This is a genomic window from Sphingomonas sp. PP-CC-3A-396 (assembly GCF_004343105.1).
Lineage (GTDB): Bacteria > Pseudomonadota > Alphaproteobacteria > Sphingomonadales > Sphingomonadaceae > Sphingomonas.
Map to the genome: position 1 here is coordinate 1 of NZ_SLYF01000005.1, position 57,671 is coordinate 57,671.

The window sequence follows — 57,671 nt, forward strand, 5'->3', positions numbered from 1 at the left end:
GTTGACACCGTTGCCGTTCGTCTAGCGCTGCGGTGCCTTTGGTCGCACTGCCCCGAACGCTGGCCTCTCGTGATGTTCTGGGAAGGTGCCCAGCAAGATAACGAGATCGGCCGTAGCCAGAACGTTACCGCTTCGTTCAATGGGATCGTGCGCCAGCTGCGCCGTTCGGGTGCGTATTCAGAATTCAGCAGTTCGAAGTAGGGCCTCGGTCGCCGGTGATTGTGTCGACCGCTGCGGCGACCCTACGCCAATCTTCGACGGCAACACGGTCGCCTAGTGCGTCGCTTAACTGGTCGATGATATATTCCGCGGTCATCTCACCATGCTCGGCAAGTATGGCTCCGGCCTGCACCCAAACCTCGCGGTCCGTCATCATCGCCGACTTAGCCAATGATCACGACCTTCAACTCTTCGCTCGTTCCGTCTTTAAAGTGAACGAGCACCCGATCCGGCAAGACATCGACCCGCATCTTCAGGACGCGCCCGCGCTCGCTGCGGACCTGAACAATCACGTCGGGGCCGAGATCGTGCTCAAAAACGGCGATGTCCTTTGTGGCGTCCGCGGCGATCGCGTGGACGATTTTGCGAACCGTCATATGTCGAGGTTACGCCGCTCGATCTCGGCAAGGAGTGTTTCAGCGGCCAGCGCGCAGGGTTCACCTCCAGTTTCCTGATAAGCCGCGATCAAGTCCGCGTCTGTCACTTGGGCAACCAGCGTTCCAATCTCCCCCTGCATTTCAACTATCGCGGACGAGGCCATAGGATCGACACCCATAGAGCCGACCGACATGTCCAGCATCGGGGTTGGCATGAGCGCGATCGCGTCCTGCGCGTTCAGAAGCCGCTGCAATTCGGCAAGGAGGGGTGAAGGGTGGCAGGGCTCAGACATGTCGAGAGCCTATGCGCGGTCGACCGATTCGGGCAAACTGTTCCCATGATCGCCTTCCCAATCCGCTATTCAGCTACCGCCTTCTTCGTCGTCAGCTGCCTCGTCAGGGCAGCGCTGCAGAACTCGGTCGAGAGCCGATATCAAATTCTCGCGTACTGCATGCTTGCAGTGGTAATCGAGATCATCAGTTCCGTGTCGAGCAGGAGGTCGTCAGTGTTGCGGGGCGTCATTCATGCGGCGGCCGGCACTGCTGGCGTCCTCCTCATCAAATTTCTTATTGAGAGCTAGGCGGGCAACGTGGACGAACTCACCACCTCCATAGTCGGCATCGACTTTCCGAACGGGGACGCGAGCAAGAGCAACAGGCGGATGGAGTGCATGATGTGCGCCCCGGGTGACCTGGTGGAGTTGAGGCACGAGCCGAAGAACCCGTTCGACGAGAACGCGGTTGCCGTCTGGTCCGATCGAGGCACCCAGCTGGGCTACGTCAGCGCCGAGCGTGCGCCCCTGATCGGCAAGCGGATGAAGGAAGACGACGCGACCGCCGTCTTCCAGGCGATGCACGGGAACGGGGCCTATATCCGGATACGGTTCGGAGACGGGTTACCTACCCTGCCCCCGCCCGTCCCCGACGTCGAGAAACGCCCTCCTCCCCGCCAGATGCGGCCAGCGCGGCGACCAGTGTACGATCCTCAGGCCTTTTACCCAGACGAAGACGGTCCCGAGTTCGGCGCTTAACATTAGGTTGTCGGCCGGGCTTCACCTATGTCAGAAGAATGAAACCCAGCAAATTCGTTTCGCACTATGAGCGCATGTTGGGTCGCCCCCTGCAATCTGACGAACTCGCCGCGATCGCTTCGGCCCGCAAAAATAGCGACGGCAAACGGGATGCGGTCAAAGCAATGCGTGCTGCGCTGCTTGAGGTCGCGCCCGCCGCGCGCCGCGGTTACCGAGAACTCAACCTGACCTGACCCCCGGTGTACGATCCCCACGCGTTCTATCCGGACGAAGAAGGCCCCGAGTTCGGAGCCTGACAGATTGCGCGGTGTTGTTGCAACCGTGCCGATCCGCATGCGGAGAGCAGCTGGTCGGACAGAGTCGACGCCGCCTCAATATCTATCGTGGCAACGACTCCCGGTGCCTCGACGAGGACCATGCCTTCGCTTGCTGAGACATTGAACGCCTCACAACTTAACGGTGCTGTCATCGGGTTTCTCCAATGACAGGGTAACGGTCTTTCTTGCCCTTAGCCCCGAACAGGTTGACGTATGTTAACACGGTTTGTCGTGTTCTATCCTGATGAAGAAGGCCCCGAGTTCGGAGCATAGGAAGATCCGATCACCATCTCGTCGGTGAGATCGAAGTGAGCCGCGCATCCTTCGCGAAAGCCCGCCATCCACTCCGTAAAGGCTATCGACCCTTTAAAATAGCGGCAATCCCGCGACACCCCGCCTGCCCGACCAACGTCCTCCCCCTCGATGAAATATATCGATGCTCGCGACGGAGCGCTTGGATCATTGCGAGGGGGCATATCGCAGCATATCGTCGCCAGGGGCTGGATGCATAGGCCTATCGCCTGCCTCGATTGCTTACAATTCCGACCATATCGACCTTGGTTACCCGCGAATCCGGTCACCATCTCTGTCGCGTTAATCTCGACGCGCTAGATAGCCCGCATGCTGTTCCCGCCTGATTTCAATCTGATCGACCTCGAGACTGCGCGGCGACATCACATTATGCTGGCGACGTTGGCCGTAACCGTACCGGTGATGGAATTTCATATGAACCTCGCCCAGTTTTACAGAGAGCGAGCGATCGCACTTCTGCACGCTGCGGGGCGGCCAGCACATCACGGCGAACCTAGCTTGAAGCTCGTCGACGGCGGAAAGGAAGAAGCCGTCGACTCGATTTGCCGACCTCCCCGCGTTCTATCCTGATGAGGAAGGGCAGGAGTCCGAAGCCTAATCCTTCAACGCTAAGCCAAGAATATGATTTACCACCGGTTCGGGCAGTGGATTAGCTACGTCGAAACCGAACTCGCCGGAGTGCGCCCAAGCGACCCAGCCCGAATAACGGGCGAACGCTGGCACTTCTACCGCTAAGAATTGCCCCGTTTTAGCGGGATAGCCCGTCCGGACCCGGAAACCGTGGGTGGCGATGTCGATCAAAGTGGCGGAAAATGGCTCACCTCCTGGCGCCATCAAAAACGCGGGAAGATGGATCAGCGCTCGACTGGCGGTCCGCTCATCTTCTGGCAGCCAGCTTGGTTTGCGCGACGGATGGTCATGAAAGCTCATCGGCCTTCCGTCGCACGTGTGGCTGAAGAACGCGTTAACCGGCTTTGTTTAGGACGCTTTTGTAACAACCTTATCCGTCATCAACCTTCTATCCTGATGAGGAAGGGCCGAAGTTCGCGGCTTAGATAGTCCGCCCGCTAAGCATCACGCTTTCGAGTCTGCGTTGATTTCGCTTTCCTACTCGGGTGCAACCCAAGGCCCTCACGCGCTTCGAAAGCGGGCTTAAGTTCAAGCTCGGCCTTCAGGCGAGGAACCGCACTCTCTGCAGTAGCTGCCAATGTAGCAAATGCGTCTTGAGCAAAAGTCAGTGTTTCTATCGACACCATATCAGAATCTACCTTCGGCTCGGTCTCGATGCGGAAGGCGACGCGGTCGTCATCTGTAAGCCCTAAAAGAACGCCATGAGCGGCAACGTTGCGGCCGCGTATTATTGCACGAAAGGCATGGTTGTCGAAGCACATGTCGTGGGTAGCGACTTGATCCGGGCCATGGGCGAGCGCGAACTGACGAGCAGCTTTGACCTTCTTCGTTATCGATGATCGGCCAATTAGAACGAGCAACTGGCCCTCCGAGAAGCCCCCAAGCCTGCCAAGGTGCATAGTAACCACGTTTTCAATATCAGCGCATGCCCGTAGCAACCGTCCCATTGCCGTGAACATGGGTTCGGTGATTTGAAACGGCCGTAGTTTTGATCCTACGGTGCTATACTCCTGGTCAGGTCCAGCCATTACGCTAGGCTACACGCCCCTACGCCCCACGCAATACGACAAGCCGCGCGGCGCTCTTCGCCTAGCGACAACCTGCGATCTCCAATGCTCGGACGGACCCCGTAAACCGCCATTGCGAAGCAGCACGACTGACACCATCGGAAGGTCTGAAGGCCCTCATCCCTGCGCTCGGTCAACACCCGGTTACGCGTCCCCGGCATGCATTCGCCGGCGCAGGTATGGCAGGTGCCACCTCCCCGCGTCGTGACCATCTTGCCGGAAATGGCGACCTCCCCGTTGCCGAAGTCACCAGCGAACGGGTCGTCGGCAAGCGCTTCGGCTTCCCATCGGAATGGCTTCGTCATGTCCTCGCGCTCCTGAGGTTGGGATAGAGGGTGTCGATGATCACCATCGCGGCCCGTTCAATGTTACACCGCAAATTGCCGGTCTCTAGCGGGGGGACCAGTATTCACGCCAACGTAACAATTTTCCAGCAGGGGTATGATCCACACGAGTGAATTGCCAATGCCAGTTGCCTCAGTCAACCTATGTTATGACCGCTTTGCCGGTCATGAGCAGCGAACGCGCGATCTCGTCGCGAACTCGTTTAAAGGCTGCCTAATTACAGCGGATGGCAATACGTATGGAATTGCCATCAGAAATCTGTTGGCCAGTGGCTTCACGATCGAGTCCAAACAACGCCTCGAGTTAGGTACAACGATACGAGTGAAGTGCTCTGGCGTAATGTTCAAAGACGCGTACGTTAGACGGCGCAACGGTTTCGACTACGGGTGCGAGTTTAGTCGAACCGCCTGCTAGCTCGGAGTGTCAGGGTCTTGGACGGATAAAGCCGTAGCACGGTGCTCGGCTTGGGAAAGCGCTTCTAATAGCAGTGCAGCGATCGCCGTTTCACCCTCAGCGTTTGCGATATCCAGCGACCACGCAATAGCGGCGCGTAATAGGTCGCTTGGTTCAAATGATGACGGTGGCATGTCGGGGCTGCTACGAGGGCACGTAAAGCTTTACCATCTCCCGTTTGTACAAATTAGCCATTGGTTCACCTTGGGACAAGCTTGAATGGTGACTGGCCAAGGACTTGAATTATCAAACCAATTGACAGGTTTGATCAAGTCTATGGTTAATCACATTGTCGCTGCCGGCGGTCTCAACGTAGAGCGCGGGGACCATGCGACGCCCCCCAATGCATGTGGGGGGTCGGCGGGGTTTATCCCGACCCGGCGAACGTGCAACAGGGGCCTCAGTTCGATAGGCGCCGGGACGGCGCAAACGAGCGCTCACCAAGGCGCATAGGTTCTCGGTCATGCACCCACGAGATCACGAAAGAGGATAGGCTGCTCGGTGCCATCGCCGTAGACGCTGTCCAGCCATGCCGCCGCGCTGGGCTCGTCGCCCTGCCATTTGTCGGGATAGGTCTTCTCGGCGATCAGCCGGCGGATCAGCGCTTCCTCTTCGGCATTGATCAGGTCAATGCCACGCTCTGGCGTCCCGGCCGCCACGGCGCCGGCGCAGACCCGGCGCTGGATGTCGAGGATCTGCTCCAGCGCGATCGCGCGCGCTTCGAGCGTCAGCGGACCCATCCGCTGCGGGTTTTTCGCGATCGACCCGTCCTTCAGCCGCTCGACGCCGGACTTCCGGTGGCGCTGCGCGGGAACCCGCATCCACCGATAGATCGGACGGAGCTCGAGCAGCGGCGTCAGATGCGTCCAGCCGGGCGTCGCGACGATGACGGCGAGCGCGGTATCCTCCGCGGCGGGCGGGCAGCCGGTGCAGCCCGTGCGCGCATTGACCTCAACAGCGTCATCCCCGCCGTATGCGTCCGCTAGGATCGCCGTAGGCCAGCCGCCGAACTCCTCGCGCGGCGCGTAGACCTTGAGCCAATCCCAGACGATGCAGACTCCCCAGTGGAGGATCGGTGCAAGCGTCGCGATCCGCCCGCGGATACCCGGCGAGTTTGGAAGGACCTGCTGATACCAACCCTGCCCGCACTCGGCGCCATCCTTCGAGCACGACATGCGGATCCGGCCGTCACGCACTGCGCTCTCTCCCTCGCGCACGCCGGTGATCGTCAGTAGCGTACCCGGCAGCCGCTCCAGTACTTCCGCCATCGCCGCGGCCATCGGGTCGACCTTGATCTGGCGGGTGCACCAGCGAAGCGTGTTGTTGTTGGGTGGCGGGACGCCGCGACCGAGGATGTACGGCATGAACCGCTTCTCGATCGGCGCACGTACGACGATCACCTCGATCCAATTCCGCTCGGCCAGTTTCGCCATGATCATCTCGGCAGCGGCCTGGATCGGCGGAAGCTCCTGTCGCGTGTCGGCGTACAGCACGTAGAGCCGCTCGGGCTGGGGCAGTTCGCCGGCGTCGATCAGATAGATGATCAGCGTCAGCGTTGCCGTGCTGTCCTTGCCGCCGCTGTAGGCGACCGCGACATGCTCGTGCTGATGCCAGTACGCGCGGAGCGATGCGAGCGTCATCTCGACCGCATCTTCGTGAAGCATGCGCGCGCCGCGGGCGAACAGGTTGTCGATCGCCATCAGATCGAACCCCCGAGTCGCGCCGGAAAAATTAACTGGAATGAGGCTCTGACGGTTTTCCATTTCACACCCTTTGTCTAGGTGGAAACAGTGAAGGTTTTCCGGTATTCTCGCGTCAGAAGCGCAGACTTCTGCCCTGTCGGGTTAATTTACACTTAACCATATTTGCGCAAGGCTAAACCGCGGAAATCGGCCATTGGCACCGGTCTTGCTAGGTCGCGGCCATGTGGACTCGCTTTGCCCGCCTCTTCATCATCAAGACCAAGTTCGAGGCATTCCTCGTCATCTACGGCCTCGGGCTCGGCGCGGTCGAACGCGGCATCCATTATCTCCAGCAATATCCCGGCTATGGCGGCTGGATGCTGTTCGCCGCCTGCCCGATCGCAGTCTTCATGGCAGGCGGGCGGATCATCGACTCGCTCGAACACAGCCGAGAACGCTGACCGCGTCAGGATTTCTGCTGCGACAGATGCAGATAGCGGCTCGAGAAATCGGCGAGTTCGCGCAACGCATCCCAGCGCGGAAAGCTGATCCGCCGCCGGTTGCGCGAGATCAGACCGTCCGCTTCGAGCGACTTGATCGTCCGATTGACGTGCACCGCGGTCAGCCCGAGCGCATCGCCGAGCTGTTCCTGGCTCATCGGCAGCTCATAGCCGGTCTCGTCGACCAGCCCCTGCATATCGAGCCGGATCGCGAATTCGCACAGGAAATGCGCCAGCCGCGACCGCGCATCGCGCCGGCCGATATTGAGGATCCATTCGCGGAAGATCGATGCCTCGACCAGCGTGTTGACGAAGATTGCATTGCCGATCGACGCTCGCGTCCGGGCGAGATCGCGCAATGCGGTCCGCGAGATCGTCGCGACGTCCGCGCGGGTCAGCGTCTGCACATTGTGATCGGCGACGTCGAGAAACAGGTGCTGGAAGTCCAGCGCCTCCCCCGGCACGTGCAGTGACACGATCTGTCGCATCCCCGAGCCGGTCAGCTTCTGGCGGTATGCAAACCCGGACAGCAAGACGGCGCATTGCTCGGGCGCGTCGCCTTCGCGGACGAGGTAGGACGACGGTTCGTAGGTTCGCAGCGTATACGGTAACGCCAGCAATGCGCGACGATCAGCTTCGTGCAGAACCGCGTGTGTTTCGAGCTTTCGCACCATCAAAGCCAAGGGGGCCAAAGGGGAAATCACAGCACCATGATCCGTCAGAACATCGTTCAAATGCGTTCTCCCGCACAAATCGGGGCGGGAGCACATGCCTCTCTCGGCCGTCAGCGCCCAAGGATCGGCTGTCGGTAAAAGACGATAACATATTCGGATAAGGCTTATCGTAACATTTGGTCTTCACGCAAAATAAACCTGCGTTAAAATCGATAAGCTATGACCCCGGGTCTATCGAAGGCGATGCTGCCAGCATCTTCGACTATACTGGCCTGTCGGGACATTGCCTTTGCGCCGTAGCGTTTTATCCATACGGATATCGATCACGTGATGCGTTACGGTTTGACGGATGTCGCGCTGCTGATTTCATCCAATGCGCCTTGCAGACAATCAATACAATCGCTCAGCTTGGCACCGAATAGCGGATTGTCGCCCTCATCGGCGATCCGCAGCGCTTCCTCGATCAGGAAGACCATCGATTTTAAACGCGCGACTGCCTGCGCTTTGCTATGCATTCCGGCCTCCGTTCACGCATGATGGTCGTTGCGACCAGTTCGGTGCAGTTGGCGATGATTAACCATTCCCGGTGTCGGCAGGCAAGATGCCAATTGCGGTCGGTGCGCGCGGCGTCGTGCGTCGCCCAGGCGCGCTCAGACCGGGCGTTTCCAAGACTGGACAAGACCAGCGATCAGACCGTCGACCGAATCCACCTGTGCCGCAAGCCGCTGGTGCAACAATCCCGCGGCGTCGCGAAAGCGCCGCGCGAGCGCGTTGTCGGGGACGATACCGAGACCGACTTCATTCGAGACGAGAATGATACGCGCCTCCGCGCAGGCGAGCGTCGCTAGCAAAACATCGACTTCTTGGTCGATGTCGATATCGGCGAGCAATAGGTTGGAAAGCCATAAAGTAAGGCAATCGACGAGGATGACCGTGTTCGCGCCATCCACCTCGCGCAATGCGGCGGCAAGGTGGGTTGGGGCTTCGACGGTCTGCCACCGCGCATCGCGGTCGGTCCGATGCCGCGCTATCCGATCGCGCATCTCGTCGTCGAATGCCTGCGCGGTCGCGATATACACCAGCGGCCCCGCCGATGATGCCGCGGCGGCTTCGGCGACGGCCTGCGCATGACGGCTCTTGCCGGACCGCGCCCCGCCGAGCACGAACAGGCTCCTACCGAACGACGGGCTGGTTTGTAATGGCGGCATGGTCTCTCCTTGGCGCTTGCAGCGCGCGTCCGGAATGACGATGAGCGGCGCAAGATCAAGCGAAAGGATATCATGACGGGGTTGCGCGCGCATGGCGGGAGGGTCGATCTCGCCGCAACCCTGTACCCCGATGCCCCCACCCCGTGGATCGATCTGTCGACCGGGATCAACCCGTGCGCCTGGCGGTCCGATCCGTTGCCGCCCGTCGATCTCACGACACTACCATCGCCGGCATCGATCGCGGTGCTCGAAGAAGCGGCGGCTGCAATGTTCGGAACCGATTCCGCGTGTGTTCTCGCGTTGCCGGGCAGCGAGATCGGACTACGCTTGCTGGCCGGTCTCGATCTGCCACGGCCCGCCCGATTTGTAGCGCCGAGTTACGCAACCCATGCGGAAGTGTTCGGACACGCCAGCGCAGTTATGCGACCGACCATCGATAACATCGAAGACGGAACGCTGCTGCTCGCAAACCCGAACAATCCGGATGGACTACTCGCCAAACCAGAGCGCCTGCTCGCCGTGACGCGAAACGGCGCATGGCTGGTAGTCGACGAAGCGTTTGTCGACCTGGTCCCATCGTACAGCATCGTCCCGCATCTTCGGCCGTCCGACCGGGTCATCGTTTTTCGCTCGTTCGGCAAGACGTTCGGCCTGCCCGGAGTCCGGCTCGGTTTCATGATCGCCCCGCCGGCACAGGTTGCCGCGATGCGCCACCAGCTGGGAAGCTGGCCGGTTTCCGCCTGCGCAGTGGCTTATGGGACGGCCGCCTACCGTGATAGCGCCTGGATCGATGCGACCCGTCTCGCCTGCATCGCCCGGGCGGCACGACTGGACACGATGCTGGCGCGCCACGGGCTGCACGCGACCGGTGCCTGCCCCCTGTTCCGGCTCGTGGAAAGCAGCGCCGCAGCCGCGATATTCAACCGTCTGGCGCATGCCGGGATACTGACGCGCACGTTCGACCATGCGCCACACTGGCTGCGGATCGGCCTGCCACGCGACGACATCGCCTTCGACCGGCTGGACCGAGCGCTGGCGCATGGCTGAGCCGATAGCGGTCCTAGCGATAGCGATCGACGCTGCGATCGGCTGGCCGGCCGCACTCTATGCACGGATAGGGCATCCGGTAGGCGGGTTCGCGCGGTTGATCGGCGCCGCCGAGGCACGCTGGAACGATCCGCGAACATCGTTTGCGACCCGTCGGGCGGCGGGTGTCTTGACGATGATAGTCGTCGTCGGGGTCGCGGTCGTCATCGCGCTCGCGCTAGACGTCGTTCTGCGAATGCTGCTCGGGTCTTCCGCCTGGATCGCGATCGCCTTGTTAGCCGCGCCGGGACTCGCGATCCGTAGCCTGCACGATCATGTCGTTCCCGTGGCGCATGCGCTGAGAGCGAGCGACCTCCAGACTGCCCGTGACCGCGTTGGCATGATCGTCGGGCGGGATGTCGCGTCGCTCGATGAAGCCGGCGTCGCGCGGGCGGCGATCGAGAGCCTTGCCGAGAGCGTGTGCGATGGCGTCGTCGCGCCACTGTTCTGGTTGCTCGTGGCCGGGCTGCCGGGACTGTGGGCGTATAAGGCGATCAACACGGCCGACAGTTTGATCGGGCACCGTGAAGAGCGCTGGCGTGCGTTCGGCTGGGCTGCGGCACGGACCGATGATTTGGCCAATCTGATCCCGGCGAGGCTGAGCGGCGTGCTGCTGTGCGTCGCCGGGCTCGGCGGTTGGCAGACGATGTGGCGCGATGCCGGCAACCACGCCTCGCCGAACGCCGGCTGGCCAGAGGCGGCAATGGCGGGCGCGCTTGGCCTGCGTCTCGCCGGGCCGATCGCCTATGACGGGGTGAGCGTCGCCAAGCCCTATATCGGCGATGGCCGTGCGGACGCTACCGCCGCCGATCTACGCGCCGCGCTCGGCATCTATCGCCGAGCGTGTGTGCTCCTGTTTGTCATTGCCGGAGGGATCGCATGGGCGCTCTGATGCTCCAGGGAACCGGCTCCGACGTCGGCAAGTCGGTGCTCGTCGCCGGGCTATGCCGCGCGTTCGCCAATCGTGGGCTGTCGGTGCGCCCGTTCAAGCCGCAGAACATGTCGAACAACGCCGCCGTCACCGCCGATGGCGGCGAGATCGGTCGCGCGCAGGCGACACAGGCGATCGCCTGTCGCGTCGAACCCATCGTCGACATGAACCCGGTGCTGCTGAAGCCGCAGGGCGACCGCACCTCGCAACTGATCGTCCGCGGGCAGGTCCGCGGCACGCTTGCCGCCGCGCGCTGGCGTGAAGGGCGCGAAGGGCTGCTGGTCGATGTTCTCGGCAGCTTCGAGCGACTGTCGGCAGGCTGCGATCTCGTCGTCGTCGAAGGCGCGGGGAGCCCGGCGGAGATCAACCTGCGCGCCGGCGACATCGCCAACATGGGGTTCGCGCGCGCTGCCGGCGTTCCCGTGGTGCTGGTCGGCGATATCGACCGCGGCGGCGTGATCGCGGCGATCGTCGGCACGCGTGCGGTGATCGATCCGGCCGACGCGGCGATGATCCACGGCTTCCTGATCAACAAGTTCCGCGGAGACCCCGCGCTGTTTGACGACGGATATCGCGCGATCGAAGCGCGCAGCGGGTGGCGCGGGTATGGCGTCGTGCCGTGGCTGGCGGATGCGGTACGGCTGCCGAGCGAGGACGCCGTGATCCTCGAACGCCCCGCCGCTAGCGCACAGCGCCGCGTCACGATCGCCTGCCCGATCACGCCGCGGATCGCCAATTTCGACGACCTCGATCCGCTTCGGCTGGAGCCGGGTGTCGCATTGATGATGGTACCGCCGGGCTCGCCGATCCCCGACGTCGACATGATCGTACTCGCCGGATCAAAGGCGACGATCCCCGACCTCGCCTTCGTCCGTGCGCAGGGATGGGACATCGACATCCGCGCACATCATCGCCGCGGCAAGCCGGTGCTCGGGCTTTGCGGGGGCTACCAGATGCTCGGCCGCAGCATCGCCGATCCCGACGGGATCGAGGGGCGGGCGGGTCGTGTCGACGGGCTCGGGATGCTCGACATCGACACGGTCCTTACCGGCCGCAAGACGCTGGAGCGGGTGCGCGGCCGGGCACAGGGCGCGGCATTCGAGGGCTATGAGATGCACATGGGCGCGACCACCGGACCCGCCACCGCGCACCCGGTCGGCCACCGCGCCGATGGCAGCCCCGAAGGCGCGACGAGTGCGGACGGACTGATCTCGGGCAGCTACGTCCACGGCCTGCTCGCGCTGGCCGAGCAACGCGCGGCGTGGCTGGCTCGGCTCGGCGTCGCGGCGAGCGGACCCGATCATGGCGCGTCGATCGACGCCGCGCTCGATGCGATCGCCGCGACGCTTGAACGCCATGTCGATCTCGATGCGCTACTCGCGCTAAGCGAGCGCGCCGGCCACCGAGAGCGCAACTAGCAGCCCGGTCTCGACGATCTCGATCCCGGCGCCATGCGCATCGCCGGTCACGCCGCCCAGCGTCCGCCGCAACCATGCCGCGACGCCTAACGTGAGCAGCGGTAGGGCGACCAGTGCAGGCACCGCAACCGCCGCGAGCGCAAGCACAAGTCCCCACCCCAGCAGGTCACGCGTTCGGACCGCGCCGGCGACGGCCGCGCCCAGCCCGCCGGGCCGCAGCGGCGGCAACAGTCTCGCCCAGACGAGCGGTCCCATCCTTGCCGCGCACGGCACGAGGATCAGCGTCCAGCCCATCCCCGCCGCGTGGAGCAATACCAGCTTGGCCAGCACCTGACCGACGATCGCGACGACGCCGAAGCTCCCGATATACGGATCGGCCATCACCGTGAGCAGCCGCGTCCGATCGCCATGCGCCGCGCCCAACCCATCCGCGAGGTCGGCGAGCCCGTCGAGATGCAGCGCCCCCGTCACTGCGATCCAAGCCAGCAACGCAGCGCAGGCCCCCGTCCAAGGATCGACCAGCGTACCCAGCCAGCCGGCCGCCGCGACGATCAGGCCGATCGCGAGACCGACGACAGGGTAGCACCGGATCGCTGCCGCGAAATCCTCTGCCTCGACGTCGACGCGCGGCATCGGCAGGCGGGTGAGGAAGCCGAACGCGATGATCAACCGCTTCATGTCGCCAAGCCGACGATCTGCACGGTCCGCGTCGGGCCCGGCCATATCCGCAGCGACACCAGCGCGGCATAGGGGAGGTCGAACGCCCAGTTCTGCCTTCGATCGAACCCGCACAACTCCGCGAGCGCCGCCCGGATCGCGCCGCCGTGCGTCACGACGAGTGTCGAGACCTGCGGCATCGCGGCCAGTGCCTGCGCGACCCGGTCCTGCAACGCGGACCAGCGTTCGCCATCCGGCGGTGGTGACGCATCGGGATCGTCGTAGAATGCGGCCAATTCGGCGGGATCGATTGCCGCCGGGGCCAGCCCGTCCCATGCCCCGAAATCGAGTTCGCGCCAGCGTGGGTCGACCTCGACCGCAACGCCTCGCGGTTCACCGATCGCCGCCGCACAGGCGCGTGCGCGGATCAGATCGGAGGCCTTGATCCGTTCGATCGCAAGACTCTCGGCGCGTGCCATACAGGCGGCAATCCCTCCCTCGGTCACCGGGTCGTCGGTCCGTCCGAGCATTCGCCCCGCCACTTCAAGCGCCCCGTGCCGCATCAGGTGCAGCATGTACGCACTCACGCAGCCGAAACGCCCGCCTCGGCGAACGTCGCCATCTCTGCATGCGCGGCCAGAGCGGCCCGGACGAGCAACGTCGCCGTCGCAGCACCGCTCGCCTCGCCCAGCCGCATCCCGAGCGAGAGCAACGGCTCGAGCCCCATTCGCTCGAGCAAAAGATGATGCCCCGGCTCGGCCGAGACATGTCCGGCAAGGCAATGCGCGAGAATGTCGGGACACGCCGCAGCCAAGGGCGCGACCGCCGCACAGCAGATGAACCCGTCGAGCATCACCGGCACGCCCGCCAGTCGCGCGGCAACCACCGCGCCTGCGATCGCCGCCAACTCGCGCCCACCGAGCCGCCGCAAGATCTCGAACGGCGTGCTCAGCCCGTCCCGGTGCAGCGCGACCCCGGCTTCGACCACCGCGATCTTCCGCGCGATGCCCTCATCGTCGACCCCCGTGCCCGGCCCGACCCAGTCGCTCGCCGACCCGCCGAAGCTCGCCAGACACAGCGCCGCGGCGGTCGTCGAATTGCCGATCCCCATTTCGCCGAGTACAATCAGGTCCGGCGCATCTGTGACCGCCGCCGCGCCCGCGTTCAACGCGGCAAGGCATTCGTCCTCCGACATCGCCGGGGCTTGCGTGAAATCCGCCGTCGGTCGGTCGAGATCGAGCGATACGATCTTCAGCTCAAGGCCCGCCGCCCGCGACAGCGCGTTGATCGCCGCGCCGCCATGCTCGAAATTGGCGACCATCTGCGCGGTGACCGAGGCCGGAAACGCACTCACACCTCGCGCGACGACGCCGTGGTTGCCCGCGAATACCACCGCGCTCCCGCGATCGAGCCGGGGCAGCGGGTTACCCTGCCAGCCGGCCATGAACACCGCTATATCCTCCAGCCGCCCCAGCGAGCCCGGCGGCTTGGTCAGTTCGCCTTGTCGGACGATCGCCGCGGATCGCGCCGCCGCGTCCGCCTGCGGCAAGCCGCGCAAGGCCGCCAGAAACCCGGCAGGCGTCGCGAACGCGGTCATTCGACGACGAAGCCGGCGGGCGGCGTGCGGGTGATGAAATGCCCCTTCACGCCCTGCGGCCATTGCTTGAACGGCACCTGCCCGAACGCGCTCTCACCGTAGAGCCGCGCGTAATCGAGGATCGCGCGCGCGGCGTCTTCGGTCGGTTCGAACCGGCCGAGCACATAGCCGACCTTGGCGGGTGCGCGCAGGTGGATCGTGCAGAAATCCTGGCATGCGAACAGGCACGGCATCTCCTGCACCGCGACGTCGGCATAGGCCGGATCGCTCGCCTGCACCGCCTTCAACGCGCTGACCAGCCGCGCGCCGCCGCGAACGCCTTCGCCGTCGTCACGCGCATCGGCGGAATGGCGGCACGTGTTGCACGCGACCACCGCGACGCCGCCTTCGACCGGCTTCAACATGTCCGTTCCCGGACGATCACAGAACGATTTATACTAGGCATAGGAACCCCTTCGGACAGTCGATCCCGCACCGCGCGAAGGGCGAAAGGCGCACGCCTCCAGCCTCCGCGCGACGCGAAGCGATGTCGTCGCTCGGGGTGTTACCCGTCCGTTCGGCGCACCCTGGCCGGACGAAAGACGACCGCGACGGGCAGGTCTCCTGGCTCGCGGGTCAACGCCGTCCGCGCCGCCTTCTCGGGAGTATCCCAATGGCATGAGGCACGATGGCTCGCCGCGTACAGTTGCAGGGGCAGCCGGGTGTTTCCCGTTCCCGTTTTCATTTCCCTACGCGTTGCCGCCTCGGGAAAACCTGTCGCGGGTTGAGCGATACGCGTACGATCGACCGTAGACAAGCCGCCTCTAATCCTCCCCTGACGGGGGAGGTGGCAGCCCGTTTGGGCTGACGGAGGGGTGACCCGCCGTCGTGATCGCAATACCCCTTCGTCTGGCAAGCGCCAGCCACCTCCCCCCGCAAGGGGAGGATCAAGAAGTCAGAACTCCACGCCAGCCTGCGCCTTCACCCCCGACCGGAACGGATGCTTCACCTGCGTCATCTCGGTCACAAGATCCGCCATCTCGATCAGCGCATCCGGCGCATTCCGCCCGGTGATCACGACATGCGTCATCTCCGGCTTTGCCGCCAACACAGCGAGCACCTCGTCGACCGGCAGATACTCATAGCGCAACACGATGTTCAGCTCGTCCGTCACCACCATCGCATAGGACGGGTCCGCGATCATTCGCTTGACCTCGTCCCACGCCTCGCGCGCCACTGCGATATCCCGCGCGCGATCCTGCGTATCCCAGGTGAAGCCCTCGCCCATCGGCTTGAACTCGCACAGGTCCGGGAACGCGTCGAAGATCGCCTTCTCGCCGGTCGCCATCGCGCCCTTGACGAACTGCACCAAGCCGACCTTGCGCCCATGCCCGATCATCCGCACCGCCATGCCGAACGCCGCGGTCGACTTGCCCTTGCCCTTGCCGGTGTGGACGATGATCAGGCCCTTCTCGATCGTCTTGCTCGCGACGATCTTATCATGGACCTCCTTGCGCTTGGCGCTCTTGGCATTCTGCTCGTCGTCGGTCCGCATGATCATGTCCTCTCGCGCTCGCGCCCTGTACTGCCGATGGCGGATCGCGCCGCGCGGCGCTAGAGCGACCGACATGCTCCGCATCACCGACCTCAAGCTCCCGCTCAACCACGCCGACGAAGCGCTCCCCGCCGCGATCCGCGATCGCCTGCGCGTCACCCCGCGCGACCTGATCCGCTACACCATCGCCAGACGCGCGCACGATGCCCGCGACAAGATGGACATCCAGCTCGTCTATTCGGTCGACGTCACGCTGAAGAACGAGGACACCGTCCTCACGCGCTTCCGCAAGGATCGCCACGTCCAGCGCACCCCGGACACCGGCTACCGCTTCGTCACCAAGGGCGGCGCGAGCTACACCGGCCCCCGCCCGGTGGTGGTCGGCGCCGGCCCGTGCGGGCTGTTCGCCGGCCTGATCCTCGCGCAGATGGGGTTCCGCCCGATCATCCTCGACCGCGGCAAGGTCGTCCGCGAACGCACCAAGGATACCTGGGGTCTCTGGCGCAAAAGCGTCCTCAACCCCGAATCCAACGTCCAGTTCGGCGAGGGCGGTGCCGGCACCTTCTCCGACGGCAAGCTCTGGAGCCAGATCAAGGACCCGCGCCACTTGGGCCGCAAAGTCCTGACCGAATTCGTGAAAGCCGGCGCCCCACCCGAAATTCTCACCGAAGCACACCCGCATATCGGCACATTTCGGCTCGTCACGATGGTCGAGAGCATGCGCGAGACGATCGAGGCGCTTGGCGGCGAATACCGGTTCTCGACGCGCGTCGACGGTCTCGACATCGTCGAGGAGGCAGGTACCCGCCAACTCCGCGGTCTCCATCTCAGCACCGGGGACTATCTCGAAGCCAACCACGTCGTCTTCGCGGTCGGCCACAGCGCGCGGGACACGTTCGAGATGCTCCATGCCAAGGGCGTTTACGTCGAGGCGAAACCCTTCTCGATCGGAGTCCGCATCGAACATCCGCAATCCTGGATCGACGAAGCACGGTTCGGGCCGTGTGCAGGCCACCCCGATCTCGGCGCGGCGGCGTACAGCCTGTCGCACCACTGCAAGAACGGCCGCACCGTGTACAGCTTCTGCATGTGCCCAGGCGGCACCGTCGTCGCCGCGACGTCCGAAGAGGGCCGCGTCGCCACCAACGGCATGAGCCAATATTCGCGCAACGAACGCAACGCGAACTCGGGGATCGTCATCGGCATCGACCCCGAGCGCGATTATCCCGGCCACCCGCTGGCGGGGATCGAACTGCAACGCCACTGGGAATCGCGCGCCTATGTCGCCGGCGGCTCGAACTACAAGGCGCCTGCGCAACGCATTGGCGACCTGCTCGCAGGGCGTGCGTCGACCGCGCTGGGCTCGGTGATCCCGTCGTACAAACCGGGCGTGCATATGACTGACCTGTCGGAATGCCTGCCGGAGTTCGCGATCACCGCGTTGCGCGAGGCATTGCCGGCGTTTGGGCGCGAGATTCCTGGCTATGATCATCCCGATGCGGTGTTGACGGGGGTGGAGACGCGGACCTCGTCGCCGGTTCGGATTACGCGCGGTGATAATTTCGTGAGCCTCAACACCGCGGGATTGTTTCCGGCAGGCGAAGGCGCCGGCTATGCAGGGGGCATCCTTTCCGCCGCAGTCGACGGGATCAAAGTCGCGGAAGCGGTAGCGCTCAGCCTGACTGCGGGACCCTCCGTCCTGTAAGTAAAGCTTGTTTCCCCGCGAAGGCGGGGATCCAGTCTGGGCTCCCGCCTTCGCGGGAGAACAAGGAAGGACGTGGTACCGTACGACCATCGTCGGCACGTGTTCGAAGGGGATAGGCGCCGAAACTAGTCTGGGGCGACGGATACTTCACTTCTTCCGACCAAGCCCCGTCTCGATCAGCCAAGCCCGCGGCAATCCCGTCGGCTTCGCCACCCCGTCGAGCCGGCGCGCGCTTACCAGCGCGACGCGCTTCAGGATCATCTGGTCCTTGAACGCATCCATGCCGCCGCCGGTCGGCTTGGCGAGGATCCGCTTCACCACGTCCATCCCCGCGACGACGTGCCCGAATGCCGCATAGCCGGGATAGCCCGCGCGCGCGTCCATCGCCGGCGCCGGGCCGACGGTGATGAAGAAATTGCCGCCCGCCGATGCCGGGTTCATCCCCCGCGCCATCGAGATCGTCGCGTCGAGATGCTTGATCCCGGTCATCGCCGTGGTCTCAAGGGGGAATGGCGGCAGGATCCGCCGCGCGTCGGTGCGGATGCCCGCCTGGATGAAGCCGAGCTTCGGCGCGGATTTCTGGCGGCTCGCGCGGTAGAAGTCGGTCCCGTCGAACCGCCCGTCATCGACATAGGCCAGGAAATTTGCGGTCGTCTTCGGCGCGTGACGGGTGTCGAGCGCCAGCAGTATCGGGCCCTCGGAGGTCACCAGACGAACGCGGACGATGCCCGGTTTCGGCCCTGCGCGGTTCGGCTTTTGCGCAGATCCCGCCGTAGCGAGCGCCGCAACGGCCATTAGCCCCATCATCACACGCCGCATGTTCGACTACTCACGCCTTTACCGATGAAGGTCGGCTAGCGGTCAGGGTCGGGCGAAGCAAGCGAGGGTGATCAACGGTGTGGTTGCATCGACGGTCGTTGCCGCGCTGACCAACACCACCCCGGCGCAGGCCGGGGCCCAATTGGGGGACGGCAATAACAAAGGATCGCCCGCTATTACTGCGGCTTTGCCGATTGGGCCCCGGCCTCCGCCGGGGTGGTGCTACACGTGGTTGAACCGACGCAAACGAAGCCTACCCCTCTTCAAACATACCGCGGGATAGGCCCCCATTGCGGCGTTTGGTCGGGCAGGTCGACCATCGACTCGTCCACGAAACACCAACCCCAGCCCTCTGGTGGGTCATAGCCCTCGATGATCGGATGCCGCGTCGCATGAAAGTGCGCGGTCGCGTGGCGGTGTGGCGAGTCGTCGCAGCAGCCGACATGCCCGCATGCCCGACACAGCCGCAGATGGACCCATTCACTGCCGATCCGAAGGCAATCCTCGCACCCCTTGGCGCTCGGCGTGATCGACCGGATCGTCTCCATATGCGTGCAGCCGTAACTCATGACGCCTCCCGTTCGGCCATGTCGGCCAGCGCGACATGAACCTGCGCGACCACCGCCGCCCCCTCGCCGACCGCCGCCGCGACGCGCTTGGTCGAGCCAGCGCGCACGTCGCCGATCGCGAACACGCGCTCGCGGCTCGTCTGTAACGCGAGGGCAGCCTTGCCAGTGACGATGAACCCTTTGTCGTCGGTATCGACGCATCCTTGCAGCCATCCGGCGTTAGGATCGGCGCCGATGAACAGGAACAGGTGACGCATCGCGCACTGTTTGGTTGAGCCGTCTGTTTGGCGGAACATTGCCCCCGTGAGCCCGGTCGCGCGGTCGCCTTCGAGACCGATAATCTCGGTGCCGACATGCAGGGTGACGTTGGGCAGCGCCGCGATCCGGTCGATCAGGTATTTCGACATCGTCGCCGCCAGCGGCCGTCGCGCGATCAGGTGAAGGTGTTTCACGCGAGGCGCGAGAAATACCACCGCCTGCCCGGCCGAGTTGCCGCCGCCGACCAGCGCGACATCCTCGCCTTCGCACAATCGTGCTTCGATCGGCGACGCCCAATAGGAGACGCCCGCGCCCTCGAACATCGCCAGACCGGGAATGTCGGGCCGGCGATAGCGGGCGCCCGAGGCCACGATCACCGTCCGCGACCGGACCCGCGTGTCATCCGGCAGCGCGAGCACCAGCGGATCGTCCGCCGGCCGCGCGTCATCGCAGTCGAGCCGCGCGACCTCGAGCGGCACCGCGATCTCCGCGCCGAACCTCAGCGCCTGGTTGAACGCGCGGCCCGCCAGCGCCTGCCCTGAAATGCCGGTCGGAAACCCCAGGTAATTCTCGATCCGCGCGGACGCGCCCGCCTGCCCGCCGATCGCGCGCTCGTCGAGCACGACCACCGACAGTCCCTCAGACGCGGCATACACCGCCGCCGCCAACCCCGCCGGCCCCGCGCCGACGATCGCAACGTCGTACACCACGTCCGGATCGAGATCGGGCGTGATCCCCAGGCACGCGGCAACCTCGACATCCGACGGTCGCTTGAGGACTTTCCCGTTCGGACAGACCACCAGCGGCAGATCGGCGCGTAACACGCCGATCCGCTCGACCAGCGCACGCCCTTCCTCGTCCGACGCCGCATCGAGCACGATGTTGGGATAGCCCGACCGGGTGAGGAAACCCTGCAACCGAACGATATCGGGGCTGCCCGGCACGCCGACGATCACCGTCCCGCCACTGCCCTGTTCGATCAGCCCGACGCGGCGCAGGATCAGCGCGCGCATCACGACTTCGCCGACGTCCGCCGAGCCGACCATCAGCGCGCGCAGATGCGCCGGATCGAACGGCAGCGCGGTGCAGCCATCGGCGCCGGCGCGGCCCCCCGCGATCGAGGGGCGTCCGGCGAGCTGGTTTACCTCGCCGGTGATCTGTCCGACTCCGTGCGAGGTGATCGGCGCCTCGTGGCTCAGCCCGTCGCGGCGGATGACCTTGATCGATCCCGCCAGCACTAGCCATGCAGGCGCGCCCTGTTCGCCGATCGCATAGACCTGCTCGCCCGCTGCGAATTTTCGCGCGGGGCCGCTCGCGAACCGCTTGGCCGTCTCGATCTGGTCGGCGTCGAGCACCGGAAACATCTGGTGCTCGCGCGAGGCGACGCTGCCGGTCGTGGTCATCGAGGCTCCACCGGTTCGAGACCGAGCAGCAGTGTCGGGATCAACTCAGATACGGTCGGATGGATCGGCACCGCCCAGCGCAACGCCGACACCGGCTGATCTGCGTTCATCACGTCGAGGATACCGTGGATCGCCTCATCGCCGCCCGTTCCGAGTATCGCCGCACCCAGAATCCGCTGCGTCTCCGCATCGGCGACGATCTTCATGAAACCCTTGGTCTCACCCTTCTCGATCGCCCGCCCGACTCGCGACATCGGCCGCTTCGAGACGAGGATCGTCCGCCCGGTCTGCTCGGCGTCCGCCTGCGTCATCCCGACCCGTCCGAGCGGTGGATCGGTGTACAGCGCATAGCCGACCAACCGCTGGCTCAGGCTGCGCTCGTCGCCATCGAGCAGGTTGGCCGCGACAATCTCGAAGTCGTTATAGGCGGTGTGCGTAAACGCGCCGCGCCCGTTGCAATCGCCGAGTGCCCAGACCCCCGGCACGTTGGTCTGGAGCAGATCGTCGACGATCACATAGCCCTTCGCATCGGTCATGACCCCGGCAAGCTCGAGCCCGAGATCATCGGTGTTCGGCCGCCGCCCGACCGCAAGCAGCACATGGCTGCCGATCACCACCGGGTCGCCCGCTGTGCAATCGACCGATACCGCGACGCCGGCCTCATGCGCGGCGAAGGCGATGCAGGTCGCGCCGGTCCGTACGACGATGCCTTCATCCTCAAGGATCGCACGGACCGCCTCGGACACGTCGGCATCCTCATGCGCGATCAACCGCTCGCCCCGCTCGACCACGGTCACCGCAGCACCGAACCGTCGATACATCTGCGCGAACTCAAGCCCGACATAGCTTCCGCCGACGATGACCAGATGCTTGGGTACGGCCTCGAGCGCGACCATGTCGGTGTTGTCCAGATGGGGGACGTCGCTTACGCCCGGCATATCAGGCACGCTCGCGCGTCCGCCGACGTTGAGAAAAATCCGCGGTGCGGTCAGTTCCTCCCCGTCGACCACGATCGTACCGGGGCCGGTAAAGCGCGCATGACCACGCAATAAGGTCAGCCCGGCCATGCCTTCCAGCCAGGCTTCGTTACGCGCACGTGCATTCATCACGATGGTGCGCGCGCGCGCCGCTATCGCCCGCATATCGATGCCGACTTCGCCGGTCCGCACGCCGAACTCCGCAGCCCGCCGAGCCAGATGGGCGGCATAGGCGCTTGCAACCAGCGCCTTGGTCGGCATGCACCCGGTATTGACGCAGGTACCTCCGACCAACTTGCGCTCGATCAGTGCCACCGTCATCCCGGCCTCGGTCAAACGCCCCGCGAGCGGCGGCCCCGCCTGACCGGCGCCCACGATGATCGCGTCGAACCGCCGCATCACGACAGCGCGACGACCAGCACAGCCAGGCCGATCGCCAGCGCATCCTCAACCAACGCGGCGGGACGATCGCTGCCGAATGATGCCGCCAGCCGCGCGCGCAATCTCGCACCGCCCAGCGTCCCGAGGACGGCGCCGATCACGCCGAGCACCAGTCCAAAAAGCGGCGCCCCCAAGGCATAACCGATCGCCGCGCCCGAAATTCCGCCCGTGACGATCCGTACGCCGAACTGCGCCGGTACCGTCCGGCTTGGCGTCGAGGGCAGTTGGTCGGTGACGAGTTCGGCGGCTGCGAAAAACGATATTACCCAGGGCGTGAAACGCCATCCGAGAAAGGCCAGCCATGTCCCCTGCAGAGGCACCAACCCGGTTGAGGCTGCCCAGGCGATCGCGGCCGGCGCCATCATCGCGCGCAACCCGGCGACGATACCAATAACGAGAGCGAGAACTAGCATCGCCGCCTCCTGCAGAATTCCTTGAACAGACGCTTTCACGCCCGCTTCGAGCGGTCAATCGTCGATCGGTTTCAGCCCGCAATCCGATCGGGTATAGATGAGGCAGAGTTTAAGCAGGGGTCAGAGCGACAGAGGCAGGACCGGTCCGGAAACCCTTGCCGTATCAACACAATCCCAAAGCTCCGTACGTCAGACCATCAGCAGCGACACCGATCGACTATCGCCAGTACATCACCGGAGAAGGGTCCATTTCGGGTGCGTAACGACACAAAGCCATCGCAGGGTCCGGTATCGTCTTATGATTCGGCATCGAGGGCGAGGAGGGCGAACGTCGCCAGCCAGTGTTCACCCATATAATCGTCGGCAAGATGCGGAAGCGCCTCGGCGAGGTGATCGTCCGCCACCAACCACGCCCGCTTCGGGTCGGGTAGTGCCTTGGCAATCGACCGCCACCCCCATGCGCGCGACAAATTCACGCCGTCGAGATGTGCGAGCCTTCCATCCGAGCGGTCGCTGACGATCGCCGGCGTTCGCAGGCAGGTGGTTGCCGCGCCGAACGGATCGGGCATGAATGCGGTCAGCCACGCCGTGAAGTCGGCACCAAGCACCTCACGCATGAGCACCGCCTCGCACAACGTCGCGGACAAGAAATCCTCACCGCTTGGCTCCCACGGTTGGCACGCGCGATCCGCCCCGAACCAATCGCGCGCACGCGTCTCGATCAACGCCGCGAGCGCCGCGTCATGCGTACGCGCCCAGCGTAGCGCGTGGACCAGCGCAAATGCCGTGCAGTCATGCTTGCCGCTGCGTACCGGATAAATAAGCTTCGGCAGATACCCGGCGAACCGAGCGGCGAATGCGTGTGCGAGCGGCGCGAGCGCGGCCGCCCAGGAACGATCGGTCCGAAGCGCCAGTTCGTCATGCAACGCGAGCAGCCAGCCCCAGCCATACGGTCGCTCGAAACTTCCCGCTGTCGGCCTTGCCAGATAGGCGAGTTCGCCTGCCGCCAACGCCGGCACGAGCATACGGTCCGCCAGCGCCTCGATCGCCACCGCCTCGGGCATGGCCGGGTACAGGCGTGCGAGCCGCATCACCTGCCACCAGCCGTGTACGCAACTATGCCAGTCGAAACTGCCGTGAAAGATCGGATGCAGCGTCTTGGGCAAGGCAAGATCGCCGGGACCACCCAGCGTCTGGTCGAGTTTGTACGGCCATTCGCGGGTCAGATGCCCCAGTGTCAGCGTCGCGAACCGCGCCGCGGTCGCCTGATCGATGCCGTGTGTCATTCGTCTCTCCCAAACCCGCCGCCGCCGGGCGTTTCGATGACGAATACGTCGCCAGCTTTCATGTGGACCTTGGCGGTGGAACCAAGCGGCTTGACGCTGCCATCGGCGCGCTCGACGGTTGCTGATCCCAGCCCGCCGCTTGCACCGCCCCCCATGCCGAACGGCGCGATGCGACGGCGGTTGGCGAGGATGCAGGCGGTCATGTCTTCGAAGAAGCGCACGCGCCGCGTTGCCCCGTCGCCGCCGTGATGCGCGCCTGCCCCGCCCGAGCCGCGGCGGATCGAGAATTCTTCCAGCAGCACGGGGAAACGCGTTTCGAAGATTTCCGGATCGGTCAACCGGCTGTTGGTCATGTGCGTCTGGATCACCGACGCGCCGTCGAAGCCGGGGCCTGCGCCTGCACCGCCGGCGATCGTCTCGTAATATTGGTGCGTGTCGTTGCCGAAGGTGAAGTTGTTCATCGTCCCCTGGCTCGCCGCCATCGCGCCGAGCGCGCCGAACAGCGCGTCGGTGACGACCTGGCTGGTTTCGACGTTGCCCGCGACGACCGCAGCGGGGTAGCGCGGATTGAGCATCGAGCCTTCGGGTACGCTGATCGTCACGCCGCGCAGGCAACCGTCGTTGAGCGGAACCGCCTCGTCGATCAGCGCGCGGACGACGTAGAGGACGGCGGCACGGACGATCGAGACGGGGGCGTTGAAGTTGGTCGGGGGCTGTTCACTGGTGCCGGCGAAGTCGACCTCCATCGTCGCGGCATCGCGATCGACGCGGACCGCCACGCGGACGACTGCGCCATCGTCCATCTCGTAGGCGAACGCGCCGTTGTCGAGCGTCGCGATCAGGCGGCGGACGGCAGCGTCGGCATTGGCCTGGACGTGCTCCATATAGGCTGCGACGACGTCCGTGCCGTACTCGTTCGCGAGCCGTGTGAGACCAGTCGCTCCGCGCGTACAGGCTGCCAACTGCGCGGCGAGATCGGCGATGTTCTGGTCGATGTTGCGGGCGGGATACGGTCCGCTGGCGAACACAGCGCGGAGTTCGGCTTCGAGGAACCGTCCTTCGTCGACCACCAGCACGTCGTCGAGCAGCACGCCCTCTTCCTCGACCGAGCGGCTCTCGGGCGGCATCGATCCGGGGGTGATCCCGCCGACGTCTGCGTGGTGGCCGCGGGCGGCTACGAAGAACGCCGGCGCGTCATTGTCGTCTGCAAAGACCGGCATGATGACGGTGATGTCGGGCAGGTGCGTGCCGCCACGATACGGCGCGTTGAGCGCGTAGGCGTCGCCGCGGCGGATACCGCGGCCGTCTGCGTTATTCCCTCGCGCGTCGATGATCGTGCGGATGCTTTCGCCCATCGAGCCGAGATGCACCGGGATGTGCGGTGCGTTGGCAACGAGGTTGCCGTGCGCGTCGAACAGCGCGCAACTGAAGTCGAGGCGTTCGCGGATGTTGACCGACGCGGCGGAGCGCTGGAGCGCAGCGCCCATTTCCTCGGCGATGCTCATGAACAGGCCCGCAAAGATCGCCAGCCGGACCGGATCGGACTCGGTGCCGATGCTCGCGCCGACACGGGGGCCGATGCGGTCGAGGATCAGATTGCCGATCGGATCGACGCGCGCGCGCCAGCCGGGCTCAACGATGGTGGTCGAGACGCTGTCGAGGATCAGCGCGGGGCCGTCGATGGCGTGTCCGGCAGGGAGGCCTTCACGCGCAAGCACCGGTGTGTCGTGCCATGCACCGGCCATATAGACGGGGGCGACGGACAGCGGCGCGGCTGGCTCTTCGGGAAAGGCGACCAGTGCGGCATCGAACGGCGGGCTCGCGGCGATCGCCTCGGCGACGATCCGGTCGGCGATCAGCGGCGCTTCGCTGGCGAAACCGAACTGGGCGATGTGTGCGGCATCGAACGCGGCGATCATCGCTGCCGGGTCGGCGAGATCGAGTTCGATCGTGTGGTCGGTCTGGCCTCGGCGGAGATGCACGCGGCGTTCGATCCGGACCTCGTCCGCCGTGACGCCCTGCGCGACCAGTGCTTCACGGGCAGCCTCCGCTAGCTCGTCCAACGCAGCGGCGATCTCAGCGTAATTCGCGAACGCAGCACCCGAGGTCGCCTCGCGGAGCACGCGGCGATCGGCCAGCCCCATGCCGTACGCCGACAGCACGCCGGCGAGCGGATGGATCATCACCCGGTCCATCGCCAGCGCATCGGCAACAAGGCACGCATGTTGCCCCCCGGCTCCACCGAAGCAGGCGAGCGTGTAGCGCGTCACGTCGTGCCCCCGCGCGACGGAAATCGTCCGGATCGCGTTCGCCATGTTCGCCACCGCGACCGCGACGAACCCTTCGGCGGCGACTTGCGGATCGAGCGGCAACTCCGCGAACCGGGCCGCCACCGCTTCGGCATCGAGGGGCTGGTCTCCTGCCGGTCCGAACAGCGCTGGGAAGAATTCAGGGCGCACTTTTCCGAGCATCACGTTGCAGTCGGTGACGGTCAGCGGCCCACCGCGGCGGTAACACGCCGGCCCCGGCACCGCACCCGCGCTCTCGGGGCCGACGATCAGTCGCTCGCCGTCGAACCGGCAGATCGAACCGCCGCCCGCCGCGACGGTGTGGACCCGCAGCATTGGCGCGCGGATGCGGGCGCCGGCGATCAGCGTCTCGGTGTCGCGTTCGTACGTGCCGGCGTAGTGCGAGACGTCGGTCGAGGTGCCCCCCATGTCGAAACCGATGATGTGCGCGAACCCGGCCTCGCGCGCGGTCGCGGCCATGCCGACGATACCGCCCGCCGGCCCCGACAGGATCGCGTCCTTGCCGCGAAAGCCTGCGCCGTCGACCAGTCCGCCCGACGACTGCATGAACAATGCACCCTGCCCCAGCGCCTCACTAAGTCCCGCGACATAGCGATCGACGACCGGCGACAGATACGCATCGACGACGGTCGTATCACCGCGCCCAATCAGCTTGATCAGAGGTGCGACGCGGTGGCTGACCGAAATCTGCGTGAAGCCGATCTCGGCCGCGATTGCCGCCAGCGCCTCCTCGTGCGCCGTGAAGCGATAGCCGTGCACAAGAACAATCGCGACGGCGCGCAGTCCGCTATCAAAAGCAGCCTGCAAGCCCGCGCGCGCCGCGTCGACGTCGAGCGGCCGGAACACGTCGCCCTCCGCGCCGACCCGCTCGTCGATCTCCACCACATACGCGAACAGCGGCGGTGGGCGGTTCACGTCGCGCGCGAAAATATCGGACCGCTCCTGGTGCCCGATCAGCAGCGCATCGCCAAATCCGCAGGTGATCGCGAGACACGTCGGCTCGCCCTTGCGCTCGAGCAGCGCGTTGGTCGCGACCGTAGTCCCGATCCGCAGTTCGAGCGGCACGTCCGCCCCCTCGGTCAGTCGCCGAATCGCCTCGACCGCGGCATCATCATAGCGCTCGGGATCTTCCGACAGCAGCTTGGCGGTGACGATCCGCCCGTCCGGTTGCCGCGCGACGACGTCGGTGAACGTGCCGCCGCGGTCGATCCAGAACTGCCATGCGGTCATCGGTTACTCAGCCCAGAAATTGCGCCATCCGCGCCGCTGCCCCGGTCCACGCGACCCCGCGATCGTCGAGCCATGCGTCATCGTAATAGGTGCAGCCATAGCGATCGCCGCCATCGCACAACAGCGTGACGATGCTGCCCGTCTCACCCGCCGCAGCCATCTCCTCGACGATCTGCGCGCACGCCCAGAGGTTGGTTCCGGTCGAGCCGCCGACACGCCGCCCGAGCCGGTCGGATAGCGCGCGCATCGCACCGATGCTGTCGGCATCCTCGACCGCGATCATCCGGTCGATGACGCTCGGCACGAAGCTCGGCTCGACACGAGGCCGCCCGATTCCCTCGATCCGCGACGCGCACCCTTCAGGCAGCGCAGTGACCGAGCGGTCCTCGAAATGCCGGTGGAACACCGAGTGTACCGGGTCCGCGACGCACAATTTGGTGTCGTGCCGGCAGTAGCGGATGAAGCGCCCGATCGTCGCCGAGGTGCCGCCGGTCCCCGCGCCACACACGATCCAGGATGGGCACGGATGCTCCTCCTCGGCCATCTGCGCGAAGATGCTTTCGGCGATGTTGTTGTTGCCGCGCCAGTCGGTCGCCCGCTCGGCGTAGGTGAACTGGTCGAGATAATGCCCGCTGGTTTCGGCCGCGAGGCGGTGCGAGACCGCATAGACGGTGCGCGGATCGTCGACCATGTGGATCTCGCCCCCGTGAAAGCGGATCGCGTCGAGCTTGGGCTTGGCGGTGGTCGCGGGCACTACGGCGATGAACCGCAGCCCCAGCATCTTGGCGAAATACGCCTCCGACACCGCGGTCGATCCCGACGAGGATTCGATCACCGTCGTCTCCGGCCCCATCCATTCGTTGCACAGCGCGTACAGGAACAGCGACCGCGCGAGCCGGTGCTTGAGGCTGCCGGTCGGGTGCGAACTCTCGTCCTTCAAATACAGCACGATGCCGGGATACCGCGGCAAATCCACCCGGATCAGATGCGTGTCGGCGGACCGGTTATAGTCCGCCTCGATCCGCCGCACCGCCTCCGACAACCAGCGCCGGTCGACGCGCTTCGTCACCCTTGCAGCCCGTGACGGACCAGCATCGCGGTCGGCTCGGGATCACGCCCGCGGAACGCGCGGAAGCTCTCCGCCGCCGGACGAGTCGCGCCGCGCGCGAGCACTTCCTCGCGGAACCGGTCGCCGGTCTTGCGATCGACCAGCCCCGCCTCCGCGAACGCCTCGAAGCCATCCGCCGCGAGCAATTCGGCATAGAGATAGCTGTAATAGCCCGACGCGTACCCGCCCGCAAAAATGTGACTGAACGCATGTGGGAAGCGGTGCCATGCGGGCGGACGGATCACCGCCACCTCGTCGCGCACCGCCTCGATCACCTCGATCGGATCGCTGCCCATCGTGCCGAGATGCAGCAACAGGTCGAACAGCGCGAACTCGACCTGGCGCAGGATGAACATCCCCGCCTGGAAATGCCGCGCCTTCACCATCCGCTCGAACAGGTCGGCGGGAAGCTTCTCGCCGGTCTTGTAGTGGCCAGACATGCCGGTCAGCACGTCCTTGTCCCAGGCGAAATCCTCCATCAGCTGGCTCGGCAGCTCGATCGCATCCCATTCGAAGCCATTGGTGCCGGCGATGCTCGGGCGGTTCACCTTGGTGAAGAGCAAATGGATGCAGTGGCCGGTCTCGTGCAGCAGAGTCGTCGCGTCGTTGTGACTCAGCAGCGACGGCGTCTCGCCACCATCCGGCGCGAAGTTGCAGACGAGGTACGCGACCGGCACCGTCACGGTGTTGCCGTCATGCAACCGCGGCCGAGCCTGCGCCATCCATGCGCCGCCACGCTTGCCGGTGCGCGCATGCAGGTCGAGATACAGCCCGGCGAACACCGTTCCGCTCTCGTCCACCACGTCGAAGAACCGCGCATCGTCATGATACAGCGACACGTCGTCGCGCTCGACAAGCTTGATGCCGAACAGCCGCTGCATCAGCGTCTGCCAGCCCTCCATCACGCGCTCGACCGGGAAATACGCTTTCACCACCTGCGCATCGACCGCATAGCGATCCTGTCGCAGCCGGTTCGACACGAAGCCTGCATCCCAGGGCTCGAAATCGGCGATCCCGAGCTGCTCGGCCGCGAACGTCTTGAGTTCGGCGAGGTCGCGCTCCGCCGCCGGCTTCGCGCGCCGCGCCAGATCGCGCAGGAACGCGATCACTTCGGCGCCGTTCGGAGCCATCTTGGTCTCCAGCGACCACGCGACCGGATCGGTGAAGCCGAGCAGCTTTGCACCCTCGTGCCGCAACTCAAGAATACGCGCGATCCGCGCGGTATTGTCGAACTCGCCCGCATTGGGCCCCTGATCCGACGCCCGCGTCGCGAACGCGCGATACATGCGCGCGCGCAACTCACGGTTCTCGGCGAAGGTCAGCACCGCATTGACGCTCGGCTGTTGCAGCGTGACGAGCCAGCCCGCCTGCCCCTTCGTCTTGGCGGCATCCGCGAACATCGCCTTGTCCGCGTCCGAGATCCCCGCGAGGTCAGCCTCGTCCGTCACCAGCTCCGACCACGCATCGGTCGCATCGAGCACCGCGCTGCCGAACTCGTTCGACAGCCCCGACAGCTCGACCGAAATCTCGCTGAACCGGTCGCGCGCCTCGGGCTCCAGCGCCACGCCCGACAGCGTGAAGTCGCGGATCGCCTGCTCGACCGCGACGCGATCTTCAACGGGCAGGTCGGCGAACTCGGGCGACACGCTCAGCGCTACGAACACCTCGTACAAATCGCGGTTCTGCCCGACCTTCATGTCGTTCTCGACGAGCCGCTTCTGCCCCTCCGAATACGCCGCGCGCAGCTCGGGCGTGTCCGCGACGCCGTGCAGGTGCGACACCGCCGACCAGATCGCGCCGATCTCGGTATTCGCCCGCTCGTATGGCAGCCACGCGCCCGCGAAATTGGTCGGCCGCGCGGTCGTCAGCGCCTCGACCATCGCCTCGTGTCGCGCGATCACCTCGTCCAGCGCGGGCGCGATCTGGTCCGGCGACAGCTCGGCGAAACGGGGCAGCGACAGCGTATCGAGAAGCGGGTTCGTCGGGGCAGTCATGAGAAATCCTTCAGCATTCGACGACGTTGACGGCCAGGCCACCAAGCGACGTCTCCTTATATTGCGAGCGCATGTCCTCACCGGTCTGGCGCATCGTCTCGATCACCGCATCGAGGCTGACGATATGGCGACCATCGCCGCGAAGTGCCAGATACGCGGCGTTGATCGCCTTGATCGCACCCATCGTGTTGCGTTCGATGCACGGGATCTGGACCAGCCCGCCGATCGGGTCGCAGGTGAGCCCGAGATTGTGCTCCATGCCGATCTCGGCCGCATTCTCGATCTGTTCGTTAGTCCCGCCGAGCGCCGCCACCAGCGCCCCCGCCGCCATCGAGCATGCGACGCCAACCTCGCCCTGGCACCCCATCTCCGCCGCCGAGATCGACGCGCGTTTCTTGTAAAGGAACCCGATCGCCGCCGCGGTCAGCAGGAAGTCGTGCGCGCCCTTCGCCGTCGGGTCCTTGGTGAAGGTCTCGTAGAACCGCAGCACCGCCGGCAACACACCCGCCGCACCATTGGTCGGCGCGGTCACGACGCGGCCACCCGCGGCATTCTCCTCGTTCACGGCGAGCGCATACAAGCTCACCCACTCGAACACCGCGGAAGGATCGGCCGCGGTATCGCGCGCTTGCAACCCCTCGAACAACGCCTTCGCCCGCCGCGGCACCTTCAATCCGCCCGGCAGGATACCCCCCTGCCGACAGCCGCGATCGATCGACGCGAACATCGCGCCACGGACGGCATCGAGAAACGCGTCGGTCTCGCTCTCCGGCCGCCACGCGATCTCGTTTTCGCGGACGATGTCGGCGATCGTCATCCCCGTCGCATCGCCGGTCGCGAGCAGCTCCGCCCCCGACGAGAATGGCCGCGGCAACAGGATGTTCGCCTTCACCGGCCCCGAGCCCGCCTCGACGATCGCCCCGCCGCCGATCGAGAAATAGGTGCGTTCGACCGTGCGCCCCTCACCAATTGAGGCAGTGAAGGTCACCGCATTGGGATGCCCTGGCAGGAAGGTCTGCGCATGGAACAGCAGATGCTGGCTCTCCTCGAACCCGATCTCCACCCGATCGGCGAGCATCAGCCGCCCGCTCGAGCGGATCGCGGCAAGACGCACCGGGATCAGGTCCGGATCGATCATCTCCGGCTGCGCACCACTGAGCCCCAGCATCACCGCGCTGTCGGTCGCATGCCCGCGCCCGGTTAGCGCCAGCGAGCCATATAGATCGACCCGCACCGCCACCGGATGCTCGTCCGCCACGAGATCGGCGAACAGCCACGCCGCACGCATTGGCCCGACGGTATGGGAACTCGACGGCCCGATTCCGATCGTGAACAGGTCGAGAATAGAGATCGCCTGGTGGCAATCCGGGCGAGCGCGCGTCTGTTCGTCTGGGCGATCGCGAGTGAGTGGCTCCATCTGAGCGCTCCTATCGTCTTGGTTGCACGGAGGAAAGCAGCGAGCGCGCAACCGCCTCTCTTGCCCGTACGGCCGTGCCGACAATTGCCGCCCGACAATAGGTTTCGCCTCACCGCACCGATCCGATTGCACCCCCCGCACCCTTCGCCTATAGGCGCGGCCTATTCCGGCCTCGGCTTCGCGGTGTATATCGCGTAGGCTGGGGCCGCTCGATTTTCACCGCTCGATTTCCAGGGGACCGCGCATGGCTCGCCGCCGCCAGATCTACGAAGGCAAGGCCAAGATCCTCTACGAGGGTCCCGAGCCGGGCACGCTGATCCAGTATTTCAAGGACGACGCGACCGCGTTCAATGCCCAGAAAAAGGGCACGATCAACGGCAAGGGCGTGCTCAACAACCGGATTTCCGAGCACATCTTCACGCTGCTCGATCACATCGGCGTGCCGACGCACTTCATCCGTCGGCTCAACATGCGCGAGCAGTTGATCCGCCAGGTCGAGATCGTCCCGATCGAAGTCGTCGTGCGCAACGTCGCCGCGGGCTCGATCTCGACGCGGCTCGGGATCGAGGAGGGCACCAAGCTGCCCCGCACGATCATCGAATATTACTACAAGGACGACGCGCTCGGCGATCCGATGATCTCCGACGAGCACATCGCCGCGTTCGGCTGGGCGAGCCAGGAGGAGATGCACGACATCGCCGACCTCGCGATCCGCGTGAACGATTTCCTGTGCGGGCTGTTCGCCGGCGTCGGCATCCGCCTCGTCGACTTCAAGCTCGAGTTCGGCCGCATCTTCGACAACGACTTCGGTCGGATCATCCTCGCCGACGAGATCAGCCCCGATGGCTGCCGCCTGTGGGACATGGAAACCAACGAGAAGATGGACAAGGACCGCTTCCGTCGCGATCTCGGCGGCGAAGTCGAGGCGTATCAAGAGGTTGCACGCCGTCTTGGCCTGCTTCCCGAGGGTGGCGACAATTCGGTCCTCGACCTCGAAAAGCATCGCAAGAACCGGGGCAAGTAAATGAAACTCAAGGTTTTCGTGACATTGAAGCCCGGCGTGCTCGATCCGCAGGGCCGGGCGATCCACCACGCACTCGGCAGCCTCGGCTTCGACGGCGTGCAGGACGTACGCCAGGGCAAGCTGATCGAGTTGGAAGTCGCCGACGACACCGACGACGCGACGATCGACGGCATGTGCCGCAAGCTGCTCGCCAACACGGTGATCGAGAATTACCGGGTCGAGCGCGCATGAAGACCGCCGTCATCGTCTTCCCGGGCTCCAACTGCGACCGCGACATCGCCGTCGCCTTGGAGGCAGTGACCGGCGTCAAGCCGCTCATGGTCTGGCACGGTGATGCGGACTTGCCGTCGGATGTCGGCCTGATCGCGGTGCCGGGCGGATTCTCCTACGGCGATTACCTTCGCTCGGGCGCGATCGCCGCACGCTCGCCGATCATGCAAGCTGTGGTCGAGCAGGCTGGCAAGGGCTTGCCCGTGCTCGGCATCTGCAACGGCTTCCAGGTGCTGACCGAAGCAGGTCTCCTCCCCGGTGCGCTGATGCGCAACGAGGGGCTGAACTTCGTCTGCCGCGATGTCGCGCTGACGGTCGAGACGGCAAGCTCGACCTTCACGTCAGGCTATACGGCCGGCGAACGCGTGTCCTTCCCGGTCGCGCATCACGACGGCAACTACTTCGCCGACACCGAGACGCTGGACCGCCTCGAAGGCGAAGACCGCGTCGCGTTCCGTTATGCGGAGAGCGTCAACGGCTCGGCACGCAACATCGCCGGGTTGTTGAACGACAAGGGCAACGTGCTCGGCATGATGCCGCATCCGGAGCGTCGCATCGAAGCGGCGCACGGCGGCACCGATGGCCGGCGTCTGTTCGAAGGTCTGCTGGAGGCGGTCAGCGCCTGACCACTACCCGTTCCCCCGCGAAAGCGGGGGTCCAGGATACCACCCTCAGCGCCTGTAACCCTGGACTCCCGCCTTCGCGGGAGAACAGGAAGGCGGGATAAGCCCTCAAACCCGAGTCCGGAACGGCGAGAAGTCCGTCCCCCGGTCGTACACATCCACCCCTTCGCGCCGCTTCAGCCACCCCACCGCCACATACGTCAGCGGCGTCAGCAGCACCTCCCATGACACCTTCAGCAAGAACTGGCTGACCATCACCATCAGCATCGCCTCGACGGGCCAGTCCGGTGCGCCATAAAACGCGAGCGGGTAGAAGATCAGGCTGTCGAACGCCTGCCCGACCACGGTGCTGCCGATCGTCCGGGTCCACAGCATCCGCCCTTGCGTCCAGATCTTCATCCGCGCGAGCACGAAGCTGTTTGCGAATTCGCCGACCCAGAACGCGCAGATCGACGCGAACACGATCCGCGGCACTTGACCGAAGACGGACTCGTACGCCGCCTGCCCCGTCCACCCCTTGTCGGGCGGCAAGGCGACGACCACCGCCGACATGAACACCATGAACAACATCGCGCCAAACCCTGCCCAGATACAGCGGCGCGCCCGCGCGTACCCGTACACCTCGGTCAGGACGTCGCCGATCACATAGCTGACCGGGAAGAAGAGTATGCCCGCGCCGAACGGCCATGCGCCGATGAACGGCAGGTCGATCACCGCACGCTTACCCGCGCCAATCACGTTCGACAGCAGCAGGATCGTGACGAACGCCGCCATCACGAAATCGAAATAGCGAAAGTGCGTGCCGCCGACCGCATTCGCGTCGACCGGTTCGAGCCCCCGCTCGCGCGCATTCCCAATGCCCGTTCCATTTTCCATGCGCGCGTTATGATCGAGGTTCCAAGCCCGCACAATCCGCGCTAGTCGTCGCCGTAGCGCGCGCCCGTAGCTCAGCTGGATAGAGCAAGGAGCTTCTACCTCCTCGGTCGGGGGTTCGAACCCCTCCGGGCGCGCCAATCGCCTTTCACAAGTTGGCACGATGGTCTGCGAGACTGTCCAAAACACCCTATGGTCTAGTCCTTCCCGATCACGCGCGGCGTGTCAGGCCGGGTATAAAGGCGCAACATTGCGATGGATGCCAAGCGTGACGCTAGACGAGACCAACTACACCCAATCCGTCGGCGAGGGTGACAAGCCCTATTTCCTGAGCCGCGCACAGTGGCACGAAAATCGTGCGCAAATGGCCACCGACGACAGCACGCGATCGCTCCATTTGCGCTTCGCAAAGCTGTATCACGCCCGTGCATTGTCCTGAGCTGGTACATTCCGCTTAAGAAATTCGTTAGAAATACCAGGAACCTAGTGACCGGGACGGGGTTTATCCGTCCACACCGGACGTATCTATGCGACCGGTCCTGGCAAGATTTGACGAAACTCTATCGGCAGTCCGTCATCGGCCCTTGTCGCATCAATCGCGACGAGATCGGTGGCGTGCGTCGGCGAGACCTCAAGCAAAGGTAATGACCATGAACAAGGACGAATTCCATGGCGGCGCGCGCTATGTCGGCGGCAAGGTCGAAAAGGGCGTGGGCGATGTGGTCGGCAGCCGGGACTGGCAGGTCGACGGCGTCGTCGATCAAGTCGCTGGTGGCGCGCAGAACCTCTATGGCCGTGCCAAGTCGGCGGTTGGTGACATCGTCGATGGCGCCCCCGAGCTCGCCGACAAGCTAAGCCATGACGCGCGTGACGTCGCTGATCGCGCTGCGGATGTCGCACGCCGCAGTGCGCAGACCGCACAGGACTCTGCCAAGGACGCGCCATTGCTCTGGGCGCTCGGCGCAGCGGCAGTCGGTTACGGCCTCGCCTGGCTCGTCCACGGTTCGCGCGACTGAGACCTTGGCGACCCGGACCGCCTTGAAATCGCTGCGCGACTCTGCCGATCTGATGCATTTGCGTCAGATCATCGCAGGGCTCGACGAGGGCGTCATTCTGATCGATCCCGATCAGAGCATCCTGTGGGCGAACACCGCTGCCCTCGGGATGCACGGCGTCGAGTCGATGGCCGAGCTCGGTGAGACGGTCGACGAGTATCGGGACCGTTTTCAGCTGCGGTATCGCAACAACCACCGCCTCGATAACGCCGACTATCCGATCGAGCGCGTCGTTTCCGGCGAGGCATTTTCAGAGGTCGTCGTCGAGGTGGCGGTTGCGGGCGAGGAGGAACCGCGCTGGGTCCATCAGGTTCGCAGTCTGGTGCTAACCGACGATCATGACGAGCCCGAATGCCTGGTGATGATCATTCAGGACGTCTCGGCACGGTTCGAGGCGGAGGATCGCTTCGAACAGTCGTTCAACGCCAACCCCGCGCCTGCGGTCATCTGTCGCCTATGCGATCTGCGGTTCGTGAAGGTGAACCAGGGGTTCGTCGACATGACCGGGCACGCGCGCGAGGTCGTGCTTGCGCGGACGGTGTACGACATCGACGTGCTCGAACGCGCCGAGCAACGCGATCTGGCCAAGGAACGCCTTGCCGAGGGTCGGACGATCCCGCAGATGGAAGCCGAACTGGCGTTGCCGGACGGAACGTCGAAGCTGGTGATCGTCGCGGGTCAGCCGATCGACATGGGCAATCAGCCCTGCATGTTGTTCACCTTCGCCGATCTCGAGCCGCGTCGAAAGGCCGAGACCGCGCTGCGCCAGAGCGAGGAACGCTTCATGCGGACCTTCTCGCTCGCTCCCGTCGCGTTGGCGATCGGCACGCTCGACGGTCATCGCCTGTGCGACGTCAACGCGGCGTTCACCGAGCTGACCGGCTATGCCGCATCGGACATCACCGACACGCCGCTCGGCGATGTCGAATTATGGGAAACTGCGGCACAACGTCACGAACTCGAGGACGAGATCGCGGCAGGTCGCCCGATCCGCGATCGTGAGGTCCGGATCAAGCTGAAGGATGGCACGGTGATCGACGGCATCGTCTCGACCGAGCCGATCATGCTCGAGAACGAGAAGTGCGTGCTTTGGGCGATGCGCGACATCACCACGCGAAAAACGTCGGAGCGCGAACTCGTCAACGCGATCGAGGCGGTGATGCAGGATACGAGCTGGCTCAGCCGCTCGATCATGGAGAAGCTCGCGCGGATCCGTACCCCGCAAGCCGAAACGACTGGTGTCGGTCTCGGCGAACTGACGCAGCGCGAGCGCGAGGTGCTGGCGCTGATCTGCCGCGGGCTGGACGACAAGTCGATCGCACGGACGCTCGACGTCTCGGCCAACACCGTGCGCAACCATGTCGCGCGGATTTATTCGAAGATCGGCGTCAACCGTCGCAACGCCGCCGCGGCCTGGGCGCGTGCACGCGGGTTCGACGGGGACTCGGTCGTCATTCCCAATATCAAGGAGGTCGCCGCATGACTCGCGACACCGACAAGGGCCGCGTGCGGCAGGCCAAGGGCTCCGTGCAGGAGGCGATCGGCAAGCTGATCGGCGATACCACTGTCACGCAGCGCGGCGCCAGCGAAAGCGAAGCCGGCGCGCGCGAGGCCGATGGGGCCGACGCCAAAGCAGCGCCACCGCGTACCAAGTCTTCCCCTGAGCCGAAGCCTGATTCCCGTCCGACATCGGGACGCAGGCGCACGGGGCAAAAGGACGGCGCGCACTGACGCCGACCGACAGATTTTCGTTTCAACAGGAGTGTTTATGATCAACAATACCACCGGCTACGTGCCGGCCGAAGACGCACGCTACGGCAAGTCCGTCACCCGCGTATCCTGGGGCGCGATCTTCGCAGGCGTCGTCCTCGCGATCGCGGTTCAGCTCGTGCTCGGCATCCTCGGCACTGGGATTGGCCTCAGCATGGTCGATCCGGTCGAGGGCACGACGCCGGGGGCAGCCGGGTTCGGCATCGGCGCAGGCATCTATTGGCTGATCACCACGGTCATCGCGCTCGGCGCAGGCGGCTACACCGCAGCACGCGTCGCCGGCGTCCATGACCGCTTCGACGGTCTGGTCCACGGCCTGGTCGTGTGGGGCGTCACGCTGATCCTGACGCTGTACCTGCTCACCTCGGCAGTCGGCGGCATCGTCGGCGGCGCCTTCCGCACCGTCGGTTCGGTCGCCTCGGCAGCCGGCACCGGTATCGGCGCGGCGGCTCCCAAGGTGGCGGACGTCGCCGGTGTGGACGTCAGCGACGTGCGCAACGAAGCGGCGCAGTATTTCTCGACCGCACCGTCGGATCCCGCACAGATGACGCCTGAGCAGGCGCAGAAGGAAATCGCCCAGGAACTGCCCGCGCTCGCCGCTGGTGGCCAGGATGGCGCCCGTGCCGAGAGCCGGATCGTCGACATCATCGCAGCGCAGCGCAAGATCAGCCGTCCGGAAGCCCAGGCCCAGGTGACCCGCGCCAAGGCGCAGTTCGTTCAGAGCAAGAACAAGGCGATCGCAACCGCCAAGTCGGCAACCGATACGGCTGCCGGTGCTGCTGCAGGGACGTCTTTCACGATCGTGATCGCGCTCCTGATCGGTGCAGCCGCCGCTGCATTCGGCGCAACCGCAGCGACCCGTCGCCGCGTGTAAGAACGCAAGGTCGCGGCGGGTCCTCAGCCGCGACCACTACGAAAAAGGGCGCTGCCGGTTCGACCGGCAGCGCCCTTTTTTTTGGCTGGATTGTGCCGCCACCCCTCCGTCATCCTGACGAAAGTCAGGACCCAGGGATACCAAGGAGAGCGCTGCTTGGCTCTGGGTCCTGACTTTCGTCAGGATGACGTGAGGTGCGTGCTTGGACCGTTCCGCGCACTACAGCGCCAGATCAGGGCTCCGGTCCACCTTCACCCGCGTCGCCGCCGGCTTCGGCTGGGTCGCGACGGACACCGCAGGCGACGGCACCGTCAGTTGCAGCGTCTCGGCCGTCGACGCCCAAGTCTTGGCGATCGCTTCCGGATTATCGTTCAGCGCGGTGCCATAGCTCGGCACGATCTCGCGGATCTTGCCCTGCCACGCCGCGGTCGCGAGATGGTTCGGGAACACCTTCTTCAATAGATCGAGCATGATCGACGGTGCGGTCGACGCACCCGGCGACGCACCGAGCAGCGCGGCGATCGAGCCGTCCTTCGACGCGACGATCTCGGTGCCGAGCTTGAGCACTCCGCCCTTCTCGGGATCACGCTTGATGATCTGCACGCGCTGGCCCGCCTGCCACAACCGCCAGTCGCCATCCTTCGCGCCCGGAAAATACTCGCGCAGCGCCGTCATCCGGTCGGCATCCGACATGATCAGCTGCCCCGCGAGATACTCGACCAGGTCGAAATCGTCCCAGCCGACCGCGATCATCGGCCGGAAATTGTCGAGCGTCACCGACGCCGGCAGATCGAAATACGAGCCTTCCTTGAGGAACTTGGTCGAGAAGGTCGCAAACGGCCCGAACAGCAGTGCCTGTTTGCCATCGAGATAGCGCGTGTCGAGATGCGGCACCGACATCGGCGGCGAACCGACCGCCGCCTTGCCGTACACCTTGGCGAGATGCGCCTGCGCGACCGCGGGCTTCTCGGTTACCAGGAACGACCCGCCGACCGGGAAGCCGGCATAATCGTCGGCCTCGGGGATCCCCGACTTCTGCAGGATCGGCAGCGCACCGCCGCCAGCACCCGCAAACACGAAGCGCGCGTTGATGGTCTGCTTCTCGTCGCTCTTCATGTCGCGCGCGGTGACGCGCCAGCGCTTGTCGGCGCTACGCTCGAGCGAGCGGACCTCATGCCCGGTGGTCAGCGTGAACCCCGGCTGCGCGGTCATCGTCTTGATATACTGGCGAGTCACTTCGCCCCAGTTGCAGTCGGTGCCGAGCGGAGAGCGCGTCGCGGCGAGCTTCATCGCCGGGTCGCGGCCCTGCATCATCAGTGGCACCCACTGTGCGATCTGCTTGCGATCGGTCGAAAATTCCATCCCCGAGAACAGCGGGCTCGCCTGCAACGCGGCATGGCGCTTGCGCAGGAATTCGACGTTTGCGTCGCCCCACACCAAATTCATGTGCGGCGTCGAGTTGATGAACGAGCGCGGGTTGGCGAGCATCCCGGCCTTGACCTGATGGCTCAGGAACTGGCGCGTGACCTGGAACTGCTCGTTGATCTCGATCGCCTTCTTGATCTCGACCAGTCCGTCCGCCGCGTTAACCGGCGTGTAGTTCAGCTCGCACAGCGCCGAATGCCCGGTGCCGGCGTTGTTCCAGCCGTTCGAGCTCTCCTCGGCGACCTTGTCGAGACGCTCGATCAGCTCGATCGTCCAGGTCGGTTCGAGCTGGTGGAGCAGCACCGCGAGCGTCGCGCTCATGATGCCGCCGCCGACCAGCAGCACGTCGACGTTGCGCTCGGTCGTCGCGGCATCGGCTTGCGCCAGCGGTAGCATCGAAGCCCCGCCAACGATGCCCGCGCCGATCGCGGAGCCGAGTAGGCCGCGCCGCGTTACGCCTGCCGCGGCACCGGCCGGATCTGAGGCCGAAATGGTCGTGGAATGTGAGTTATCGTTGTTCATGTCGCGCGGCACCATGCTACCTTCTCGTTGCGGCTGGCCTCGCGCGCTTTTCACCGGTCAAACGGCGAAAGGCGATCGTCCATCACCTGGTTATCGTCGGGAGCATGTGTGAAACGGAACCGACAGCACGAGGCCGACGACCGAGCACAGCTGATGCTCCAAGTCCTCGCCTAATCTGTCGTCGGAATGTCTGGGTGTCGCCATGTCTATGGTAAGCGGCGACTATCCATGCCGGATATGGCATTCTAGGGCGCTTCACGCAAGGTTAACGCTTACGGCAGGGGCCCTAGCCTTGCCGTCGATCCCTCTCTCCGCCCCGCTGGCGTTCAGGCGACGGACGCGATATTTTCCCATCTGCTTTCGTCTGAAGGCCGCGCCGTGCCCGGTTGTCCAGACGCACGCGTCAGCTTCTGGTGCTGCCTGACCTGCCGGCAGCACCAGAAAACGGATAGCGTTCAGCGCGTCCCCGCGCGACGATCAGCCGCGCCGCGATCGCTATTTGTAGCGCCCCATCGTCACCTTAAGAATGACCGGGGTGAGCAGGTTGATCCCGTAATCGGTCTGGTCGCCGTTCCACACGCGGCTCATCACCCAGCGTCCGTCGACCACGCGGCCCTCCTCGACGCGGAATACCGAACCGTTAGCGGGGCCACCCTTTGCGGTCCCGAAGTTCAGCCGGACGTGATCGCCGACCACCAGGAATTCGTTCGGCGACAGATGCGCGACCGCGACACCGCCGACCGGCTCCTTCGCCCAGACCGGCGGCTCGGACTTGATCCACGTCCAGTCCTTCTGCCCGAACTGCCATTCGCCATAGCTGGTGCCGATCGTCCAGTCGCCCATCGTGACCGACTGGACTGCGGCCTGCCCCGCGCTTTCGTCAGGCTTGGCGACACCCCAGGTGGGATGTTCGAACGCGATCTTCGCCCAGTCGCGCGCCATCGTCGACAGTGCCGCGTATTTCAGCCCGATCGCATCGACGGTCTCGTCGTCGAGCGCCTTCGCGCCGAGCGGGTAATTGAAATACCCGGTCTCATCCATGCCGAACGGCGCATAGCCGATCGCGCCGCGGCCGAGCGCCGCGTAGAAGAACCGCGCAAATTCCTTCGCGTTGCCGATCTCGGGGACCATCAGCGCGTTGTCGGGGCGCGCATAGGCGTCGAGGTACAGCGCGACGTGGGCGGCATCGCGATCGTAGATGTCGGGCGCCTGGAAATCGATCGCGGGCGCCGCCGCCTTCCAGATATCCAGCACGTCCTGCTGCGGACCGCCGCTTGCCACGCCGGTCGGGTCAGGCACGTTCGACGGTCCGGCGAGCGAGGCGTTGACGTACATCGGCAGCGGCTTGATCGCCTTCCCCGCCGCCGCGATCTCATCGACGAACCGCGCGGTATGCCAGGTGTTGAACGCGCGGTCGGCCTGCGCACCGAACATCTGCGTCCAGCTTCCGCCCGGCTTCTTGAGCGCCTTCGCCAGTTCGGCGGGCACCGGCTTGGCAAACACGGCGTTGGCCTGCGCACCGTAATCGCGCGGCGAGCGATAGCTGCCGACCTCGTTCTCGGGCTGGACCATGATCACCGTGTTCTGCGGATCATGCGCCTTGAGGTACTTCATCACCTCGACGAACGCGCGCTTGTCCGCCTCCAGCGTCGCGCGGAACATCGGCGAATGGACATAATGATCGGTGCCGTCCTTCAGCTTCATCCGGGGAAAACGCTTGTTATCGGCCTTAAACCAGTCGGGCGTGTAGCCGGGCGAGGTGTTCTTCCACGTCCCGAACCAGAGCAGCACGACGCGTTTGTCATGCGCGCGCGCCTGATCGAGCAGTGTCTGGAGAAACGACAGGTCGAACTTGCCCTCGACCGGCTCGACCTGTTGCCACGCGATCGGGATCTCGACGGTGTTCGCATGCATCCGGTCGAGCATCGGCCAAATCTGCGGCAATGCGGACGCATAGTTGCTGCTGTTGTTGACCTGCGCGCCGAGCATCAGGAACGGCGCGCCATCGACCATCAGCGCATGCCGGCCGCCCTTGGTGACGATCCGCGGAACCTCGGTCGTCGTCTGTGCCGACGCGATACCGGCGATCAGGGCCGCCGACAGGGCCAAGCCCACAACCATTTTCTTCATACGAACCATCACCGAATCCTTCTCTGTCGAAGCGGCGCCGACCGGAAATCCCCTGCCGATCGACACCGAATTACTTGCGTTCCGTACCGGCTATCGGCGTGACGCACGCGGGCACACCGCGTCATTCCTCTACGAATACGATGCCCCCCAGCCCCGACGGTTGCGTGCCGTTGCTTTCCAGCAGGACGGTAACGATCCGTTCGCCTTCGCTCGCAGGCATCGGCACGATGACGGTCGCCGGTGCGAACCCGGCCTTCGTCCCGACACGCTTGCCGTCGATCCAAACTTCGCCACGACCGACGACGCCCTGGAAGACCAGCTTACCGCCGCGTTCCCGCACCGGCCGACGCGGCGTGACCTTGGCGCGCAACACGCTCCAGGTCCCTCGACCCTGCGCCGGCTGGATCTCGCCCGCCCGCACGAACAGCCAGCTGTTCATGTCGTTGTCCGCGAGCACGATGTCGGGCGACGGCCGGGTCTCGAACGCCGGCGATTGCCGCCAGTCCTGCACCATGAGCGTCGCTGCGGTGGTCGGTACGCTCGGCCGGGGTGCGGTTGCCAGCAGGCGGACCGTAGTCGTCGCGCTGCGCAGACCGGCCGACGTCGCCTTGAGCGACAGCGCCCCTGCCCCGCCCTGCCTGGCACGAACGATGACCTGTGCCAGCCCGTTGAACAGCGCGCGCCTGTCACCCTGCTCCGCCTCGTGGCTGATCGGATCGCCGTTGCCGAGCCCGATGATCGTACCCCCGGTCACGGCGAACGCGACGGGGAGGTTGGCGGTCGGCACATGGCGTCCGCGCGCATCGACCGCATCGATCGTAAACGGCTGCACGTCCTCGCCATCGGCGGCCATCACACGGCGATCGGGCGTGATCCGAAGCGCGACCGGCGCGCCGGTCGTCTCGACCACGCTGCGCACGACCTCACGCCCGCCGCGATAGCCGATCGCCTCCAGCCGCCCCGGCGCATAGGAAACCTGCCACTGCGGCATCGTGAAACGATCGACCGCCTGCTCACCGACCACCGTACCGTTGAGCAGCAGCCGCACCGTATCGACGTTGGTCAGCGCCATCACCTTGACCGGCTGGCCCTCGCGGCCCGGCCAGTTCCAGTGCGGCATCAGGTCGAGCAGCGGCACGTCGTCGATCCACTGCGCGCGGTGGAGATAAAAGGCCATCTTGGGAAACCCGCACAGGTCCATGATCCCGAAATAGCTGCTGACCGACGGCCATTCGAACGGTGTCGGTTCGCCGTGATAGTCGAACCCGGTCCACACGAACGTCCCGCCGACGAACGGCCGCTCGGCGATCGACTTCCAGCCGGCGCGGTGCGTACTGCCCCAGTCAGCCGGCTCCTCGTCATAGGACGCCATGACGTGCGCAGCCCGGTCGGTCGTCCATGCGCCGCGCGTCATGAAGCTCGACGTATCCTCCGAACTGATCATCGGCAGTGTCGGATTGGCGGCTTGGAAGCGGTCATACTGGTCACGCTGGTAGTTGAAGCCGACCAGATCGACCGCCTGGCTGACGTTGACGGGTGCGAACATCCCGCTGTTCATCGCCGCGGTCACCGGGCGGCTGTCATCGAGCGCCTTGACGGTCCGCGACATGCGCCGGACCATTTCATAGCCGGCGGGTGTGCCCTGCATCGGCTCTTCGTTGAAGACCGACCACATGATGACGCTGGGCCGGTTGCGATCGCGCCTCACCAGCCATTGCAGCTGCGCGATGTAATCGGGGCTGGTGTTGAAGTTGCGGTTCTCGCTCATCACCAGGAAACCCAGGCGATCGCAGGCATCCAGCACCTCGGTCGCGATCGCGTTGTGCGAAAACCGGATCGCGTTACAGCCCAGGTCCTTCAGACGCCGCAGACGCCAGTCCCACAGCGCATCGGGCACCGCGACGCCGACGCCGGCATGATCTTGGTGGTTGCACGTCCCCTTGATCTTGAGCGGGCGGTCGTTGAGGTAAAACCCGGTCGCGGCATCGAACCGCAGCGTCCGGAAGCCGATCCGAAGCGTCCGCTCGTCGACCGTCTTTCCCGCGCGGATCAACCGCGTGCGCAGCGTGTAGAGCGTCGGCGTCTCGACCGACCAAAGCCGGGGAGTCGCTACCGGGAGAGTGAGCGCAACGTCGGTCGGGGCGAGCGACGGCACCGTCCCGCCGGCGGTTTGCGTCGCGATCACGCGGCCGTCGGGATCGATCAGCGTCGCTTCGATCGTGACCGCGGCCGCGTCCTTGCCGATATTGCCAAGCGTCGCGGTGACCGGGACGGACCATGCGCCGTCGGGTCCGCGGCGCGGATCGGCGTGGATACCGTCGGTGGCGATATAGGTGGCATCGCGTTTCACCAGCCAGACGTGACGGTAGAGGCCCGCGCCCTCGTACCACCAGCCTTCCATCGTCTGCGCATCGACGCGCACGACGATCGTGTTCAGGTCGTCGCCATAGCGTGCGAGATCGGTGATATCGACATACACCGAATTGTAGCCGCTCCAGTTGTGCGCCACGACCGATCCGTTGAACCAGATCGTCGCGTTCGTCGCGATCCCGCCGAACTGGATTTCGAGATACCGCCCGCGATCCTGTGGATCGAGCCGCAGCGCCCTCCGGTACCAGCCGAAACCGCGACGGCGATAACCCTGCGATACGTTGGCGCTTTCGGCGACGGGCATCGCCATGGCCCAATCGTGCGGCAATGCGACCTCGGGCCAGTCCGAATCGTCATAATATATGGCCGCGGCACCCTGTGCCTGCCCGGCCTTTGCGCTGTTGTAGGACCAGCCATGCCCGCGAATCTCGGGCATCGGTATGTCGCCGAGATGAAACCGCCAGCCGCCGTCGAGCAGCAGCCGGCCGGGATCTTCGACCGGCGCGCGTAGCGGCAGAGCATCGCGCGTCGCCGGCATAGGCAGCGCGCCCGCATCGGGTTCGGCGGAACGCACTGCGGCGCGCGCGACCTGAGCCGGACCTACCGCCGCGCCAAGCGCTGCACCATTTGCAAGAAACAGGCGGCGGCTGATCCGGGTCGTCGGCTGGTCCTGCTTCATCGTTTCCCCCTCCGAAGCGCGCATATAGCGGCCATGCTTTACGCTTGCGTATCCGAAGCCAGCGGCTCTGTCACAACAGTGTCCGCCATTCCCTGCCAGCCAGGGGCTGAGCCGGATCCGAAGATCGAGCCCAGCCCTGACGTCCAGCGTTGCCGGATCAGAAGGTGATCCGCGCCACGCCGCTGATCTGCCGGTCGCTCATGATCGAATCGCGCGGCCGGGTGGTGATGCCGTAATAGGTCGACCGCACCGTGTTGGTGAGGTTGGTGCCGTTCAGCGTCAGCGACAGATGCGGGGTCACGTTGGCGGTGATCGACGCATCGAGCTGCCCCGATGCCTTCTGGAACTGCGGCAGGTTGCCGGTGCCATTGGCCGACGTCGTTACCAGGAACTCGCTGCGCCAGTTATAGGCGACGCGGGCGGAAACGATCCCGCGCTCGTAGATGCCGATCAGGTTGTAGTTATACTTCGACAGCCCTTCGAGCGACAATTGCGTCACCGGACCGTCGCTGGCCGGGCTTGGCGCCTCGGAGTCGACATAAGTGAAGTTCGCCTGCACGCCCAGGCCGGCGAGCGGCCCCGGCAGGAAGTCGAAGAACTGCTGATACGCGACTTCCGCACCCTTCACCTTGGCCTTGGCGGCGTTGCTGTAGGTGGTCACGTCGTAGGTAGCGGTGACGCCGTCGGTAAAGGTTACGTCACGCGGCGTGATGACCGTCTGGATGTAATTCGAGATATCCTTGTAGAATCCCGCGACCGTCAGCGATCCGCTCTTGGCGAAATACCATTCGAGCGAGGCGTCGAAATTGGTCGACTTCATCGGCTTGAGATAAGGATTGCCGGTCGACGTCACGTGCTGCTGGTCGATCTGCGCGGTGCCGGGCTCGGTGATCGTCAGGCTCGGGTTGAGCTGGTTGAAGTTCGGGCGCGAGATATTCTTCGACACGGCAAAACGCAGCTGGAGCCGGTCGGTCAGGCGCCCGCGCACGTTGAGGCTCGGCAAGACCGACGTGTACTTGGTCGCCTCGTTGACCTCGGTGAAGGTCGGCGCCGCGGTCGACTGGGTGCCGTCGGGCGCGGTGATCAGGTCGACCTGCTGGTAGAAGCCCGAGACCGCTACCTTGCTCTGGACCACGCGCACGCCGATATTGCCGTCGATCGGCACCGGCAGGTCGTCCGCCTTGAAGAACGCCGCGGCATAGCCGGTATAGGTCTTCTGCGCCTGCGTGTTGGTCCCGCTCGGAACATAGCTCGGCGTGGTCGCGATGCCGAGCGACGCTCGCGTGGCGTCGTAGTCGAGGACGGTCGGCAGCGAGAACGCCTGGATGTCGCCGAACAGGTCGGCCTGGCCGCGGAAGAAGCCGCCGAGGTCGACATAACGGAGATTGGTCGCAGCGCCGGTCAGCCCGGTATAGCGATAGCCGGTATCGCTGGTCCGGTTGCGACGATCGGCGAACCGGAAGCCCGCCTTGATCGAGCTTAGGATACCCCCATCGAAGCGATATTCGCCGTCGAGGCGGCCGACCTTGTCGGTACCCTTCGAGTTGTTGAGGTTATCCAGGTAGAAGCCGTTGCTGTAGGTCGCGGGGTTCGCGAGGCCATCGGCCGACGTGATCTGGAACGACGGGATCTCGCCGGAAATATCCTGCGTCAGCGTGGTGGCGACGCCGCTCAGCCCGACGATCGAGTTCAGGTTGTCGGTCTTGGAATCGACATATTGGAGATCGCCGGTGATCGTCAGGTTGGCGGTCGGCTTCCACTTGCCGTTGAGCGAATAATCGGTCGTGACCGAATGCCGCGAACCGAGCGAGGTGTTGTTGCCGATCGGGACGTCGGTGAACGTGCCGCTCTGGAAATCGCCGTTCGGTGCATAGGTGAACGGCGCGCCGGCCAGCGGCGTGATCGACGCCCCGCTGGTGTACGCGAAATAGCTGTAGCCATAGGACCGCAGCTTGTAATCGTTGCGGAACACCTCGCCGGTGAACTCCAGTGTATCGGTCGGGCGCCACTGGAGCGACACGTCGATGCCGAGGCGACGGCGGTCGCCGAACACTTCGCCGATGCCGGTGCCATGCGGCAGCGTCGTGGTCTGGCCGGTCCGCCCGAGCAGCGCGGCGGTGGCGGCGTCACCGGGATTGCTTTCGTCGAGCGTGTAGAACGGCTCGGTCGAGATCGTGTCCTGGCGGAAATTGGTTTTCTGATACGACGCGCTCGCCAGGATGCCGATTTCGCCGATGCCGGTATTCCAACGATCGCTGACGAGCAGCGATGCGGCCGGCTGGCTCTTCTTGATCAGATCGTAATAGGTGTTCGTCGCCGAACCCGAGATCTTGAAGCCGTCGAAGTCGAACGGCTTGCGCGTACGAAAGTTGATCGTGCCGCTGAGCTGGTCCTCGATCAGGTCCGCCGACGGGTTCTTGTAGACGTCGATCCCGGCGAGCAGCTCGGACGGTACGTCCTCGAGGCTCAGCGCGTTGCTCGACCCGCTCGCGGTGAAGATGTCGCGACCGTTCAGCTCGGTGCGGACCTGGGTCAGGCCGCGGATCGCGACCGAACTGCCTTCGCCGAAGTTGCGCTGGATCTGGATGCCCGAGATGCGCTGCAGCGCTTCGGCGATGTTGCGGTCGGGCAACTTGCCGATGTCTTCGGCGACGATCGAGTCGACGATCTGCGCCGAGTTGCGCTTGATGTTCTGGGCGGACTGAAGGCTCGCACGGACGCCGGTCACGACGATGTCATCGCCCGCCTCTGCGGCGACGGGCGCGGTATCGACTGCTTGGCCCTGATCGGCGCTCGGGGCGGCAGTACCGCTGGTCTGCTGAGCATCCGCAACCGGCGCGGGCGCGCCATCCTGCGGTGCCGCGACCTGCGCCTGCGCTACCGAACCGACTATCACGAGTGCTAGCAGCGACACGGTCGTGCTCAGACCCTTGATGCTGCCAACGCTAATCTTGGAACGCTTCATCACACTCTGCTCCAGCAGGTCTGATCCTTACGGACCGCCTGCGGTTCACTCTTGGATATCGTGCGCGGCCACGCCGCTACCGTATCGTCAGCGGCGCCTAGCGAATGATTTAGATCATTTATATGCTAATTCGATTTACGCGGACAATTCATCCGGTATGATGGCAAAAATGTCGCACATCGAATGACGATACTCGGGGTGGGCTCGTCAAATCACGGTAATATCTGACCAAATCGGTCCTAAACTGACTTGCGGTGCTAGTGTAGGCTTCCAGCAAGGTAACGTATCAAATTGTAATTGTAGGACTTAAATATCGACCTTCGTAATAATGGCGTCAGTTTCATCGACGCTCTTTCCGGACTGTCGAAACCGCGTGTGGGGAGAAGCGTAATGACGTTCAGCAAACGCGAGATACTGGGAGCACCGCTGGCAGCTACGTTGGGTTTGAGCGGGCTGTCGCGTGCCGCCGCATCGGCAGCGGCGACGAAACCGTCGCCGCTTGCCAGCCGCGCCATAACGCCCGGCCGGTTCGATTCCACCGCACAGTCGCTCGCCGGCTATCGCGCGCCTGACTGGTTTCGCGACGCCAAGTTCGGGATCTGGGCGCATTGGGGACCACAGGCGGTGCCGAGCCAGGGCGACTGGTACGCACGCTTCATGTACGTCCCCGGCCACCCGCATTACGACCATCACATCAAGACCTACGGCCACCCTTCGAAGGTCGGCTACAAGGACATCATTCCGCTATGGCGTGCGGAAAAGTTCGATCCCGACGCACTCGCCGCACGCTATGCCGCCGCAGGCGCGCGCTACCTCGTCTCGATGGGCGTGCATCACGATAATTTCGATTTGTGGCGGTCGAAGCATCATCGCTGGAACGCCGTGGAGATGGGCCCGAAGCGCGACATCGTCGGCGAATGGAAGGCGGCTGCCACGCGGCGCGGGCTCCGCTTCGGCGTGTCCGAGCATCTCGGTGCAAGCTATAGCTGGTGGTACCCCAACCACCTCTACGATCAGTTCTGGCCCAAACTCGGGGTCGCCTATGACGGCGCCGATCCGCGCTATGCCGATCTCTATCACACCAACCGCGACGAGCCGTTCATCAACACGCCCGCGAGTTGGTACACGACCAACCCGACATATCACGCGATGTGGTTCGACCGGATCCGCGACCTGATCGACAGCTACCAGCCCGACCTGCTGTATTCGGACGGCGGCCTGCCGTTCGGCGAGGTCGGACGCTCGCTCCTTGCGCATTTCTACAACAGCAGCATGAGGCGCACAGGGAAGCTGGACGCGGTCTACAACTGCAAGGATACGGGCTCGGGCGCGTTCAGCACGGACTGGGCGGTGCAGGACGTCGAGCGCGGCGTCCTCAAGGGCATCAATCCACACGCCTGGCAGACCGACACATCGAACGGCGACTGGTTCTTTAACCGGACCGACACCTACAAGACCACCGACGAGGTCGTCGCGATGCTCGCGGACGTCGTCAGCAAGAACGGCAACCTCCTGTTGAACGTCGTGATGCACGGCGACGGCAGCCTGCCCCCTGAGTCCGACCGGCTGTTGACCGACCTGGCGCCGTGGATAGCCGCCAATGGCGAGGCGATCCACGGCACGCGCCCCTGGACGATCTACGGCGAGGGTCCGACCACCGCCGCCGCCGGCGCGTTTGCGGAGAAGACCAGCTACACGGCGCAGGACATCCGGTTCACGACCAAGGGCGAGACGCTGTACGCGATCACGCTCGGCATGCCTCGGGGGCAGACCGCGATCACGTCGCTGGCCCAGCCCAACCCGCACGAACGACGCCGGGTACGCGCAGTGCGCCTGCTCGGCCGCCCCGGCGCGATCGCGTTTCGCCAGACCGGACAGGCTCTCGTGATCGATCTACCCGCGACGTTGCCGACGCGACACGCGAGCGCGTTCGCGATCGATTTCGCCTGACGAGAAATACCGCACGTGCACGATGTGTGCGTCGATCGAACACGAGCTTGGAGAGGCTATTTGAAACACCCCCTGATCCGCGCCCTGCGGTTTGCGATGCTTGCGGCGGCTACGCTGGCTGTTCCGCTTGCCAGCATCGTTCCAGCGCAGGCGCAGACCGCCGTCGGGCATCCCGAATGGCCGGGCCGCGGCGACCTGTTCGTGGGCGCCTGCTACCAGCCGATCGACCGTTCGCCCGAGCAGATCCGCCAAGACATCGCGATCATGAAGAAGGCCGGGTTCACCATGGTCCGGATGGGCGACCTGTCCTGGGATTCGTTCGAGCCGCAGGAAGGCCATTTCACGTTCGAATGGTTCGACGCGATTCTCGACCAGATGCATGCCGCCGGGATCAAGGTGCTCCTCGACATTCCCGGCCAGCCGGTACCGACCTGGCTGCACAAGACATATCCCGGCGTCGATCTCGTCACGCAGGACGGCGTCCGCCGCAATGCCGCGACGCGCTATTGGGACAATATCAGCGATCCCGATTATCGCCGGCTGGTCCGGCGGCTCGCCGAGCAGATGCTCAAGCGGTACGCGCATAATCCCGCGGTGATCGCGGTCGGCTACACCAACGAGATCGGCAACGGCCAGATGTCGTATTCGCCGGCTGATCGGAAACGTTTCGTCGGCTGGCTGCAGAAGAAATACGGGACGATCGCGGCGCTCAACACCGCCTGGGCGACGCAGCGCTGGTCGCGTCGGATCAACAGCTGGGACGAGGTCTACCTCCCCTATGGCAACGGACCCGGCCCGAACGAGCGCAATCTCGACCTTCGCCGCTTCTGGTCCGACGACACGATCGGCGCGCTCACCGATCTCGAAGCGGTCCGCAAACTATACGCGCCCAACCTGCCCGTCGCGTCGAACTTCTGGCCCGACGCCTGGACCAAGGGGTTCGATTATCTACGGTCGTGGGACAAGGTCTCGACCTATGGCGGCCAAGGCTTCTATCCGGGCGAGCCGCTAGGCGCTGCACTTGACGTATCGCGCAACCGCGCAGGCCACGATACGCCGATGTGGCTGAACGAGTTCACCGCGGGCGGTGGCGGCTATTACGGCACACCGGGCCGGTCGCGGATGTGGGCGTATTTCGGGCTGATCTATTACGCGCAGACGTTCCTCGCCTGGACCTTCAACTCGCATAGCGGTGGCGAGGAACAGGGGCTGTTCGGGCTCGTCGACCATGATGGCCGCCCGTCGTGGAAGGTCGGCGAGTTCGGCCAGATCGCCAGCGAGTTCGCCAAGCTGAAGACGATGGGCTTCCCGCGCTACCGCAAGCCCGAGGTGGCGATCGCCTATTCGTTCCAGACCAACTGGCTGACCTCGCCTCCGCCTGGGCCGAACACGATGCAGGAATATTTCAAGACCAGCTATCCCGATCAGGCCAAGGCCGCGCTCGCCCCGCTGTTCGCCGACAATATCGACACCGCAGTGATCGATATCGGCCACGACGCGATCGACCGTTACAAGCTCGTGATCCTGCCCAGCGCATACATGATGGACAAGGAAACCGCCGAGGCCGTGCGGCGCTATGTCGCGAACGACGGCACGGTGATCATGACCGGCTATTCCGCCAAGGTCGATGAGACCGGCAAATGGTTCGAGACGCCCCTGCCCGGCCGGCTGACCGACGTGTTCGGCGTGCGGACCAACGAATTCTATCGCGCCGAGCAACCGCTGAAGATCATGTTCGACGGCAAAGAGCAGATTGGTAGCGATCCCTATTACGAGGTGCTCGAACCGAGCACGGCCAAACCGCTGGCGATGTTCACCAACACGCCCAAGCCCGGCCCGGCGATCACCATCAACCGCTTCGGCAAGGGCCGCGCGATCTACCTCGCGACCGCCGCGCTAGGCGCGTTTCTTGATCCGCTGGTGCGATCGCTCTATACCGAACTCGGGATCGAGCGTGGCCCGGTCACTCCGCCGGGCGTGGTCGCGCGCATCGTCGATGGGCGGACGCTGTACGTGAACACGAACACCGCGCCTGCGCGTGTGGCCTTGGCAGGCGAGCAGCACGATATTCTAAGCGGCAAAGCCTATACCGATCGGCTCGACCTTCCGCCGTATGGCGTGGCGCTGCTCCAATAACGACGCGCGATAAGTGACCAATCCGGGTCTTCGCCTTGCGTCGACGCGGAATACGGTTGATCCGCGCGCCGTATCTGCAATTATACGACAAAATTGCCGTTTCGGCGAAGATAGCGCTACCGTCAGGGCATAGACCCGTGGAGAGGATTCGATGTACATTTCCCCAGCCCGTATCGAAGTGCAATCGTCTGACCAGTCCCGCACCACGTCGCGATGGGACTGGTCGTCACGGCTGGTCGCACGGTTGGCCATGGGGGTTTCGCTGGCGACGCTCGGTTCCGCCGCGGTTGCCGCACCGATCGCGACGGTCGATCGCAACGGCAGCCTCGTCTCGGTCGAGGCCTATGCGCCCAACATCGTCCGCGTGACGATCGCGACCGACCGCGGACAGGTCGATGCGCCTCCAGGCGATGGCCCCAACGCAAAGCCCGATGCCGCCGGCTGGACGCATCGTAACGATGCGGGCGCCGATGTATTCGCGTCCGCGGCGCTGTCGCTCTCGGTCGATGCGAAGCCCTGGCCCAAGGCGCCGACGCAGATGGAGCGTTATTTCGCGCCGTCGCTGCCACCGGTGTCGGTGACGATCCGCAAGCCGGACGGCACGATGCTGACGCAGATGACCGGCTGGGAAATGGCGCCGCATACCGTCAACGGCGAGAAGACGTTCCGCGTCGGCGCGAGCTTCGCCTCGCCCGCCGACGAGCATTATTACGGGCTCGGCCAGAACCAGGAGGGCAAGCTCGACCTGCGCGGCCGCACGATCGACTGCCGCCACAATTACGACGCGCCCGCGGGCGAGACGGTCTGCGTACCGTTCATGGTCACCAACAAGGGCTATGGCATCGTCTGGGACAACCCGTCCTCGACCGTCGTTTCCCCCGGCCTGCATAGTTCGACACACTGGCAGTCGGAGGTCGGCGAACGCGTCTCGTTCTTCGTGATCACAGGCGCCACTACCGATGAAATCTACGCCGGCTACGCGACGCTGACCGGTACCACGCCGCTGCCGCCCAAGGCCGCGTTCGGCCTCATCCAGAGCAAGGCGCGGTACGAGACCGAGAAGGAACTGCTCGACGTCGCCAACGGATATCGCAGCCGCGGCCTGCCGCTCGATATCATGGTGCTCGACTGGTTCTACTGGTCGCGCATGGGCCAGCTCGACATCGACCGGAATTATTTCCCCGATCCCAAGGGCATGAACGACAAGCTGAAGTCGATGGGGATGCATTCGATCATCAGCGTCTGGCCGCGCTTCGAGAAGGAATCGCGGTATTTCGACCTGTTGTCGACCAAGGGCTTGTTGCTGAAGGACAAGGACGGCAACGTCGTCGACGGCCTGCCGATCCGCTCCGATCGCGCGGGCGCGTTGCTCGACAGCACCAACCCCGATGCGCGCCACTGGTTCTGGGACCGTATCCGCGACAACATCGCCAGCCAGGGCTTCGACTGGTTCTGGCTCGACGAGACCGAGCCCGATCTGGTGCCCGACGGCAGCTTCTATTCGATCGGCTCGGGCGACCGCTATCACAACGTCTTCCCGCTGCTCCATACGATGAGCGTCGCGGACGGGTCGGCCAAGGACCGTCCCACGATGCGCAACCTGATCCTGTCGCGCGCGGCGTATCTGGGTGCCCAGCGCAACGGCGGGCTGTTCTGGTCGTCGGACATCAAGTCGACCTGGGAAGCGCTGCATCGGCAGGTCCCCGCGGGGCTTGGCTTCACCGCGAGCGGCATGGCCTATTGGGGCAGCGACATCGGCGGCTGGCAATGGCCGAACGGGCCCAAGGCGACACGCCCGGTGCTGCTCGATCCTGCGGGTGCGACCGCGATGGCGCCGGATTACGCGGATTATCCCGAGCTGTTTACGCGCTGGTTCGGCTATAGCGTGTTCACGCCGACCTTGCGGATCCACGGCCAGCGCCCGGCCACCGCGATCTGGCAATATGGCACCGCGGCCGAGCCGGTCCTCGCGAACTTCCTGAAGCTGCGTTACTCGCTGATGCCGTACATCTATTCGCTCGGCCGCCACACATACGAAAGCAATGCGCCGATGATGCGCGCGTTGTTCATGGATTTCCCGAACGATCCCAACGTCGCCGACATGGGCGACGAATATATGTTCGGCCCGGCCTTCCTGGTCGCGCCAGTCACCGAACAGGGCAAGACCAGCCGCCAGGTCTATCTGCCGGCCGGCGCCGAATGGTATGATTACTGGACCAACCAGCGGTTCACAGGCGGCCAGACCGTCACCGCGAATGCACCGATCGACAAGATACCGCTGTTCGTGCGCGCCGGGTCGATCATACCGATGGGCGTCCAGGTGCCAAGCACGGCGACCGCGCAGGCGCTCGAGAGCATCCGCGTCTATCCGGGTGCGGATGCGAGCTTCGCGCTGTACGACGATGACGGCGTGACCAACGACTATCGGACCAAGGGCGGGCGCAAGGCGATGCTGCGCTGGGACGACAAGACCCGGCGCCTGACCGCATCGGGCAAGCTGCCGACCGGGCAGGACGCCGCATCGCTGGTCCAGATCGTCTCTTCGAAGTGATCCGCGCAGTCTTCATCGCCGCACTGACGTTGGTCACCTTACCGGTGGCCGCGCAGACCAATGTCCCGGGCGATCCCTATGCCGGCGATCCGGTCGGGATCGTCGCGGCCCCCTGCCCTGCGCATCCGTCGCCGACCGATGGAGCCGGATGGGAGGCATGGAAGCTGCATTCGCTCACGCGCGACTTCGGCCAACTGTGCCGCTACCGTGAGCAGAACGAACAGTTGAAGGCCTCGAACACGCCGGTCCGCGTGGTCTTCATGGGCGATTCGATCACCGACAACTGGATCGGTGCGGATGCTACTCTGTTCACCGGCGGACTGGTCGATCGCGGGATCAGCGGGCAGACCACGCCGCAGATGCTGGTGCGCTTCCGCGAGGACGTGGTCGCGCTGAAACCGCGTGCGGTCCACATCATGGCAGGTACCAACGACATCGCCGGCAATACCGGCGCCTCGACGATGGAGATCGTTCAGGGCAACATCGCCAGCATGGCCGACCTCGCGCGCGCGAACGGTATCAAGGTGATCATCGCCTCGACCCCGCCCGCCGCGGCCTTTCCGTGGAGCAAGGACAAGCAGCCGGTGCCGCAGATTCGCGCGCTCAACAGCTGGCTGAAGGCCTATGCGGCGAAGAACGGCTTCACCTATGTCGATTATTACACCGCGCTAGCCACACCCGAAGGCGCGATGAAGCCGGGGCTGGCGAGCGACGGCGTCCACCCGACTCCCGCCGGCTATGCGGTGATGCGCCCGCTGGCCCTCGCGGCGATCCGCCGGACCATCGCAGCCAAGTGAGTATCGATCTCAGCCGCCGTTCGGTTCTCGCCGGAATCGCCGCACTGGGTCCGGCGACGCACGCGCTCGCGCAGAGCCCGATGGGGCTGGCGCGCGGTCCGGTGCAACCGACCTGGCAATCGCTGGTCGATCACTATCGCTACCCCGAGTGGTTCCGTGACGCGAAGCTCGGCCTGTGGTCGCATTGGGGCCCGCAGTCGGTGCCCGAGCAAGGCGACTGGTACGGCCGCTTCATGTATATGCAGGGCCATCCCGCGTACGAACATCACCTCAAGACCTATGGCCATCCGACCAAGTCGGGGATGATGGAGGTGATGAACCGCTGGACCGCGGCGCGCTGGGATCCCGACGCGCTGATCGCCCGTTATGCCAAGGCGGGGGCGAAATATTTCGTCTCGCTCGCCAATCATCACGACAATCTCGACTGCTACGACAGCCGCTATCACGCCTGGAATTCGCTCCGCGTCGGGCCGAAGCGTGATGTCGTCGGCACTTGGGAAAAGGCCGCGCGTAAAGCCGGGCTCAAGTTCGGCGTCTCGAACCACGCTGCGCATAGCTGGCACTGGTATCAAACTGCTTATGGCTATGATCCGACAGGGCCGCTGAAGGGCCAGCGCTACGACGGGTTCACGCTGCGCACCGCCGACGGCCGCGGCACATGGTGGGACGGGCTCGATCCGCAACAGCTCTACACCGGCGCGCACGCGGTCCTGCCGAACGGCATCGATACGATCGCCGCGATGAACGCGTGGCACGACGCGAACGACGGCCAGTGGATCGAAACGCCGCCGCCGAACGATCCGGGCTATGCGGCGAAATGGCTGCTGCGCCAGACCGACCTGATCGACAAGTACAAGCCCGACTTCTGTTACTTCGACGACTATGAACTGCCATTCGGGCCGATCGGGCTCCAGGCGGCTGCGGATTACTATAACCGCTCGATCGCGTGGCACGGCGAAATCAACGTCGTGCTGACCGCCAAGCAGCTAAAGCCTTCTGCGAGGTTCGGCCTCGTGCAGGATGTCGAGCGCGGCTTCACCGATCATCTGTGGGACGAGCCGTGGCAGACCGATACATGCGTCGGTGACTGGTTCTACAACGTCGCGCGGCTCACCGACAAGAGCTACAAGACCGCCGAACAGGTGATCCAGCGGCTTGCCGATGTCGTGTCCAAGAACGGCAACCTGCTGCTGTCGATACCGCAGCCCGGCGACGGCTCGATCGACGGCGAGGAGGAAAAGATCCTCGACGGCATGAGCCGCTGGATCGCGGTCAACGACGAGGCGATCTTCGGCTCGCGGCCATGGCGGATCTATGGCGAAGGCCCGACCAAATTGCAGGCCGGCATGCAGAACGAGCAGTCGTCGGGCGTGTTCACCGCGCGCGACGTGCGCTTCACCACCAACAAGGGGGCGCTCTATGCGCTGTTCCTGGGCTGGCCGCAGGGCGACGTCACGATCAAGGCACTGGGACGCAACCGCTTCGCCGATGGCGTGGTCGAGCTCGTGACGTTGCTCGGCGGCGGCGGCATGGCGCATCGCCGCGATGCGCGCGGCCTGCACCTGACGATGCCCGCGAACCCGGGCGGCGGGTTCGTCCCTGTCCTGAAGATCGAAGGCCGAGGCCTGGTCTGACCATTTCGGGCCGCACCTTACGGACTCCGGATCAACGCTGATACGATTGGGAACGC

At 64.9% G+C, this 57,671-nt stretch carries 51 protein-coding genes, 1 tRNA gene and 1 riboswitch; of the genes, 24 read left to right on the plus strand and 28 right to left on the minus strand.

The window, feature by feature from the left end; all coding sequences use genetic code 11:
• Window positions 1–201 (plus strand): hypothetical protein (locus C8J40_RS20570; RefSeq protein WP_132897019.1); only part of this gene is annotated, 201 nt, incomplete at its 5' end.
• 182 nt (window positions 202–383) lie between these two features.
• On the opposite strand, the gene C8J40_RS10630 is transcribed toward C8J40_RS20570, so the two are convergent.
• Both C8J40_RS10630 and C8J40_RS10635 read right to left on the minus strand, forming a co-directional pair.
• Complete coding sequence (locus C8J40_RS10630) at window positions 384–596, minus strand: hypothetical protein (protein WP_132897020.1); 213 nt, start codon at window positions 594–596, stop codon at window positions 384–386.
• Window positions 593–889: a hypothetical protein gene (locus C8J40_RS10635; protein ID WP_132897021.1), complete on the minus strand. Its 297-nt coding sequence runs from the start codon at window positions 887–889 to the stop codon at window positions 593–595. Before C8J40_RS10635 ends, C8J40_RS10630 begins: the two co-directional genes overlap by 4 nt.
• 45 nt (window positions 890–934) lie before the next feature.
• On the opposite strand from C8J40_RS10635, the gene C8J40_RS20275 reads away from it, so the two are divergent.
• The 4 genes from C8J40_RS20275 (at window position 935) to C8J40_RS10650 (ending at window position 2,826) form a co-directional block, all read left to right on the plus strand.
• Window positions 935–1,177 carry a hypothetical protein gene (locus C8J40_RS20275; RefSeq protein ID WP_165911416.1) on the plus strand — a complete coding sequence of 81 codons (243 nt, stop codon included), beginning with the start codon at window positions 935–937 and terminating at the stop codon, window positions 1,175–1,177.
• 9 nt (window positions 1,178–1,186) lie between these two features.
• On the plus strand, window positions 1,187–1,627 hold the full coding sequence (locus C8J40_RS10640; protein ID WP_243693326.1) for an HIRAN domain-containing protein: 441 nt from the start codon (window positions 1,187–1,189) through the stop codon (window positions 1,625–1,627).
• A 38-nt stretch (window positions 1,628–1,665) separates the two neighbouring features.
• Complete coding sequence (locus C8J40_RS10645; RefSeq protein WP_132897022.1) at window positions 1,666–1,860, plus strand: hypothetical protein; 195 nt, start codon at window positions 1,666–1,668, stop codon at window positions 1,858–1,860.
• A gap of 705 nt (window positions 1,861–2,565) precedes the next feature.
• Complete coding sequence (locus tag C8J40_RS10650; protein WP_132897023.1) at window positions 2,566–2,826, plus strand: hypothetical protein; 261 nt, start codon at window positions 2,566–2,568, stop codon at window positions 2,824–2,826.
• A gap of 24 nt (window positions 2,827–2,850) precedes the next feature.
• On the opposite strand, the gene C8J40_RS10655 is transcribed toward C8J40_RS10650, so the two are convergent.
• From C8J40_RS10655 to C8J40_RS10665, 3 genes are all read right to left on the minus strand, one after another.
• On the minus strand, window positions 2,851–3,186 hold the full coding sequence (locus C8J40_RS10655; RefSeq protein ID WP_132897024.1) for a PilZ domain-containing protein: 336 nt from the start codon (window positions 3,184–3,186) through the stop codon (window positions 2,851–2,853).
• Between the two features lie 137 nt (window positions 3,187–3,323).
• A complete protein-coding gene (locus C8J40_RS10660) occupies window positions 3,324–3,914 on the minus strand; it encodes a hypothetical protein (protein WP_132897025.1) in 591 nt (196 codons plus the stop codon).
• Window positions 3,915–5,212: 1,298 nt separating this feature from the next.
• The gene (locus C8J40_RS10665; RefSeq protein WP_243693327.1) at window positions 5,213–6,514 is read right to left on the minus strand and encodes a phosphoadenosine phosphosulfate reductase family protein; all 1,302 of its coding nucleotides are present in this window, start codon (window positions 6,512–6,514) and stop codon (window positions 5,213–5,215) included.
• A 161-nt stretch (window positions 6,515–6,675) separates the two neighbouring features.
• On the opposite strand from C8J40_RS10665, the gene C8J40_RS10670 reads away from it, so the two are divergent.
• Entirely contained in the window at window positions 6,676–6,894 is a 219-nt protein-coding gene (locus tag C8J40_RS10670; RefSeq protein WP_132897026.1) for a hypothetical protein, read from the plus strand.
• 5 nt (window positions 6,895–6,899) lie between these two features.
• Here the strand turns inward: C8J40_RS10670 and C8J40_RS10675 are convergent, their stop codons facing one another.
• The 3 genes from C8J40_RS10675 to cobU form a co-directional block, all read right to left on the minus strand.
• Entirely contained in the window at window positions 6,900–7,553 is a 654-nt protein-coding gene (locus tag C8J40_RS10675) for a Crp/Fnr family transcriptional regulator (protein WP_243693328.1), read from the minus strand.
• Between the two features lie 389 nt (window positions 7,554–7,942).
• Window positions 7,943–8,122: a hypothetical protein gene (locus C8J40_RS10680; RefSeq protein ID WP_132897027.1), complete on the minus strand. Its 180-nt coding sequence runs from the start codon at window positions 8,120–8,122 to the stop codon at window positions 7,943–7,945.
• A gap of 135 nt (window positions 8,123–8,257) precedes the next feature.
• Window positions 8,258–8,815, minus strand: coding sequence for a bifunctional adenosylcobinamide kinase/adenosylcobinamide-phosphate guanylyltransferase (gene cobU, locus C8J40_RS10685; RefSeq protein WP_132897028.1), 558 nt, complete (start codon window positions 8,813–8,815; stop codon window positions 8,258–8,260).
• 72 nt (window positions 8,816–8,887) lie between these two features.
• On the opposite strand from cobU, the gene C8J40_RS10690 reads away from it, so the two are divergent.
• The 3 genes from C8J40_RS10690 to C8J40_RS10700 are packed head-to-tail and all read left to right on the plus strand — an operon-like array spanning window position 8,888 to window position 12,250.
• Window positions 8,888–9,862 (plus strand): threonine-phosphate decarboxylase, encoded by a 975-nt coding sequence (locus tag C8J40_RS10690; protein ID WP_132897029.1) that lies wholly within the window; start codon window positions 8,888–8,890, stop codon window positions 9,860–9,862.
• The gene (gene cbiB / locus C8J40_RS10695) at window positions 9,855–10,793 is read left to right on the plus strand and encodes an adenosylcobinamide-phosphate synthase CbiB (RefSeq protein ID WP_132897030.1); all 939 of its coding nucleotides are present in this window, start codon (window positions 9,855–9,857) and stop codon (window positions 10,791–10,793) included. The genes C8J40_RS10690 and cbiB overlap by 8 nt, the downstream gene beginning before the upstream one ends.
• Window positions 10,781–12,250, plus strand: coding sequence for a cobyric acid synthase (locus C8J40_RS10700; RefSeq protein ID WP_132897031.1), 1,470 nt, complete (start codon window positions 10,781–10,783; stop codon window positions 12,248–12,250). Before cbiB ends, C8J40_RS10700 begins: the two co-directional genes overlap by 13 nt.
• Here C8J40_RS10700 and cobS read toward each other — a convergent pair.
• From cobS to cobO, 5 genes are all read right to left on the minus strand, one after another.
• Window positions 12,215–12,928: an adenosylcobinamide-GDP ribazoletransferase gene (cobS, locus tag C8J40_RS10705; RefSeq protein WP_132897032.1), complete on the minus strand. Its 714-nt coding sequence runs from the start codon at window positions 12,926–12,928 to the stop codon at window positions 12,215–12,217. The two genes, C8J40_RS10700 and cobS, sit on opposite strands and share 36 nt — an antisense overlap.
• Complete coding sequence (locus tag C8J40_RS10710) at window positions 12,925–13,494, minus strand: histidine phosphatase family protein (protein WP_165911418.1); 570 nt, start codon at window positions 13,492–13,494, stop codon at window positions 12,925–12,927. Before C8J40_RS10710 ends, cobS begins: the two co-directional genes overlap by 4 nt.
• Window positions 13,491–14,504 carry a nicotinate-nucleotide--dimethylbenzimidazole phosphoribosyltransferase gene (cobT, locus tag C8J40_RS10715; protein WP_132897034.1) on the minus strand — a complete coding sequence of 338 codons (1,014 nt, stop codon included), beginning with the start codon at window positions 14,502–14,504 and terminating at the stop codon, window positions 13,491–13,493. The genes C8J40_RS10710 and cobT overlap by 4 nt, the downstream gene beginning before the upstream one ends.
• Window positions 14,501–14,908 carry a DUF1636 domain-containing protein gene (locus C8J40_RS10720; RefSeq protein WP_132897035.1) on the minus strand — a complete coding sequence of 136 codons (408 nt, stop codon included), beginning with the start codon at window positions 14,906–14,908 and terminating at the stop codon, window positions 14,501–14,503. The genes cobT and C8J40_RS10720 overlap by 4 nt, the downstream gene beginning before the upstream one ends.
• A 171-nt stretch (window positions 14,909–15,079) precedes the next feature.
• Window positions 15,080–15,276: riboswitch (cobalamin riboswitch) on the minus strand.
• 162 nt (window positions 15,277–15,438) lie between these two features.
• Window positions 15,439–16,044 (minus strand): cob(I)yrinic acid a,c-diamide adenosyltransferase, encoded by a 606-nt coding sequence (gene cobO / locus C8J40_RS10725; protein WP_132897036.1) that lies wholly within the window; start codon window positions 16,042–16,044, stop codon window positions 15,439–15,441.
• A 67-nt stretch (window positions 16,045–16,111) separates the two neighbouring features.
• On the opposite strand from cobO, the gene C8J40_RS10730 reads away from it, so the two are divergent.
• Window positions 16,112–17,743: an NAD(P)/FAD-dependent oxidoreductase gene (locus C8J40_RS10730; RefSeq protein ID WP_132897037.1), complete on the plus strand. Its 1,632-nt coding sequence runs from the start codon at window positions 16,112–16,114 to the stop codon at window positions 17,741–17,743.
• 147 nt (window positions 17,744–17,890) lie between these two features.
• Here the strand turns inward: C8J40_RS10730 and C8J40_RS10735 are convergent, their stop codons facing one another.
• The 10 genes from C8J40_RS10735 to C8J40_RS10780 all read right to left on the minus strand — a co-directional run bounded on the left by C8J40_RS10735 (window position 17,891) and on the right by C8J40_RS10780 (window position 31,967).
• The gene (locus tag C8J40_RS10735) at window positions 17,891–18,562 is read right to left on the minus strand and encodes a peptidylprolyl isomerase (RefSeq protein ID WP_243693329.1); all 672 of its coding nucleotides are present in this window, start codon (window positions 18,560–18,562) and stop codon (window positions 17,891–17,893) included.
• A 263-nt stretch (window positions 18,563–18,825) separates the two neighbouring features.
• Window positions 18,826–19,131, minus strand: a complete 306-nt coding sequence (locus tag C8J40_RS10740) for a UBP-type zinc finger domain-containing protein (protein ID WP_132897038.1) — start codon at window positions 19,129–19,131, stop codon at window positions 18,826–18,828.
• Window positions 19,128–20,792 carry an FAD-dependent oxidoreductase gene (locus C8J40_RS10745; protein WP_132897039.1) on the minus strand — a complete coding sequence of 555 codons (1,665 nt, stop codon included), beginning with the start codon at window positions 20,790–20,792 and terminating at the stop codon, window positions 19,128–19,130. The genes C8J40_RS10740 and C8J40_RS10745 overlap by 4 nt, the downstream gene beginning before the upstream one ends.
• A complete protein-coding gene (locus C8J40_RS10750; protein ID WP_207901198.1) occupies window positions 20,789–22,171 on the minus strand; it encodes an FAD-containing oxidoreductase in 1,383 nt (460 codons plus the stop codon). Before C8J40_RS10750 ends, C8J40_RS10745 begins: the two co-directional genes overlap by 4 nt.
• Window positions 22,168–22,623, minus strand: coding sequence for a DUF4126 domain-containing protein (locus tag C8J40_RS10755; RefSeq protein ID WP_132897041.1), 456 nt, complete (start codon window positions 22,621–22,623; stop codon window positions 22,168–22,170). Before C8J40_RS10755 ends, C8J40_RS10750 begins: the two co-directional genes overlap by 4 nt.
• Before the next feature lie 296 nt (window positions 22,624–22,919).
• Window positions 22,920–23,909 (minus strand): DUF2891 domain-containing protein, encoded by a 990-nt coding sequence (locus C8J40_RS10760; protein ID WP_132897042.1) that lies wholly within the window; start codon window positions 23,907–23,909, stop codon window positions 22,920–22,922.
• Window positions 23,906–27,448: a hydantoinase B/oxoprolinase family protein gene (locus C8J40_RS10765; RefSeq protein WP_132897043.1), complete on the minus strand. Its 3,543-nt coding sequence runs from the start codon at window positions 27,446–27,448 to the stop codon at window positions 23,906–23,908. Before C8J40_RS10765 ends, C8J40_RS10760 begins: the two co-directional genes overlap by 4 nt.
• 7 nt (window positions 27,449–27,455) lie before the next feature.
• Window positions 27,456–28,517: a PLP-dependent cysteine synthase family protein gene (locus C8J40_RS10770; protein ID WP_132897044.1), complete on the minus strand. Its 1,062-nt coding sequence runs from the start codon at window positions 28,515–28,517 to the stop codon at window positions 27,456–27,458.
• A complete protein-coding gene (locus tag C8J40_RS10775; RefSeq protein ID WP_132897045.1) occupies window positions 28,514–30,550 on the minus strand; it encodes a M3 family metallopeptidase in 2,037 nt (678 codons plus the stop codon). Before C8J40_RS10775 ends, C8J40_RS10770 begins: the two co-directional genes overlap by 4 nt.
• A gap of 10 nt (window positions 30,551–30,560) precedes the next feature.
• Window positions 30,561–31,967 (minus strand): L-serine ammonia-lyase, encoded by a 1,407-nt coding sequence (locus C8J40_RS10780; protein ID WP_132897046.1) that lies wholly within the window; start codon window positions 31,965–31,967, stop codon window positions 30,561–30,563.
• Window positions 31,968–32,211: 244 nt separating this feature from the next.
• Between C8J40_RS10780 and purC the strand changes: the two genes are divergently transcribed.
• From purC to purQ, 3 genes are read left to right on the plus strand one after another with little or no spacing between them, the layout of a single operon-like run.
• Window positions 32,212–32,991 (plus strand): phosphoribosylaminoimidazolesuccinocarboxamide synthase, encoded by a 780-nt coding sequence (purC, locus tag C8J40_RS10785; RefSeq protein WP_055876188.1) that lies wholly within the window; start codon window positions 32,212–32,214, stop codon window positions 32,989–32,991.
• Window positions 32,992–33,222 carry a phosphoribosylformylglycinamidine synthase subunit PurS gene (gene purS, locus C8J40_RS10790; protein ID WP_056050714.1) on the plus strand — a complete coding sequence of 77 codons (231 nt, stop codon included), beginning with the start codon at window positions 32,992–32,994 and terminating at the stop codon, window positions 33,220–33,222.
• Window positions 33,219–33,887, plus strand: coding sequence for a phosphoribosylformylglycinamidine synthase subunit PurQ (gene purQ, locus C8J40_RS10795; RefSeq protein ID WP_132897047.1), 669 nt, complete (start codon window positions 33,219–33,221; stop codon window positions 33,885–33,887). Before purS ends, purQ begins: the two co-directional genes overlap by 4 nt.
• Before the next feature lie 105 nt (window positions 33,888–33,992).
• Here the strand turns inward: purQ and C8J40_RS10800 are convergent, their stop codons facing one another.
• A complete protein-coding gene (locus tag C8J40_RS10800) occupies window positions 33,993–34,760 on the minus strand; it encodes a queuosine precursor transporter (RefSeq protein WP_132897048.1) in 768 nt (255 codons plus the stop codon).
• A 60-nt stretch (window positions 34,761–34,820) separates the two neighbouring features.
• On the opposite strand from C8J40_RS10800, the gene C8J40_RS10805 reads away from it, so the two are divergent.
• The 6 genes from C8J40_RS10805 to C8J40_RS10825 all read left to right on the plus strand — a co-directional run bounded on the left by C8J40_RS10805 (window position 34,821) and on the right by C8J40_RS10825 (window position 38,456).
• Window positions 34,821–34,897 (plus strand) — tRNA-Arg (locus C8J40_RS10805).
• Window positions 34,898–35,025: 128 nt separating this feature from the next.
• Entirely contained in the window at window positions 35,026–35,196 is a 171-nt protein-coding gene (locus C8J40_RS20280) for a hypothetical protein (RefSeq protein WP_165911419.1), read from the plus strand.
• A gap of 211 nt (window positions 35,197–35,407) precedes the next feature.
• Entirely contained in the window at window positions 35,408–35,773 is a 366-nt protein-coding gene (locus C8J40_RS10810; protein ID WP_132897049.1) for a CsbD family protein, read from the plus strand.
• A gap of 22 nt (window positions 35,774–35,795) precedes the next feature.
• Window positions 35,796–37,295: a PAS domain S-box protein gene (locus tag C8J40_RS10815; RefSeq protein ID WP_347812463.1), complete on the plus strand. Its 1,500-nt coding sequence runs from the start codon at window positions 35,796–35,798 to the stop codon at window positions 37,293–37,295.
• Window positions 37,292–37,543: a hypothetical protein gene (locus tag C8J40_RS20575; protein WP_207901199.1), complete on the plus strand. Its 252-nt coding sequence runs from the start codon at window positions 37,292–37,294 to the stop codon at window positions 37,541–37,543. The genes C8J40_RS10815 and C8J40_RS20575 overlap by 4 nt, the downstream gene beginning before the upstream one ends.
• Window positions 37,544–37,580: 37 nt before the next feature.
• Window positions 37,581–38,456: a hypothetical protein gene (locus C8J40_RS10825; protein WP_132897050.1), complete on the plus strand. Its 876-nt coding sequence runs from the start codon at window positions 37,581–37,583 to the stop codon at window positions 38,454–38,456.
• A 219-nt stretch (window positions 38,457–38,675) separates the two neighbouring features.
• On the opposite strand, the gene mqo is transcribed toward C8J40_RS10825, so the two are convergent.
• From mqo to C8J40_RS10845, 4 genes are all read right to left on the minus strand, one after another.
• Window positions 38,676–40,403 carry a malate dehydrogenase (quinone) gene (gene mqo, locus C8J40_RS10830; RefSeq protein WP_132897051.1) on the minus strand — a complete coding sequence of 576 codons (1,728 nt, stop codon included), beginning with the start codon at window positions 40,401–40,403 and terminating at the stop codon, window positions 38,676–38,678.
• Window positions 40,404–40,898: 495 nt separating this feature from the next.
• Window positions 40,899–42,533 (minus strand): DUF5597 domain-containing protein, encoded by a 1,635-nt coding sequence (locus C8J40_RS10835; protein ID WP_132897263.1) that lies wholly within the window; start codon window positions 42,531–42,533, stop codon window positions 40,899–40,901.
• Window positions 42,534–42,654: 121 nt separating this feature from the next.
• Window positions 42,655–45,582 carry a beta-galactosidase GalA gene (gene galA / locus C8J40_RS10840; protein WP_132897052.1) on the minus strand — a complete coding sequence of 976 codons (2,928 nt, stop codon included), beginning with the start codon at window positions 45,580–45,582 and terminating at the stop codon, window positions 42,655–42,657.
• Window positions 45,583–45,739: 157 nt separating this feature from the next.
• A complete protein-coding gene (locus tag C8J40_RS10845) occupies window positions 45,740–48,547 on the minus strand; it encodes a TonB-dependent receptor (protein WP_132897053.1) in 2,808 nt (935 codons plus the stop codon).
• Window positions 48,548–48,937: 390 nt separating this feature from the next.
• Here C8J40_RS10845 and C8J40_RS10850 point away from each other — a divergent pair, with 390 nt between their 5' ends.
• From C8J40_RS10850 to C8J40_RS10870, 5 genes are all read left to right on the plus strand, one after another.
• Window positions 48,938–50,497, plus strand: coding sequence for an alpha-L-fucosidase (locus C8J40_RS10850; RefSeq protein ID WP_132897054.1), 1,560 nt, complete (start codon window positions 48,938–48,940; stop codon window positions 50,495–50,497).
• A gap of 60 nt (window positions 50,498–50,557) precedes the next feature.
• Entirely contained in the window at window positions 50,558–52,633 is a 2,076-nt protein-coding gene (locus tag C8J40_RS10855) for a beta-galactosidase (protein WP_243693330.1), read from the plus strand.
• A gap of 250 nt (window positions 52,634–52,883) precedes the next feature.
• Window positions 52,884–55,184 (plus strand): glycoside hydrolase family 31 protein, encoded by a 2,301-nt coding sequence (locus C8J40_RS10860; RefSeq protein WP_243693360.1) that lies wholly within the window; start codon window positions 52,884–52,886, stop codon window positions 55,182–55,184.
• The gene (locus tag C8J40_RS10865) at window positions 55,181–55,981 is read left to right on the plus strand and encodes an SGNH/GDSL hydrolase family protein (RefSeq protein WP_243693331.1); all 801 of its coding nucleotides are present in this window, start codon (window positions 55,181–55,183) and stop codon (window positions 55,979–55,981) included. Before C8J40_RS10860 ends, C8J40_RS10865 begins: the two co-directional genes overlap by 4 nt.
• Window positions 55,982–55,983: 2 nt before the next feature.
• Window positions 55,984–57,615 carry an alpha-L-fucosidase gene (locus C8J40_RS10870; protein WP_243693361.1) on the plus strand — a complete coding sequence of 544 codons (1,632 nt, stop codon included), beginning with the start codon at window positions 55,984–55,986 and terminating at the stop codon, window positions 57,613–57,615.
• Window positions 57,616–57,671: the final 56 nt, after the last annotated feature.

Coding starts and splice junctions, on each gene's coding strand:
- C8J40_RS10630 (WP_132897020.1), bottom strand. CDS start 596: ATGACGGTTCGCAAAATCGTCCACGCGATCGCCGCGGACGCCACAAAG.
- C8J40_RS10635 (WP_132897021.1), bottom strand. CDS start 889: ATGTCTGAGCCCTGCCACCCTTCACCCCTCCTTGCCGAATTGCAGCGG.
- C8J40_RS20275 (WP_165911416.1), top strand. CDS start 935: ATGATCGCCTTCCCAATCCGCTATTCAGCTACCGCCTTCTTCGTCGTC.
- C8J40_RS10645 (WP_132897022.1), top strand. CDS start 1,666: ATGAAACCCAGCAAATTCGTTTCGCACTATGAGCGCATGTTGGGTCGC.
- C8J40_RS10650 (WP_132897023.1), top strand. CDS start 2,566: ATGCTGTTCCCGCCTGATTTCAATCTGATCGACCTCGAGACTGCGCGG.
- C8J40_RS10655 (WP_132897024.1), bottom strand. CDS start 3,186: ATGAGCTTTCATGACCATCCGTCGCGCAAACCAAGCTGGCTGCCAGAA.
- C8J40_RS10660 (WP_132897025.1), bottom strand. CDS start 3,914: ATGGCTGGACCTGACCAGGAGTATAGCACCGTAGGATCAAAACTACGG.
- C8J40_RS10665 (WP_243693327.1), bottom strand. CDS start 6,514: ATGGAAAACCGTCAGAGCCTCATTCCAGTTAATTTTTCCGGCGCGACT.
- C8J40_RS10670 (WP_132897026.1), top strand. CDS start 6,676: ATGTGGACTCGCTTTGCCCGCCTCTTCATCATCAAGACCAAGTTCGAG.
- C8J40_RS10680 (WP_132897027.1), bottom strand. CDS start 8,122: ATGCATAGCAAAGCGCAGGCAGTCGCGCGTTTAAAATCGATGGTCTTC.
- cobU (WP_132897028.1), bottom strand. CDS start 8,815: ATGCCGCCATTACAAACCAGCCCGTCGTTCGGTAGGAGCCTGTTCGTG.
- C8J40_RS10690 (WP_132897029.1), top strand. CDS start 8,888: ATGACGGGGTTGCGCGCGCATGGCGGGAGGGTCGATCTCGCCGCAACC.
- cbiB (WP_132897030.1), top strand. CDS start 9,855: ATGGCTGAGCCGATAGCGGTCCTAGCGATAGCGATCGACGCTGCGATC.
- C8J40_RS10700 (WP_132897031.1), top strand. CDS start 10,781: ATGGGCGCTCTGATGCTCCAGGGAACCGGCTCCGACGTCGGCAAGTCG.
- cobS (WP_132897032.1), bottom strand. CDS start 12,928: ATGAAGCGGTTGATCATCGCGTTCGGCTTCCTCACCCGCCTGCCGATG.
- cobT (WP_132897034.1), bottom strand. CDS start 14,504: ATGACCGCGTTCGCGACGCCTGCCGGGTTTCTGGCGGCCTTGCGCGGC.
- C8J40_RS10720 (WP_132897035.1), bottom strand. CDS start 14,908: ATGTTGAAGCCGGTCGAAGGCGGCGTCGCGGTGGTCGCGTGCAACACG.
- cobO (WP_132897036.1), bottom strand. CDS start 16,044: ATGATCATGCGGACCGACGACGAGCAGAATGCCAAGAGCGCCAAGCGC.
- C8J40_RS10730 (WP_132897037.1), top strand. CDS start 16,112: ATGCTCCGCATCACCGACCTCAAGCTCCCGCTCAACCACGCCGACGAA.
- C8J40_RS10735 (WP_243693329.1), bottom strand. CDS start 18,562: ATGCGGCGTGTGATGATGGGGCTAATGGCCGTTGCGGCGCTCGCTACG.
- C8J40_RS10740 (WP_132897038.1), bottom strand. CDS start 19,131: ATGAGTTACGGCTGCACGCATATGGAGACGATCCGGTCGATCACGCCG.
- C8J40_RS10745 (WP_132897039.1), bottom strand. CDS start 20,792: ATGACCACGACCGGCAGCGTCGCCTCGCGCGAGCACCAGATGTTTCCG.
- C8J40_RS10755 (WP_132897041.1), bottom strand. CDS start 22,623: ATGCTAGTTCTCGCTCTCGTTATTGGTATCGTCGCCGGGTTGCGCGCG.
- C8J40_RS10760 (WP_132897042.1), bottom strand. CDS start 23,909: ATGACACACGGCATCGATCAGGCGACCGCGGCGCGGTTCGCGACGCTG.
- C8J40_RS10765 (WP_132897043.1), bottom strand. CDS start 27,448: ATGACCGCATGGCAGTTCTGGATCGACCGCGGCGGCACGTTCACCGAC.
- C8J40_RS10775 (WP_132897045.1), bottom strand. CDS start 30,550: ATGACTGCCCCGACGAACCCGCTTCTCGATACGCTGTCGCTGCCCCGT.
- C8J40_RS10780 (WP_132897046.1), bottom strand. CDS start 31,967: ATGGAGCCACTCACTCGCGATCGCCCAGACGAACAGACGCGCGCTCGC.
- purC (WP_055876188.1), top strand. CDS start 32,212: ATGGCTCGCCGCCGCCAGATCTACGAAGGCAAGGCCAAGATCCTCTAC.
- purS (WP_056050714.1), top strand. CDS start 32,992: ATGAAACTCAAGGTTTTCGTGACATTGAAGCCCGGCGTGCTCGATCCG.
- purQ (WP_132897047.1), top strand. CDS start 33,219: ATGAAGACCGCCGTCATCGTCTTCCCGGGCTCCAACTGCGACCGCGAC.
- C8J40_RS10800 (WP_132897048.1), bottom strand. CDS start 34,760: ATGGAAAATGGAACGGGCATTGGGAATGCGCGCGAGCGGGGGCTCGAA.
- C8J40_RS10810 (WP_132897049.1), top strand. CDS start 35,408: ATGAACAAGGACGAATTCCATGGCGGCGCGCGCTATGTCGGCGGCAAG.
- C8J40_RS20575 (WP_207901199.1), top strand. CDS start 37,292: ATGACTCGCGACACCGACAAGGGCCGCGTGCGGCAGGCCAAGGGCTCC.
- C8J40_RS10825 (WP_132897050.1), top strand. CDS start 37,581: ATGATCAACAATACCACCGGCTACGTGCCGGCCGAAGACGCACGCTAC.
- mqo (WP_132897051.1), bottom strand. CDS start 40,403: ATGAACAACGATAACTCACATTCCACGACCATTTCGGCCTCAGATCCG.
- C8J40_RS10835 (WP_132897263.1), bottom strand. CDS start 42,533: ATGAAGAAAATGGTTGTGGGCTTGGCCCTGTCGGCGGCCCTGATCGCC.
- galA (WP_132897052.1), bottom strand. CDS start 45,582: ATGAAGCAGGACCAGCCGACGACCCGGATCAGCCGCCGCCTGTTTCTT.
- C8J40_RS10845 (WP_132897053.1), bottom strand. CDS start 48,547: ATGAAGCGTTCCAAGATTAGCGTTGGCAGCATCAAGGGTCTGAGCACG.
- C8J40_RS10850 (WP_132897054.1), top strand. CDS start 48,938: ATGACGTTCAGCAAACGCGAGATACTGGGAGCACCGCTGGCAGCTACG.
- C8J40_RS10860 (WP_243693360.1), top strand. CDS start 52,884: ATGGGGGTTTCGCTGGCGACGCTCGGTTCCGCCGCGGTTGCCGCACCG.